Consider the following 57,671-nt stretch of genomic DNA (forward strand, 5'->3'; position numbering starts at 1 on the left):
CTCAGCATGCTCTTCGGGCTCATGATGACGAGCGGCTTGCGGAAGTTGCGTTTCACCTGGCGGCGCAGCACGTGGAAGAGCTGGGCCGGGCTGGTCAGGTTGCAGACCTGGATGTTCTGCTCGGCGCACAGCGTAAGGAAGCGCTCGAGGCGGCCGCTCGAATGCTCCGGGCCCTGGCCTTCGTAGCCGTGGGGCAGCAGCAGCACGATGCCGTTGGTGCGCTGCCACTTCGATTCGGCCGAGGCGATGAACTGGTCGATGATGATCTGGGCGCCATTGGCGAAATCGCCGAACTGGGCTTCCCAGACCACGAGGTTTCGCGGGTCGGCCGACGCGAAACCGTACTCGAAGCCGAGTACGCCGGCTTCCGACAGGTTGCTGTCGATCAGGTAAAAGCGGCTCTGCTCGGCGCTCATGTGGTCGAGAGGCACCCAGATCGAGCCGTTCTCCATGTCGTGGAGCTCGGCCTGGCGGTGGCTGAACGTGCCGCGGCCGGAATCCTGCCCGGAAAGGCGCACGCAGGTGCCCTCGAGCAGCAGCGTGCCGAGGGCGAGCATCTCGCCGCAGCCCCAGTCGATTCCCGCTCCCGAGAACACCATGTGCGTGCGCTCGGTGTAGAGCTTCGCGATTTTCGGGTGGGGCGTGAAGCCGTCGGGCTTGACGGCCACCGTGCGCGCGACCTCGCGAAGCAGGTCCGCCGACACGCGCGTCGTCGCCGACCAGTCTTCGCCCGCCCACGTGATCCCCTTCCAGACTCCGCCGAAGGAGAACACCTGCTGCTTGGGCATGAAGTCGCGCGCGTAATCGAGGGCCTTGTTGAACTCGGTGTCGATGCGCTCGACGATGTCGGAGACGCCGCGCTCGTCGAGCACGCCTTCGCGCACGAGGCGGTCGGCGTAGACGCGCGACACCGGCGGCATCGATGCGATCTTGCGGTACATCAGCGGCTGCGTGAACGTCGGGTCGTCGAGCTCGTTGTGGCCGTGGCGCCGGTAGCAGACGAGATCGACGAGCACGTCTTCGCGGAAGCGCGAGCGGAACTCCGCCGCGATGCGGCCCACCTGCACGACCGCTTCCGGATCGTCGCCGTTGGCGTGAAGCGTCAGCGCCGAAATCAGCTTGGCGACTTCGGTGGGATAACGCGTGAAGCGGTAGTCTTTGGGCGAAGTGGTGAAGCCGATCTGGTTGTTGACGATCAGGTGGATCGTGCCGCCGGTACGGAACGCGTCGAGCTCCGACAGGCCGAGCGTCTCCATGACGATTCCCTGGCCCATGAATGCCGCGTCGCCATGCATCAGCAGCGGCAGGACCATGCTGCAATCGGAATCGGCCAGGTAGTGCTGCTTTCCGGCGACGATGCCTTCGGCCACCGGGTTGATCGCCTCGAGATGGCTCGGATTGAACAGCAGCGACAGGTGGATGTCGGAACCGGACCTGGTGCGGTGATCGCGCGAATAGCCGAGGTGGTACTTGACGTCGCCGTCGCCCTGCACGCTCTCGGCGAGGAAGTTCCCCTCGAACTCGGAGAAGATCATCTCGTAAGGCTTGCCGAGGATGTGCGCGAGCACGTTGAGGCGCCCGCGGTGCGGCATGCCCATCACGACTTCGCGCGCGCCGAGGCGTCCGCTCTCCTCGACGATCTGGTGCGTGAGCGGCACCAGCGACTCGGCGCCTTCGAGCGAGAAGCGCTTGGCGCCGACGTACTTCTTGTGCAGGAACTGCTCGAACATGTTCGCGCGCAGAAGCTGGTCGAGGATCTCGATGCGCTCGGCCTCGCTCAGGCCCGGGCGGTTGCAGGAGGGCTCGATGCGCTCCTGGATCCACTCGCGCCTCTCCTTGCTCTGGAAGTACATGTACTCGATCGCGACCGTGCCGCAGTACGTCGCGCGCAGGTGCTCGATCAGCTCGCCGATGCGCACGACGGGCTTGGCCTTGAATCCCGGCACCTCGACCGCGCGCGAAAGATCGGCTTCGCTCAGCCCGAATTGCGAAAGCTCGAGCAGCGGATGCGAAGGCTGGTTTTGGCCGAGGGGATCGAGGTCGGCGATGAGGTGGCCGAGCTCGCGGTACGAGTGGATCAGGTCGAGAACGCTCGCCGTTGCCAGCGTTGCCGCGCCGCGGCGCGAGGGCCGAGGCGTTTCCTCTGCAGCAGGCGCCGCCTGTGCCGCTGCCGGCGAGCCGCCCGCCAGATCGAAGCCGGCGAAGAACAGGCGCCAGTCCTCGCCCACCGACGAGGGATCGGCAAGGTACTTTCGGTACAGTGCGTCGACGTAGTCGGCGTTGGAGATGTTTGCGAAATCGGGCTTGCTCATGACCTGGTTGCGCCGCTGGAGCCGGCGCGGACTTTGCGTAGACGTCGTGCACTCACCGAATCTGGGATGGTCCCGATTTGCCGGTGCGACGCAGGGCGCCCATTTTAAGCGGCATCGCGCTGTGGTTGCGAGCAGGCGCCGGCCGGCTGCCGCATCGAGTCGCGCAGCGATCGTCACCGCTGGCAGCCGCAGCGCCGCGGCAACGCGATCCGATTAGCGAGGCTTACGGTAAAGCCTGAGAAACCTTATGCTTTTTGGTGCGAGGGTCGCCCGGAGTTCCGGATGAAAACGACGAAGACATTCACCCGTCCCGAATTGAGGCAGCTGCGGCAACGCCTGGCCGAGGAGCCGGACTCGATCGCCGGCTCCGTCGACATCATCCAGGCGTTGCTCGACCAGGCGGAGTACGGCCTCGACTGCGCCGCGCTGCTCGAGGAAGCGGTGCGCTTTCCGGCCGAACCGTACACCGACGCCGAGGCCCTGGTCGCGAGGCTGACCGACGGTTTCAATGCGATCTGGAACCGCCACCATTGGTCGGCGGCCTGAAATTTCATACTTGAGACCAGCGCCGGTCCGGGTCACACTGCCGGTTCGTGCCCGTCCGGCTGCCGAATGGGGCCACCACCAACGATTTCCGCCGGATAGCCGCCGGCCGTGAAGGACACCGTGAAGCTCGAAACCGAGTTCGTGAGCCGCAGGGGAAGCTGGAAGAGCGCACTGGTTGCCGCTGCGACGGTCGCGATCGTGACCGCCGGCGGCCCGATTCTGGTCCTGCCCGCCCTGGCCGCCAAGGGCGACTGCTCCCAGCCGCTTTCGAGCGGGACCGGCCCATCGGCTGCCGACTGCGGTTTCGTCCTGCAGGCCTCGGTCGGATCCAAGACCTGCGAGCTGTGCGTCTGCGACGCCAACGGCAGCGGCACGCTGACCACCGTGGACGCGCTGGTCTGCCTCAAGGTCGCCGTCGGGCAGAACGTTGCCCTGTCGTGCCCGAGCTGCTCGTCAGGTACATCGACGACGACGACCCTGGTCGAGCGCGTATCGACGACCTCCACGTCCACGACGTCGACGACGACGACGATGCCCTTGCACTGCTCGAGCAATTCCGACTGTTCGTCGCTTCCGACCGCCTTCCGCTGCAACCCGAACGACGAGCTTTGCGAGAAGCCGTGCTTCAAGAACATCGACTGCCACGATTTCTACGAGTGCAACCTGACGACGCACTACTGCCAGGCCCCCGCTCCGCTATTCTGACCGCTCGCCGGCCCCGGCCTGCGATCTACCGTTTTCTCGTACGCCTTCGCATGCCAGCATGAGGGCATGAATCTCCTTGGCGCGGCCGGCCCCGGCCCCTGCAGCGAGCTGTCGGCCCTCCACGGGCTGCCGCTGATCGGGACCGCCGGCTGTTATGACGCGGTGCTGGCCTTCGAGCTTGCGCCGCCGTGGACTCCGCGCCTGGCCGGCTCGCGTGCGTCGGATGCCGCGCTCGATGCGGCCATCGCAAGGACGGGGCGCGAATCGAAGCGGGTGCGCCTTCTCGCGCTGGAGCCGGACGGAGAGCCCGACCGCGCCCGCATTCTCTGGTTCACGCGGCAGCCGGGTTCGTTCGAGCGCTTCGAGAGGCGCGAGTACATCGCCCTGCGCCGCGACCTCGGCGCTTCGATCGAAAGGCTGACGCTCACCGGCTCTCTCGCCGAAGGGCGCGTCGAGGTAGCCGACGCCGCCCGCGACATCCTCGTCTGCACGCACGGCGCACGCGACGCGTGCTGCGGACGATTCGGCTATCCGCTCTTCGTTCGCTTCTCGCAGCTCGCGCGGCGGCATAGCGACGTGCGCGTGTGGAGGACGAGCCACCTCGGTGGTCATCGCTTCGCCCCGACGTTGATCGACCTGCCGAGCGGACGCCTTTTCGGCCGGCTCGGCGGCGACGATGCCGAAGCGGTGCTCGACGGCGGCAGCGCGCTGCTGTCGCGCGTGGAGACGATCTATCGGGGGCGCTGCGCGTTGCCGGAGGCCGCGCAGATCGTCGAGAGACGGCTCTGGCTCGAGATCGGTGAGAGCATCGAGAACGCGACGCTGGCGTGGCAGGTCGAGCCGAGCGGGGATCGCTGGAACGTCCGTCTCGAAGCGATCTGCGACGGTGGACGCCGCCATGCCGTGCAGGCCGTGGTCGAACGCGCCGCGAGCCACGCGATCACCACGCCCACGAGCTGCGGCCGCGATCCGGAGTCGGAAGCGCCGTGGAATCTGGTCGCGTGAGCGGAGCGACGCGCACGCGAAGGCCGCGTCGTGTCGAGAACGTGCCTCGCGCCGCGGCAGCCGCGCTGCCAAATTGAGAAAGGGTGAGAATGGGTGAGAATGCGTGTGATCGGCGTCATTCTACTCGTCATTGTTGCCGTGATTGCCGCTGTGCCGTGGATCGTCGGCGGCGAGTCGAAGACGCTCGACGATGATGCGAGGCGCGGCGCGCCCGGCGACTTCGTGCGTCTCGAAGACGGCTACACGTTCTATTCGCTCGAAGGGCCTGCCCCGGCCGAAGTCGTCGTCTTCGTGCACGGCCTGAACTCGCCGTCCTACATCTGGGGCGACCTCGTGCAGATGCTGCGGGACAACGGTTACCGCACGCTCGTCTACGACCTGTACGGACGAGGGTGGTCCGACCGTCCGTGGACCGACTACGACCTCGACCTGTTCGACCGCCAGCTGGGCGGCCTTCTTCGCAGCCTTGGTCTTGGCGGGAAAGTGCACCTGGTCGGGCTGTCGATGGGCGGCATCATCTCGTCGGAATTCACGCTGCGGCATCCCGACGCTGTCGCGAGCTTGACGATGGTGGACCCCGGCGGATTTCGCATTGCCGTGCCGGGAGGATCGCATCTGCTCACGATGCCGATCGTCGGCGACTGGCTGATCCAGGTGATCGGTGAACGCGTGCTGATGGCAGGGCAGGCGGCCGTCGTGCACGACAAATCGCTCGTTCCCGGTCTGCTCGAGCGATTCCGGCCCCAGCTCGAGTTTGCCGGTTACAAGCGGGCCTTCCTTTCGACGCTGCGCCACGTCCCGCTGTCGGATTTCACCGCACGTTATCGCGAGCTTGCGGCATCCCCGGTGCCGATCGAGATCTTCTGGGGACGCCAGGACGAAGTGGCTCCGGCCAGCGGTGCCGACGTCGCCGCGACGCTGATTCCGAAGGCGACGATCCAATTGATCGACGATGCGGGCCACCTTTCGCACTACGAAAAACCGAAGGAAGTAGGCCAGGCGCTGCTTCGATTCCTCGCGGACGTGCATGCGCCGAAGCAGACCGGAAACGCCCCGAAGCAGGCCCCGTCGCACATCGGAAATGCGCCGGCTCGCGGCAGCGACAGCGGAGGCAGCGAAACGGACTGATTGGACTCCGCGAGGGATTTTTCCTAGCTTTGCCCTCTTTGATGCCCGCAAATCCGGTGCTCCAGAGGCAGCCGGCACGCGGTGGGCGTAGCTCAGTTGGTAGAGCCCCGGATTGTGGTTCCGGTTGTCGCGGGTTCAAATCCCGTCGCCCACCCCATCTTTTTCGTGCACGCGGCGATGTTGCCCTTCGGACGGGCATCGGGTAGCAGAGCCGGCCTGTGGGTGCGTAGCTCAGTTGGTAGAGCAGCTGACTCTTAATCAGCGGGTCCCTGGTTCGACCCCAGGCGCACCCACCACTTTTTCTTTCCAGATCCGTAAAGTTAAGCGGCTTCCGAACCGGGTTGAGGCAAAAGGCCTCAACCCGGTTCGGCGGTTGTCACCCGCATAGTCACCGGTCGCTGTGCGACGCCGCACTCTCCGAACTCATTGCTCGCCGTTAGCTCAGCGTCTCGCTCCGTCTGGCCAGCGTCGCAGCAGGCCCCGAAGTTCCGCGCCCGGCGTAGGGTTGGCCGCAGGAACGATTCGTAACGCCCGAGAGCAGACTGGTACGCCGCCGATGTCGTGCCCTACCGCAGCGATTCGGCTGCCTGGAATCCATTAGTCTGACACTTCGAGCGGTGGCGCTCACCGTCAAGTGGCCTGGATCACCGCACGTTCAAACTCCCGTGGACTCGCCGTCAATCGATGTGACAATGATACGGGGCAAAGCCATGGACGGCTTCGCCGGATCGTCGGGCGGAGTTGGTTGGGAGGACGGGCCCATGAACACTCGGTTTCGCGAAGTCGGGATTAGCGCGGCGGTCCTTACGCTGGCCGGCGTCCTTGGCGGCTGTAACAACGGCAGCGGGGCAGGGCTCGTCAATCTGTTCTTCGGAATCAACGGAAGCGGCAGTTGCAGCAGCGTCATCGTCGACGTGAACTTGACCGAGGCCAGCGCCACCATCGCGCACAGCCGGGACGGTAGCCCGAGGTGTACGATCAATCCCGTACTCGCTGGCTGCACCCTTGGTGTGGTGGAAACGAGCGACGGCGATCACCGCGCGACGGTCTCGGGTACCAGCTGCACCATTTCCGCCGTCACGAGCCTGTTCAGCTGCGAGTTTGAGGATGTCGACATCTCCAAGCTCCAGGATACGGCCAGCTCCCAGTGCGCCTGCAAGACGGCCGGCTGCGACACCACGCCCCCGGTCTGCATCAGCCCGACTCCGGATCCGACATCGTGCGAGAACTGCACGAACGGCATCGACGACAACGGCAACGGGCTCATTGACTGCGTCGACCCGAACTGCGCCGACAACCCGGTGTGCCGGGGCTCGACGACCACCACGTCCACCTCCTCGTCGACATCGTACACAGGGCCCACCAACACGACGACGACGACCTCGACGACGCTGCCGCTTGCCTGCACGATCCTCTTCCACCTGGACGATGACGTGAACCTTGGGTCGCTGCAGTTCGACACCGACTACAGCAACGCGCAGGGCTACTTCCTTGGTGAAGGCGGCAGCGTCCAGTGCTCCAGCACGGTCACGGGCGCGCTGACGAGCTTCAACGACAAAGACGCCCAACATGTGCTGTCGTCCGGCATCATCAGCCTGAATGGCTTCACTGGCCCAACTTATGTTTCCGAGTGCACGTTCAAGTCGTCAGCCACCCCGGTGAGCGCCGACTTCGGCGTCACCGTAACCGAGGCTTCGTATCCGAATCTCGTTGACGTCGTCCCGCTGCCTGTCGTGTCGATCGCGCTAATCAACTGCGAGTGGCCGCCGGATACGTTCCAGCCGACAACCACGACCACGCCTGAGCCGACGACGACCACCTTGAAGGGGCTGATCACCGTAACGTACCGGCTGATTTCGGCGTCTTCGTCGGTCGGGGCCTTACAGTGGTCCACCAGTTACGCAGGGGCTCCAGGCGGCTTCCGGGGAACCGGGAGCGCCGTGGTCTGTTCGAACCTAGTTAAGGAGGCGCTGTTCGCACCGAATGATGACGAGGCCAATTCGACGTTGAACCTGGCACTGATCGCGCTGACTCCATTCACTGCGCCGACCGACCTGGTGCAGTGCACGTTCGACCCGAACGTCGGTCAGACGCCCACCGCCGATCAGTTCCCGGTCACGATCCAGGACGCGACAGACTCCGACGGGAACAAGATCACCGCCGCCATCGGCGTGACTGCCGCCGTGGCGCCTTGATCGACTTCGATGGCGGGTGGCCAAGCGGTCAGATGCCCAGCGCTGCCGTGGTGCTGACTGCGCTGGTGACCGTTCGGCGATCTCTTCGTTTCGATTTCCGTGCGGCTCGACTGGCTTGGAGCTTCGCGGGCTTGGCGCTGTTTTTTTGGGGAATTCCCGCGTCGGCGCAGCCCGCGGAGCCGTGTGGCGCGCCGCATACCGGGAACGTGTCGCCGCAAGCTTCTGACGCGCTGGCGATTCTCCGGGCTGCGGTCGACGGCCCCGACTGCGACGCGCGACGCTGCGCCTGTGACGTAAATTCGAGCGGCTACATTACCGCGAGCGATGCGCTGCTCGTGCTGCAGGCCGCGGTCGATCTACCGGTCCCCCTGGTGTGCCCGTGTTACGAGCCTGACATTGCATGTTCATCATTCGAAGTTCGCTCCGGGTTTGGCTCGGAGCTGAAGGAAGGTTGGACTGGACTGGACGTTCAGTCCGGGTTCGCGGGACGGCTTTTCGATCTCAACGTGGTACGCCACTGCACTACCGATGCGAGTGTCTGCACAGACGACAAACAGTGCGGCTCGGGCTCTTGCGTCGCCACATGCGATTGCAACGTCGATACGACGTGCGAGCTGGCCGGACCGAGCCAGGGGCGCCGGTGCTTATTTACGTTCGAGTCCTGCGTGAGCAATGCCGACTGCGCCGGTAGTCCCTGCGTCGCCTTGTTCGGGCCGCCGCGGCCGATCTCCGCGGGCGGCGTTTCGCTCTGCTCGGTCACATGGTTCGACGGCGATGCGACGGGCACAGCGGACTTCGCCAGCGGGACGCTCAGCTTGTCCGCCCGACTGGTGCGACGCTTCACGAGCGGGGTCAGTCTCGATCTGCCGTGTCCGCGCTGCGGCCGCCCGGACCAGGCCCCGGTGATCGGTGACAGCTTTGCGTGCGAGGGCGGTCCCGCCAGTGGGTCAGTCTGTAATGTAGACGCTGTAGACCAGGAGTTTGGAGGAACATCGTTTGAATGTCCGCCGGAGCCGCAGGCCGACTCCGGTGAACCAGGGATTCCGCTGGGCCGAGTTCGCATGACGACCGACCGAGTGGAGAAGACCGCCCAGCTCCCGTGTGCCAACGTCTCGTTCGGGTCGAATCCCTTGCTCGGCAATGGGAAATGCACTGACCTGGAGACCCCGTGTTCAAGCAATGACGACTGCCGTCGCTGCGCCGGCGACAGCGGTCGCCCGTGCAAGAGCGACGCTGCCTGCGATGACGAAGGGCCATGCGTCGCGTGGCCGGCCCTGCCGGTGACCTGCGGATACTGGTGCCACTGCGGCTTCTGCGACGATGACCCGTCCCAGCCGTGTTTTGATGAGAGCGACTGCCCGGCCGGCCAGGCCTGCCAGGCGGGCAGCGGTATCGCGACGGCAGCGAACGCGCCACAACAGAAGCCCAACCAATGCTCAGATGACGGGTTCCAATGTGGCGCCTGGCTGCCTGAGCAGTGCAATCAGACTCTAACCCAACACTGCGAGCTTGAGCCGCAGCGGCCATGCACGGACGACGCAACCTGCCAGGGCAACAACGCTGGCGCATGCATCAGCGAAAGGCTCCCATGTTTCGGACCCCGCGTCAGTCGGGAGGGGCGTCCTTCGCCGCTCGGCAGGTACTGCAGCACAAGCCACAAACCTTGTCGTGGCCCGATTGACTGCGCGGTCCATGAGCCGTGCCTTCACGGTGTCGCGGTTCCTCGGCTTGAGGTGCTCGCCTGCATGCCGGCCACGACGTCCTCTACTACCAACAACTCGATCGGGCTTACGGGGCCATCGGCGCTGGAGATCCACGCGCTGATCCAGCCATGCTACTGCGGCGACGGTGTCATCGGTTGTTCGGAGACTTGCGACGATGGCAATACCGTCAATGGTGACGGGTGCGACGATCGGTGCCGGAAAGAGCAGTAGGACACGCGGACCACGTTGTGACATCAACCACGGGCGGCAAACCGGCTACAGGGAGCCGCCGCAGGTCGGCAGCCCAGCTCGCCAAGAGCGTCGCCGCCGAACGACCACCCCTTACGTCCTCTTGAGCAGGCTGGTACGCTGCCGATGGCGTCGCGCGAACGCCCGGGGCAGGAGCAGCGATTTCGGCGGTGTGTGCGGTGTATGCGTGGAGAATGGCCCCACCTCGACTCACGGGATTTCATGGGGCACGCCGACTCGCGCGCTTGCGAAGTCGCGAGCCGGCATGGAGGCCATATGTGGTGCCGCGGATTGGTGCGATGGATGTTTTTCGCTTTCGCGGTTTCGCCGTTCGTGACGACCGTGTTTGCGGGAAACGCGGTGAGCGCGGCTGACGAACCGCAGTTGTCTCGCGCGAACCAGATCACCGGGAGTCGCGCAGTAAGTGACGACCGCATGGCGCGCCAGACGTCGGGCTGGGGCCGCCCGGCTTCAAGGCCTTCCATCCTGGAAACGAGCGGAGAGTGCGGCGACGGCATTAAACAGCCCGACGAAGAGTGTGACGACGGCAATGTTGCCAACTGCGATGGATGCAGTTCGTTTTGTGAGATCGAGTTCTGCGGTGACAGCATCGTCCAGTGTAACGAACAGTGCGACGACGGGCCAGACAATTCCGATACCACTCCCGATGCGTGTCGCACAAGCTGCGAGAATCCGAGGTGCGGCGACGGGGTAACGGATCCGGGTAACGGCGAGGAGTGCGACGACGGCAATACCGTTGCCGGCGATTGCTGCTCGCCTCAGTGTCTGCGAGAGCCGGCTGGTTCGGACTGCTCCGATGACGGCAACCCCTGCACTACGGACCTCTGCAATGAGACTGGCGAATGCATCCACGATGCGGGCAACGCGGGAACGCTCTGCAGAGCCGAACGTAAAGGTCCGGAGTGCTCACCGCGAAGCGTCCCCGCCGGAACCATTTCGATCCCGGTTGCCATTTCGTCCGCTTGGTTCCAGTTCCATGCTTGCGGACCCGACTCCAAGATCCGGCTGTATCCAGTCGGCTCGATAGATAGCTGCGCGGGCTGGCATACCTTTACGGTGTATCCGTCGAGTGCTGCCAGGCTCGGAACGATCCTGACCGGATTAAAAGCGGGCACGTACGTGAGTCCGGAAACAGAAGCCGACCGTACGTTCTATAATTTTGCGAACGGCAGCATTGATACAGAGTTCAACAACATTTGGAGTCTTTACAAGGCGAAAGCGGATGCGAACGGGATATGGTCAACCGCTGTGGCCGTCTATGACAGCCCCGGGTCCTGTCAGAGCCCGAGCGGAGCAGTGAAGGTTCTGGGTTTTGCGACCGTACGCATCTACTCGGCCTCGCCACAAAACTTTTTTTTGGATGCATACGTAGATTGCGGCTTTGTGACGAATGGCGAACCACGAGGACGTGATTTCGGCACTCGCATCGCGGAGTGTGCGGATTGCGATATGCCCGAATACTGCGATGGGTTCACCGAGAATTGCCCGGCGGACGAGAAAGCATCGATGGGCACCCCATGCATCGTTGACGGGAGTCTGTGTTCTTCGGATGTCTGTGATGGCCTCGGCAATTGCGTAAGCGCGATTGCCGAGGCCGGAACTCCGTGTCGAGTTACGACGGGGATCTGTGATGCCGTCGAGACCTGCAATGGAAGTTCGGGCATCTGTCCGAACGACAGGTGTTGCGACGCCAACGGAGACGACGAAGTCACCATTGCGGACGCCCTGCTCGCCCTCAGGGCCTCCGCTGGCACTGCCAACTGCGTACTGGCGCGTTGCGACTTCAATGGAGACGGCCGTGTTACGATACTCGATGCTCTCGCGATCCTGAGGGCCGCCATCGGTATTCCTGGAACTCCGAATTGCCCGCCAGGGTTGTGACCTTAAGACCGGGTACTAGGGCCTAGGCGGCGAGCCCGTCGGCGCAGCCGGCGGTGGCGGTGTCTGCGCGTGCCAGCTCAAAAACCACCGCGGACAGCACGAGCGTTACAGTTGGTCGTCTTGTTGTTGACGTCCGCGTTGCCGCCTTCCGTGTTCGTGCCCCATCCGACGGCCGGAAGGCCCGAGATCGTGGAACCGGACCAATAGCCCGACGAAGCGTCGCAACTGCATCCCGGGTTCGTGAAGTCCGTACATGCCGGCCCGCAGTTCGCACCGTGGAATGCCACGTTGAGTGCCGGCGAGTCCGTGCCGTTGTCGATGATACTCGCTAACTCGTTCTTGTTCGGCAGCCGCCAGTCGCGATGCCCGGCGAAACCGCAGGCTCCTCCCAGAGCGCTGCAATCCGCGTTGGAGGCGCAAACCACCGCGGTATTGTGGTTGCATCGGTTGTTGAGCTGGTTGAGGAAGATCGTCTTCACCGTCCCGTCGTACGCGGTCTGAGAGCAGCACACCCCAGCCGACCAGGTATACTTGTTGTCCGCGTTATGCGGATTCGCGCAGGTTCCCGTTTCATCCCGGCAGCGTCTGCCGAGGCTGGTACCTTGTAGCTTATTGTCCGCGTTATGCGGATTGGCGCAGACTCCCGTCTCATCCGTGCAGCGTTTGCCGCCGCCGGTGCCTTGCACCTTCTTCTCCCACATCAAGCCAGTGTTGTTGTCGGTGATTGTGCCGTCGTGGTTGTCGGTGAATGACTGCGCTGCACCGGCGCGCACCGCGCCGTCGTCGCCTGCGCCGTAGCTCGTCGTCTGGCCGGTAGCCGGGATGTGCTCGGTCGCGCAACCGCACGTAAATAGGATGCCGATGGCCACGAGGCCGGACGCTACGCTTCGCACGCGGGCCCTCCCGTTCAGTTTGTCGCTGCAGTGCGGGTCAGTCCGCGGAACCGGGACCGCCCCCGTGGGAACGAGGGGACACCTCATATCTTGGCCAAAGCGCGCGATGCAACGTGGTCTCCCACTGCGCTGTTCCATTGCTGGCCTTCCGCCTCCCGCTTGCGCTCGGACCAGCACGCGCCAATGCTGGGAGCGTCGATGTACTTCTTCCTGATTGCACTGCTCGTCGTGCTCGTTCTCCAATCCATCTCGCCTTTGGGATGGGCGTCCATCTTTGTTTTTGGCCTGAGTTTTCGGTGCATCGCACCGATCGGCGGCGACGGCGCGGCAATCTGGGCTTCGGTCTTCGTCGTCCTGGTATTTCGCGTGTTGATTGGATGGCAAAGAGAGCGGAACCATAGGCGGGTCTTTCCCGGCCCCGACAACGTGACAACCGCTTGAGATTCGCTCCGCGCCAACGTGCTGATGCGCGACATTGAGCAAGGTGTCACCTACCAGTCAGGCTCAAAACAGAATGCGGGAAGCGGTTGTCACGCTGTCACCCTCGACAAGTCCACGCCGTAGTGACGTCCTCCCGCCAATAGCGCTTGCCCCGATCGTCGCCCGAACGAACCGTGGGCCCCGGGTCGAGGTGCGCTTCCGGCGCCCGCTGGCAATCGACCCCTGGCGCCCCCACCAATTTCCCCTCCGCCAGACCTCGGCGATCGCCAAGCCGGCCCTTGCGACCGGCGGGGTCGAGAGAATGGCGTCACCGCCCGAAACGACGGCCCGGCGGCCCGCCCGGTCTCGGTGTGCCGGCCGCCGCGGCCGATAGACCGCCCGCCGCGCCGCGCCGCTCCGCAGTTTCGCTTCGTGGGATCGGCACTCCTCGCGTCGCTCCTGGCAGTTATGCAGAGCGCCCGCATCCCGCATTTCCCACAGCCCGTGACGAAAGATAGGGTTTTCGCGAACCTGCCGCCGCAGGGGCCTTGCTCGGGCGGGTTGGTCCGGGTCAAGGTCTGCGCAGGCAGGCTGCGCGCGGGCCCGGGGCCCGGCGCCGCAGGCAAAGGTAGAGGGGGAACCCATGAATCGCGCGCTCGGACTGATCTGTATCTTCTCGCTGCTGCTCGTCTCCGACTGTGCCGGCACGGCCCATCGGCAACGGGGCAAGAGCAGCTGCCGCTCCATCCTCAAGATCGAGGAAAAGTGCGGCATTTTCTCGGGCGGGACGATGAACTGCTATTCCCAGCCCGAGCGCCAGATCGACGACTGCCTGCTCGGCTGCATGGAGCAGGCCACCTGCGGCCAGATTTCCGACTACGCGTGTTTCGGCGTCCAAACCACGTGCACCAACCACTGTTTCGGCGGCACGGTGTTCACCTGCGACAACGGCGAACAGATCGATCCCCAGCTCCAGTGTGACGGCAGCGACGACTGCGCCGACCGCTCGGACGAGAAGGGCTGCGAGATCCCGCACTACGACTGCAGCCAGTTCATCCAGATCAAGGGCAACGAGGTCTGTGACGGCACCGTCCAGTGCGCCGACGGCTCGGACGAGAGCAACTGCGGAGCACTGGATTGCCCGATCAATCCCGGCACCGGAAACGATACCGCGACGGCAACCGGCAACGACCAGGGAAACTGACGCGTCGGCGAGGCGACGTCGGATGCTGGCGTGACGACGCTGCGAAAAAGGGGAGCAACCTGGCTCCTCGTCGCGGCGCTCGCGTTGCTGTCCTGGCAGCTGTTCACGTGGGGCCGCGGCGTATCGATCGCCGGCCTGATGGCGCCGGGCGGACGTGCCAACCTCGTCGTCCCTCCCGGATTTTCCGCTACCGTTTACGCGCAGGGCCTGTCGGGTCCGCGTTTTCTCACGTTCGGTCCCGACGGGCGCCTTTACGTCGCCGAAAGCGGCAAGAACCGCATCGTCGCGCTGCATGACTCCAGGGGCAACGGCGTCGGCGACGAAGTGCGCGAGTTCGCCGCGTCGGTGCCGTCGCCGCACTCGGTGGTCTGGCACGACGGCAAGCTGTACGCCGGAGTTCCTACCGGCGTCATCGAGCTGGAAGACCGCGACGGCGACGGCAAGGCCGACCGCCGGCGTGTCCTCATCGACGACTATGCGACCGAAGGCCACAGCACGCGCACCGTCCTCTTCCTGAACGACGGGCGCATGCTCGTGTCGGTCGGCTCGAGCTGCAACGTCTGCAAGGAGAACGACCCGAGGCGCGCATCGATCGTCGTCTACGACGGTCCCGGCGAAGGCAAGAAAGGAGAGAGAGTGTTCGCGCGCGGGCTGCGCAACGCCGTCGGCCTGGCATTCGAGCCGGTGACCGGTGAGCTGTGGGCCACCTGCAACGGTCGCGACTGGCTCGGCGACGATCTTCCGCCCGATACCGTCGACATCGTCCACGAAGGCGACGACTTCGGCTGGCCGCGCTGCAACGCGGGCGACCTCGTCGATCCCGACTTCGGCGGGCCCGGCTCGTGCAGCGGCGTCGCGCAGCCGGCGATCAAGCTGCAGGCGCATTCGGCGCCGCTCGGGCTCGCGTTCTATACCGGCACGAAATTTCCGCCCGAATATCGCGGTGACCTGTTCGTAGCGTTCCACGGCTCGTGGAATCGCTCAGTGCCGACCGGCTACAAGGTCGTGCGCGTGCACATGCAGGACGGCAAGGTGGCCGGTCCGGTCGAGGATTTCGCGACGGGATTTGCCAACGAGGGCGCGACCCGGGTATTCGGTCGCCCGGTCGGCCTGGCCGTCGGACCCGACGGCGCGCTTTACGTGAGCGACGACAGATCGGGCTTCATTTACCGGATCGCATATACGCGCGCCGCGAAGGAGCAGTGAGACATCTGCCATGGACGCCTGCGACATCTATCGCACCCAGGTCCGCTACAACCGCTGGTTCAACGCCCGGCTTTACGAGGTCGCCGCGGGCCTCACCGAAGACGAGCGCCGTCGCGAGCTCGGGGCTTATTTCGGATCGGTGCATCGCACGCTGAATCATCTCATCCTCTGCGATTGCGTGTGGCTGCATCGCTGTGCTCCCGGCCTGGGCGAGGCCGTTCCTCGCGGGGCCGACGGTCAAGAGCTGAAGCCGGCCGGTCTCGACAGCGTACTCTATGAGGATTTCGACCTGCTGAAGCGCCGTCGCACGGCGCTGGACGCGGCGATGCAGCAGTGGGTGGACGCGCTTTCGACCGACGACCTCGAGCGCGAGATCTCCTACCGCACGACCAAGGGCATCGCGCAACGTCATCCGATGTGGTGGGCACTCACGCACCTGTTCAACCACCAGACCCACCATCGCGGCCAGGTCACGACGCTGCTGTTTCAGCTCGGGCGCGATCCGGGAGTCACCGATCTGCTGGCGATGATGCGTGAAGAAGCCGCCACGAGTGGGACGCCCGCGTGAGCGATGCACTCGAGCGGGGAATCGCACGGCAGCACGCCGAGCTCGCGCGACGCCTGACCGCCGGCATGCCGCGCGCAGGATGGAAAATCTGCATCAACGACCTGCGCATGCAGAAGCGGCTCGGCCTCACGTCGTCGTTTCCCGGTTTTCTCAATGGCGCCCTGCAACTGGACGACGGCGGTGAATGGGTAGTCGGCGAAACGAGCGTGCCCGCGGTCGAGCCGGAAATTGCGCTTCGTTTCGGGCGGGCCATCGCACCGGGTGCGGACCACCGCGCGATCCGCGCAGCGATTGCCGGGGCGGCGCCTGCCCTCGAGCTGGTCGACTGGAAAGATGCAAAGCTCGACCTCGAGAGCCTCGCCGCGTCGTCGAGCTTTCATGCCGGCTTCGTCGTCGGCTCACTGGCGCCGCTGGAGACGGTGCCGGCGATCGGCGACGGCTGTCCGCGGTTCGTCAAAGGGGACGAGATCGCCGGAATTCCCGATCCGTCGCTGGTGCCGTCCGATCTGGTCGGGCTCGTCGCGTCCGTGGTGGCGTTCCTGGCGCCGCGCGGGCACGCAATCGCTGCCGGCGACTGGCTGATCTGCGGCGCGTGCACGAATCCGGCGCGCGTCGAGGCGGGCGACCTCGTCACCGCCGACTTCGGTTCTCCAGGAGCTGTCTCGATTCGCGTGCGGCGCAATTCGTAGCGAGGTTTTCAACGCCGCAACTGCGCTGCGAATACCGTGGGATCCGTCGTCGGCAGCTCGCAGACCCTCGCCTGGCAGACGTAGGCAGTGGGCTTGCCGTCTTTGGTCTTCTTGTCCTCGACGAGAGGACTCGATGCGGCGCCGGCGCAGTCTTTCGCGGCCGGTACGATCACGCGGTCCGGTACGAAGGCTTTGGCAATCTCTCGGTAAAACGGCTCGAGGCTGGCGCGGTCGGAGTCGCTGACGAGGACGATCTCCTTTGGAAGCGAAGCAGCGAAGTGCAGCGCGACGAGGGTCTCGCCGAACGACAACGGCTCGGCCTCGGCGCGCGTGGCCATCGACGCCAGTGTTTTGGTGGCGCGATCGCGCAGCGCCTGGTCGCCGGTAATTTCGGCCAGGCGAAGAAGATTCGATGCATGCACTGCGCCGGCTGACGGCTCGGCGCCGTCGCCGACGGGCTTTTCCCGCGCCAGCAGGCCCTGCGATCCGGCGGCCGTTCGGAACAGGCCTCCGGCGCTGTCCTCGAAATCTTTCGCGAGAACCCTGTCGAGAGCGAGTGCCTGATCGAGCCTGCCGGCGGAGTCCCCGCTCTCGAACAGGTCGAGAAGTCCGGCCTCGACGAATGCGTAGTCGTCGGCAAAAGCCTCGTCCTGACGCTTGCCGCCAGCGATGCTGCGAGTGAGACGGCCGCTGCGGGCGAAATCGCCGAGCACGCAGTCGGCGGCGCGCGAGGCCGCAGCGTTCCACTTGCGATCATCGAGCACGACCGATGCGCGCGCCATCGCGGAAATCATGAGGCCGTTCCACGCAGTGACGATTTTTTCGTCACGAATCGGCGCAGCACGGCGGCTTCGTACGGAGAGGAGGTCGCGACGATCGTCTTCGAGAGCTTTGGCGACCTGTTCCTCGCTGAGCGAAAAATGCGTCGCAAGCGCGGACAACGGCTCCGCAACGTGCAACACGCTTCGTCCGTCGATGTTGCCGCCCGCCGTTACACCGTACGCTTCGTCGAACATCGCACTGCGCGTGGCGCCGAGCGCCGCGGCGACTTCTTCGGGAGTCCACGTATAGTAGAAACCTTCGGCCGGCCGGCCGTCCGGACCGGGGCTGTCGGCGTCGAGGGCCGAGAAAAAACACCCATCGGGCGACGTCATCGTTGTCGCCGCCCATTCGAGGATTCCGCGCGCTGCATCCGCGTAAGCCGGCCGCGCTGTGGCCTGGAATGCCTCGAGATACGCAACGGCGAGCAGCGCGTTGTCGTAGAGCATTTTCTCGAAATGGGGCACGAGCCAGGCGTCATCGGTGCTGTAGCGATGAAACCCTCCGTCGAGCTGGTCGTGGATTCCCCCGGCCGACATCGCATCCAGCGTCCGCGTGACCATCGACATTGCATCGGCGTCGCTGCCGAGCCGAAGGAGCGCGCGAAGGGGAAGCGAGCTCGGGAACTTCATCCTTGCGCGCACGCCGCCGTGCACGGGATCGTAGGCAGCCACCGCCTGGCTGCGCAGCGCCGCGAACGTCGCTGCGGCAGCGACAGAGGGCGCGAATGCCGAGTCCGCCCTCGTGGCGGAGCTCGTGGCCTCGAGCTCGCTGCGCACGCGTGCGGCCAGCTCGGCGGCGTCTTTGGCGAGATCTGCGGCGTGGTCCCGCCACGTGCTGTCGATCTTCTGCAATACGGTCAGCAGGCCGGTAGCGCCCGGGCGGTCGCCGTCGCGCGCAGGAAAATACGTGCCGGCGTAAAAGGGACGTCGGTCGGCATCGACCCAGACGGACATCGGCCATCCGCCGCGACCGCTGATCGCCTGGACGGCTGCCATGTAGATCGCATCGAGGTCCGGCCTCTGTTCGCGGTCGACCTTGATCGCGACGAAGTGCTCGTTGAGGAAGCGGGCGATTTCCTCGTCTTCGAAGGATTCTTCCTCCATCACGTGGCACCAGTGGCACGTCGAGTAGCCGATCGACAGGAACACCGGGCGGTGCAGGCGGCGCGCGGCGGCGAATGCCTCGTCGCCCCAAGGGTACCAGTTGACGGGATTGTGCGCGTGCTGGAGCAGGTAAGGACTCGACTCGAGGGCGAGGCGGTTCGTGTACGACGGTGATCCGTCGGCGCTGCGGTGGTGGACGCGCGTCAAGGCGGCGGCGCTCTCGCCGCTTCGTGCGGCGGCCAGCGCCGCGGCGGTGGGTGCATCGAAGGGTTCGGCGCCGGGTAACGACGACATCGTCGCAGCAGCCGGCGGCGTCGGGGCAGCTGGACTCGTGCATCCCGCTGCGATCGCGACGACTGCAAGGATGACGGCGCGCAGCACGGCCACGCTTTGGTCTATCGGCTGGCAGGCTCCGAACAAAGTCGCCGCCTGCTTTGACCTCGCCTCGGGGTGCAAGCATGACTGGCCGAGTCCTCGTCCGCCGGGAATCACCGTGTGAAGGCGATCCGATCCCTCTTGGCGCTGGTGCCCGCGACGGCGGCCGTCGTCCTTCTTGCGTTCGCCGGCCGTGGCGCTGCCGATGAACCCGGCGCATCGGCGACGCCCCTTCGCGACGCGATCGACGCGCACGAAAGGAGCGCATTCGCGGCGGCGATCCTCGGCGGCGCCGACTGGCATGAGGCGGGCCTCGGCGACGCGGACGCGCTCGTGCTCGCCGCCGCTGCCGATTCGCCGGCAGCAGTGCGCTATCTCGTCTCGCGAGGAGTCGCGGTCGATGCACCAGGCACGGGCGGCACGACCGCATTGTTCGCGGCCGCCGCTGCCGGCGCTGTCGATGCCGCGAAAACACTGATCGAGCTCGGCGCCGACCCGGACGCTCGCGTCCAGACGGCGACCGCTCCGTCGTGGACTCCTTTGTTTGCTGCCGTGGACAACGGCCGCGAAGTCGCCGCGGGGCTTCTCCTGGCGGCGCCTCGGCGTGACGGCGACCGCTGTGTCGAGCGCGTGGATGCGATCGACCGCTACGGGCGCACGCCAATGTTCTACGCCGCGCTTTCCGGTCAAAGCCTCCTTGCGATTCTCCTCATCGATCGCGGCGCGGATCTTTCCATTCGCGACCGTGACGGAGCGACGGCTCGAGACCTGGCCGAGGCCGCCGGGCGCAGCGACCTCGTCTCGTTGCTGGATGCCGCGAAGGCGGCGGGCAAAAGCGGACCAGTGCGGTGAAAAGCTGGATGCTCGCCGCGTGGGCCGCGGGTACCGCGCTCTACTGCCTCGCGCTCGATCCGCTGACGCGGCCCCTGATTGCCGACAACCAGCTCTACTTCTACATGGCCGAGCGTGCAGCCTCCGGAGTGCCGCCGCACGTCTCCCACGTTGACTCGAAATCCGACCTCGGCGTGCTGCTGACGGCAGCCGCGATCGATGCAGGACGCGCCGTCGGGATCGACGACGTACCGAGTTCCCGCTTCATCAGCATCGCTTTTACCGCCGCATCGGTGGCGCTCATTGCCGAGCTGGGCTGCACGCTGGGCGGCAGCGTCGTCGCCGGCCACGCGGCGGCGATGTCGCTTCTTGCCGTCCGGGCCTTCACCGAACACACGGCGGCCGGCAACAACGTCAAGATCTTCGTGGTCACGTTCCTGCTGCTCGCGCATGTCGCGATGACGAGAATCCGCCGCGGCACGGCCTGGTCGCGAAACGAGATCGTCGCGGGCCTGGCCGCCGGTGCCGCGTTCGCGTGCTGGCAGCCGGTGCTGCTCGTAGTGGCTGCCGTCGTGCTCGAAGGCCTGGTCGGTCGTGGCGGAGGGCCGGCCAGGGCCGTGCGAATCGCAATTGCCGCCGCCGTGCCGACCGTGCTGTGCGAATCGTACTTCGCATGGCACGGGGTGCTCGCGCAGCAGATTTACCAGGTGCTCGTACTTCCGCTGGCCAGCGTGCACCCGCCCACCAGGCTGCTCGAGTCGCTGAGATTCGTGCTCACCGAAGCCGATCCCGACGAGCATCGAATCGTTCCGGCGGCGGCCGCGCTGTTTGCGATCGTGCTCGCCGTTCGGGCGCTGCGTTCGCCGCGAAATGCTTTGGCAACTTTGCGGAGCACGCCGGGAGCGCTTTCGGTGCTCGCCGGGGGAGCGGGCGCGACGCTGTTCACGCTGTACGATCACCAGGGCGTGCCCGACCTGTTTTTCCCTGATCCGTACTTCGCCCTTGCGACGGGTGCGCTCGTTGCTCGAATCGCAGGCGCAAAGAAAGGAGGGGGAGGCGAGAGCATCGCGGGCGCGGCGCGAACATGGATCGTCGTTGCGTCCGTCGCCGTCGCGCTGGTGCTGCAGATCCGCTACGACGCCGCGCACCGGCGGCCGCCCGCGTACACGTGGCAGGACCAGCGCCGGATCGCCGATGTGGTGCGCATCTGGCACGAGCAGTACGGCAGCGTCTGGGCGTACGGCGCCGTGCATCTTCTCGGCCTCGCGCACCTCGACAACCATGTGCCGTACGGGCTGTTCTACGACGACATCCGCGCGGAGACCCCGTTCGAAACGTACCGTCCCGTCGCGCGAGGCCTCATGCCGGAGATCATCGTGCACACGCGCGGCGCGTTGCCGGGTGGCAACGGGTATCTCGCGGACGGGTACGTCGACATCACGCCGCCGGCGTTTGCCGAGCAGCTGGTGATGGTGTGGCGACGCGTTGCGCCACAGGCCGCTCAGGCCGACGACTGGCGGCGGCTGGGACCTCCTGCGGAGCTTTCGCCGCCGACACCGCTGATTCGCGGCGGGGCGGACTGGGAAAGACCGCAACTTCCGGCAAGATTGCGCCAGCTCCCGGTCAAAAGCCCGGCTCCGCCGCGAACCCCCCTGACAAAGCGACAGGAATCGCTACACTGAAACCAGTGCCCTGGAAGACTTCTACCGTTGCAGCCGCCGCCGTGGCCGCGTCGCTGGCCCTCGCCGTGAAGACCGCCTCGGCCGCGGGCGAACCTTTCGGCTCTTTTGCCGGAGGCACCCTGTCGTCCGGCCACACCGTCACTCGCGGGCCGAAAGTCATCAACGTGCGCCCCGAAGACTACGGCGACAACAACGCATCGATCCATCAGACCGCCGACCGCGACACGCTGCTTCGCGAATTCCCCGACGACCTCGTCGAGCGGATGTGGATCCAGGACTGGCAGGATCTCGAGCGCGCCTACCAGGTCGGTCGCCTCGTCGACGTGCCGTCGGACCCGGTGGGTCGCGGCATTGTGCTTCGTCTCGAAGGTGCCTCGCGCATCGGCGAGCTCGAAGAGGACGCGTATCGCCAGACGCTGCTGTGCCGCCTGACCAAGCCTGCTGCCGGTCTTCTCTACCGCGTCGCCGCACGCATGCGGCTGATCGAGGGCCAGGCGTACCAGCCTCTGGAGATCACGAGCCTGGTGCGTACGTGGGAATACCAGCTGCGACTGGCCGACGTGAATCCGAATGCCGACAAGACGCGCGAAGGCGTGCCGCCTACGCACGTCCTCGGCGTTGCGTTCGACATCGCGCGCTCGCAGATGCCGCTGGAGCGCCAGGAGCGGATGGAATTCCTGCTCGACCAGATGGCCCGCAACGGAGAGCTCGCGTACTACAAGGAAGGCTCGAGCAACGGCCTGATGCACTACCACGTGATCGCGCTGCCGAGCGCCGAGCTCGCGCTCACGCACGAGTTCGAGCACCAGACCGTAGCGGCGCAGCGCCAGAGCGACGCGATGGAGCGTCATCATTATCTTCCGGAAGCGCCGTGCGTGACCTTCGGGAGCTCGATGGAGCCGTTCAGCGCGATCTGCAGCTGCGAGCTTCCGCTGGAAGCGTCCGCTGCGTCGGCAGCCTTCGAGGCGCCGACCTCGCACTGAAGCGCAACGCTCTTGCGCTTCGTCATCAGCCTCCTGGCGCTTCGAGCCGGCCGCATCGGCGGCACGGAGAACTGGCTTCGCAGCCTGCTCGCCGCCCTTCCGGGGCAGATGGGCGGCGACGAAGTCGTCGTCGTCATCGGGCGCGATACTGCGCAATCCGTGCAGACGCCGGGGCTGGAGCGGGTAATCGTCGACGCCGGCGACGGGGCTCTCGTCGCACGGCGCGCGGCCGAAGCGTTCAGTTCCTGGCAGGACCGCGCTCTCGAAAAGGTGTTCGGCGATCTGCGTCCGGACGCCGTCCTGTTTCCGCAGATCTCGCTGTTTCCGAAGATGGTGTCGGCTCCTGCGGTCGCGACGGTCGGCGACGTGCAGCACCTCGCGAGCCCGCGCAGCATCCGCTTCGCCGATCGCGTTTTTCGTCGCGCGATCTATCCGTACAGCCTCTCGAAAGCGGCCAGCGTGATCGCGTTGTCCGAGACGACTCGCGACGACCTGGTCTCTCTCGCGGGCCTGGCGCATGAAAAGGTGTGCGTGATCCGGCCGGGCTGTCCGCCTGCTCGCGATCGCGGCACGATCGCGTTGCCGCCGGTGTCCGGTCCGTACCTGTACTACCCGGCCGTTACGCATCCGCACAAGGGCCACGTCGAGCTGCTCGATGCGTTCTCGTACCTGGTGATCGCGCGCGGGCCGCTGCGCCTCGTGCTGACCGGCCAGAAGACGTCGCACTGGCGGCGCATTCGCGCGCACGCGAAGATGCTCGGCATCGCACACCGCGTGCTGCATCTCGGGTACGTGACGGACGACGTCGTCGATTCCCTTTACGCGCACGCCGCCGCGGTGGTGTTCCCGTCACGCTTCGAAGGGTTCGGGCTGCCGCTCATCGAAGCGGCTTCGCTCGGAGCGCGCGTCGTCGCGTCCGACCTGGCGGTGTTCGACGAGAACGGCACCGAGGGCGTGCAGCGCATCGATTTCCGCGAGCCCGAGCAGCTTCGTGCGGCGTTGGCCTCGACGACGCGCGCGCGCATTGCCCCCGGCGCCTGGACCCGCGCCGACGAGGCCCGCGCCACGCTCGCGGCGCTACGCCAGGCGGCGAGCCGGTGACCGGTGGCGATTGTACCGCAAAGGCGGGGCCGTTAGGGTCCCCCTCCGGAAAAGTTCCCGCCAAGCTTCCCGAAAGGCGAGGTCGCACAGTCAGATGAGCATGAACGTTCGCGAAGGTTTCGTCGGTGCCATCGGCAATACGCCGCTGCTGCGCCTGAAGGGTCCGTCCGAGGCCACCGGCTGCGAGATCCTCGGCAAGGCCGAGTTCCTCAACCCCGGCGGCTCCATCAAGGACCGCACGGCGTGGTTCATGGTCGAGGATTTCGAAAAGCGCGGCCTGCTCGAGCCCGGCGGCGTGATCGTCGAAGGCACGGCGGGCAACACCGGGATCGGCCTGTCGCTGGTGGCCGCCGCGCGGGGCTACCGCGCCGTCATCGTGATGCCGGAGACCCAGAGCAACGAGAAGAAGGAAACGCTGCGCCTGTTCGGCGCCGACCTTCGCCTCGTCAAAGCGGTGCCGTACAAGGATCCCGGCAACTACGTGCACGTCTCCGAGCGCCTGGCCGCGGAAATGGCGAAAACCGAGCCGCACGGCGCCGTCTGGGCCCAGCAGTTCGACAACACGGCCAATCGCGAAGGCCATTGCCGCCAGACCGGACGCGAGATCTGGGAGCAGACGTCGGGGCGCATCGACGGTTTCGTCTCCGCGATCGGCACCGGAGGCACCCTTGCCGGCGTCGCGACTTTCCTCAAGGAGAAGAAGCCGGACGTGAAGATCGCGCTGGCCGACCCTCTCGGAGCTGCGATGTACGCGTGGTTCACGCGCGGAGTGCTCGAGTCGAGCGGCTCGTCGATCACCGAGGGAATCGGGCAGGGCAGGGTAACCCGCAACATCGAGGGCGCGCCTGTGGACCTGGCCTTCCAGATTCCGGACGACGAGATGCTCACCGTGGTGTTCTCGCTGCTTCGCGACGAAGGCCTGTGTGTCGGCGGCTCGACCGGCATCAACGTCGCCGGCGCGATCCGCCTGGCGCGGGACCTCGGCCCCGGCCACACGATCGTCACGATCCTCGCCGACGGCGGGCAACGCTACCAGAGCAAGATGTTCAACGCCGAGTTCCTGCGCTCCAAGGGTCTGCCGGCGCCGGCGTGGCTGGACACCATGGAATCCGCAGCGGGCGGGGCGGGCTGATCGAAAAAAGGGCCGACTCCGCGTGAGCGGAGCCGGCCCTTTGTTTCCTCAGCGATCTCCGATCGCTGCCGGCGGTCCGGCTACGGAGCCGGGCAGTTCACCCACGAGCAGGCGCCGTTCGTGCAGTCGGCGTTGGACGTGCACACCGAGCCTGCGTCGCTTCCGTCGAAGCATCGGCCGTTGGCCGAGCCGCACGGACACGATTCCGGGGCGCACGTGACGGTGTTGTTGTCGGCGAACGGTGCATTGGTCGTATCTGCGTCGAGCTGGCAGCTGCCACCGGGGCAGTCCACGTTGCTCGTATTGCAGGTTCCACCACCCGGGCACTCGCTGGTGTTCAGGCAGTCCCCGGTATCGTTGGTGCCGCCCGAGCACTTCTTGGAGCAGTGCAGGCCGGCGTTGGTGCCACCCTGGCAGGAGTCGGTCAGCGAGCAATCGCCGCCCGAGTTCTTGCAGTCCGTGTCGACCCAGTTCGAATCGTCCGCGATCATCGAGTTGACCCAGTCCACGAACGTCACCGGCATGTGGTCGGTGCTGCGCGTGCTCTTGGTCTCCGTGTAGACCTTGTCCGAGCCGAAGATCGTGTGGCGGGAACCGGCACCCGTGAAGAAGTGGTAGTTGCCGCCGTGCGACACTGCCCGGGTGGAGTTGGCGGCCTTGAACTCGGTCGCACACTGGTTCCAGTCGCACGTCGATTCCCAGAAGTTCGCCCACTTGGGAGCGGCGTTGAGGAGGCCGCCAGCGGGCGTCGGGTCGTGACGCATGACCTGGAAGAACTGCGACTGGCTGCCGCTGCCGCCGTCGTACGAGCTGTCGTAGTTCGCGAAGCGCGCGCCCTGGTATTTGCTCGCCAATCCGTCGATCAGCTGCACGAGCGACAGATTGCTGGCCGGCGGAGCGACGCCGGGCAGGTCGGTCGGGAAGTGCTTGTCGACTCCCCAGTGGTCGATGTAGCTCGCGAGGAACTGTTTGGTGATGACGCCGACGCCTGCATCGCCGAGCACCGAGAAGTCGGAGTTCGGCCAGACGTTCTTCATCAGGTAGTACGAGTTCATCAGCGCACCGTAAGAGCCGGCGCTCGAGCCGGTCACGAAGACGCGGTCCGGATCGAGGAAGTGCTCGCGCGCCCACTTCTCGACGACCTGGGAATTCTGGTGCCCGAAATGGAAGGCGATATGCGGCGGGCTGCCGCCGTAGTTTTGCTGGTTGTCGCCCCAGTGCACGTCGCAGGTGCAGTAGCTGATGAACACGACGCTCCAGTCGTGGAAGGGATTGGCCGGGTTGTCGTAATTGGCGAACCCGGTCGTGCTCAGGTCGGGGTTGTCGCCCGCAGAGACGGTTCGCTTGCAGATGCTGCCCTGCCCCGGGATGGTCTGGATGTTGAAGCAGGAGTCGTAGCTCCAGCACGCGCCGCCGCCCTGGTAGTACATGACGACGTTGTTGCTGGTGCCCTTCTTCGCGAAGTACATGTACGGGTCTCCGTCCACGCACTTAGGAGTCAACTCGTCTTTGCCGTAGGTGACGGTTTCGCAGTCACTGTTCTGCGTGCAGGCGTTCTGGCTGCCGCCGCAGAGGTTGGCGGTGCAGACCGCCGGCGAGATTCCCTGGAACGTCGTCGGATAGTCGGGTGCGTCCGTGGTGTCCTCGACGAGATCGGCCTGCAACTGGTTGGCGGCGGTCACTGCACCGGGGCTGGCCGAACCCAGCTTGTCGGTGCCGGCCGCGTCGAGTGCGGTCGACAGTGTCGCCTTGCCGGGATCCTTGGTCGGGTCCTTGATGTACTTTCCTTCTGCCTTCATCACGGCGGCGATGTAGCTCGTCACGGCGTCGCGGTCCGCAGCAGTGCCCAGGCCGGTGACGGTCGAGTTGACTGAGTCGCTCGCAGCCGTCGACGTCGATGTCGATTCGCTGCAGCTTGTCTGCTTGCTGATGGCTTTCGCTTCGTTCTTGGTCCACGCGCCGTCGAGCTTGGTGAACGCGTCGGCGATCGCAGTGTTTCGCGAGGCCGTATCCGACGGGAACTTGTCCCAGGCCTTGCCGACCGACGAAGCGTACTTGCCGAGCGCGGCCTGTTTCTTGGAGACGCAGCCGTTGCCGGCATAGCCTCCAGCCTGGGCGGCAGTCGCCACCGCCAGGACAACGGCAGTCGCCGCAGCGACAGCCGAGAGTCTGGATGCGAACATCATTTACCTCTCCTCAATGAACGAAAGTTGGGCGGGAGGCGCCGTACAGCCCACTGCTGCACGTCCTCCCCGAGCGCACCCGCACACTTAGTCGCCTCGCATGGGACAAGTCAACGAAATGTCGTGCTGCGTGACGGAATCCGCTTAGCCAGGATTCCTCACGCGATGCGTCATTCGGCATAGCCGAGGGCGCGAAGTCGCTCGGTGGTGGTCTTGTCGGCCGGCGCTGTCGTCGATTCCCCTGCCGTCATCTGCTTCCACGCCGCGATCCCGGACGTCTGGATCTGGTCGAGAGCGGCGGAGATCGCCGCGTCGACGATCTTCTCGGAGAGTCCAGCCTGCGTATCCTCGACGGCGAACTGCGCCGTACCGAGGTCGATGCGCCGAAGCGGAGCAGGCCCCGACGAGGGTACAGGCAGCAGCCGCCCGGCCGAGTAGTCGGCGTCCCTGGTGCACGAGCGCAGCCACAGCGAGGACGGCGTCGCGAATGAACCGCAACCGGCGGCGCGACGCTCACTGCCATTGAGAAGCATTTCTTCTGCGGGAATCGCTCGCGCGGGGGCCTTTCCTCCACGAAGCACGGACGCCAGCGACAGGCCGTGCATCACCAGCGGCGCCGGGTCGATCGATGCGAGAGCGAGCAGCGTCGGCATGACGTCGAGCAGGGCCACCGGCTGCGCGATGCGCGCAGGCGTCGCGCCGGGTGCGCGCATCAGCAGCGGCACGCGCGCAACTTCGACGTACGCCGGAAAATGGTGGCGCCACATGCCGCCGTGCTCGCCGAGAAACTCTCCGTGGTCCGCAAGCACCGCAAGCACCGAGCGGTCGAGATCGCCGAGCGCCGCCAGGCGGTCGAGCAGCGTGCCGAGAGCGAGGTCGTTCGTCGCGACTTCGGCGTCGTAGAGCGCGCGGCGCGCACTCGCACGCGGATGCTCGATCCAGTCGGCATCGATCGAGCGATCGCGCAGGAGCTCCGGCTCCTGGCCCGCATCGGGCAGGGCAGGGCGCGGTTGCGGATCGTAAGGCCCGTGCGGATCGAGAAAATGCACGTAGGCAAAATACGGGCGCCCCCGCTGCTTCGTGATCCAGCGATCGAGCGGTGATCCAGCCGCGACGAGGTCGGCCGGGCGCGCGTCGCTCCTTTCGTCGTCGAACACGACGTCGAATCCCTGGGCGAGCCCGGCGTAGCGCCCGGCGTTGCCGTTCTGGATGAACGACGCCGTTGCGAAACCGCAGGCCCTCAGCGCTTCGGCCAGCGTCACGTAACGATCCGAAAGCGAGTCCGAGAAGTCCCAGGCGCCGGTGGCGCTCGGAAGAAGCGACGTCATCAGCGACGGAACCGACGATCGGGTCTGGGTCGCCTGCGCGAAGGCCCGTTCGAAGACGACGCCGGCGGCGGCAACCCGCTGGTGCGCCGGCGAGGCGACGGGTCCGCCGTACACCGACAGGCGGTCGGCGCGCAGCGCGTCTTCGAGAACGACGAGCACCGGCTCGGTTTTGACGTCGCCGAGGCGCGGGCGCACCAGCGGCGAGCTCCACAGCCCGACCGCAGCCGGGCTGCCGCGAACCGACAGCGTGATCCGTGCCCGCTTTCCGGCCCAGCCGCCGAGATCCAGCGCGACGTCCTGCCACGGACCCTCGTGCACGAGGCGCTTGAGCAGCACGTTCTTCGAATCCGGCGGTCCGGGCGCTGCATCACTGGCACTGCGCTCTGTCGGGACGGTCGCTGCAGAGGCGGTGCTCGCAACCTCTTCGATTGCGACCTCGAACTCGACGGCGGCGTCCTGCCCGACCACACCGAGGCCGGTCTCCAGCACCGGCTGCGTCGCGGGAACGTCGACGTCGAACGCCAGGCCTGTAGCCGGTCTCGAGAAAAGCACGCTGCGGAGCTCGCCTTCGCGCTCTTCGCTTCGCGTGCCGAACGCGGCGGCGCCGAAACGCCCGGCGTGGCCGAGCACGCGGAAGCCTGCCACGACGACTTTCGCGTCGCTTCGCGAAGCGACGAAGAATCGCCTCACCGACGCGTTCGCTGCCAGGCCTCGCGCGAGCGCGCTGCCCGCGTCGATCGTGTACGTGTGCATGCGGCCGTCGCCGGACAGCTCGATGCGAGAGTTGTTGCGTCGCAGGCGCGGGGCATCGGCTGCCTCGCTCCAGCCGACGAGGATCTGTCCGGGTGCCGTCGTCGTCGCGTCGATCTCGATCGTGCCGACCTCACCGCGCGCCACCGCAATCGCGGTCGTCGTTCGCACTTGTCCTTTTTCCAGTACGAGACCGTCGCCGTTGCAGGACGCGATGGTTTGCTTGTCGACGCCTTCGACGGCTCGGCACGGCGCCGCGCCGTCCTTGATCGAAAAGTCGAGAGTGACCAGGCGCTGCGCGGGCGCGGGCGACGCTTTGCCCGAGACGGCAACCGGCACGATTTCGTCCAGGCGCGTCACGTGGCGTGCCGCGCAAGAGCGACGAATGGCATCGAGGACGCCGTGCTCGAATCCGGTGCCGGCGCGGCGGGAAAGCTCATGATTGCGCGCGACGATGCGGTCGGCTTCGGCGCGAATCGCGACGGCGTCCGAAAGCTGCGCTGCCGCCGGCGACGGCAGCAGGACAGCGAGCGCAGCCAGCGCGAGAACGGCAATCAGGGGCGCAGCAATCCTGGAGTAGCCCGCACCAACGGGGGCGTGCGTCACTGCGCGCGAGCCGGGATCCGCGCCCGATCCGGCGAACGCGACCGGCCTTCGCGCTTTGTTCGCAAGCCCGCGAGGCGCCTGCGCAGTTCCCGGACCCGGCGCGCAAGCGTGTTTTGACGCGGATCTCATCGAATTCGCCGCAGAATGCGCAACCGGAGAAAACGTTGCCTCAGGTCGAATCCGTTTGCTCGCCGCGCGACTGCCATTGCATCATGCCCCCCCGTGAGAGCTACCCCCGGACTTCTGGATCCGCCGTCCGACGACGAGTTGTTCTCGCTTGCCGGATTCCTCGTCGAAAGGCCGTGCGGGCGGCCCGCTCTCGGCATAGAGCAGCTTCACGGGTTCCTGACGGCGCTCCATTGCGTTCCCGGTTCGATGGAGCCGCGCAACTGGCTTCCGGTCGTCTTCGGCGGCGACATCGAGCGGGCCCGGGGAAAGACCGGCGGCGCGATGATCGCGGTCGCGATGCGCATGAGCAACGAGATCGCCCGTTCCCTGTTCGATACGACCAATCAGGAGCGTTACGAGCCGCTGGTCGCCTTTCCCGGCACCTGCCAGCAGGTCTCGGCGCGTGCGTGGTGCGACGGGTTCCTCGTCGGGCTCGACCTGAAGTCGCGGGCGTGGGTGGAGCACGTCGAAGAAGACGCGGCAATGCGCCGCGTTCTTTGTCCCATCATTGCGCTGTCGACGCGATTCGGCGCGGTGCTCGAGTCGGCCGGTCGCCGCCTCGAGGACGACGCGGACGAAGAAGAGCTCGAATCCATGCTGCCGGCCGCCGTGCTGGCTGCCTACAACTGGTGGAGGCTCGGATCGCGGCCGAACGGCCTCAGCGCTGCGAGCGAAATCACCAGCGCCATCATCTGACCTTCGATCGCAAGCACGCCTGAGAACTGCGATCCGGCCGACGAGCACGCCGCCGACCACGCGAGCTGTGCGACCAGCGCCCATATCCAGCCGCAGCGCAGCGCAATCGCCCCGAGCGCCAGCGAAGCCGGCAGCACCATCCACGGTGTCGTCGGGCTCATCGCGATGCACCAGAGCACGGACGCGGCGATCCAGCCGAGCCTGTTCTGCACGATGCTGCGGAACAGGACGACCTGCCCGAACACCGCAACCAGCGCGGCCACGGCCTGGCCGGGCGATGCGAACATCGCGCTTGGCACCGCGCCTTCGCGAAGGCGCTCGAGCATCGTGACGATCGCGGGGTTGGCGGTGCCGGTCTGGGCCGCAGGGATTGCGCCGGCCACGGCAAGAGCCGTGGAAACGGCGATCGTCACGGCCAACGCGACGACGGCGCTCACGCGCGTCGGCCGGACCAACGTCGCAGAGTACCCCGGCGTTTCCCTTGCCAGCGCAATGATCGCGCAGGCAAGCAGCGCGACGCCGCCGACGAGCATCGAGCGGTCGATCGGCGTGACCATGTCGGAGGTGGAACCCGATGGTCCGGCGCTCCACACCGCGGGCCCGGCCACTGTAAGCCACCACAGCAGCACGGCGACGCCGGAGAGTCCGACCGCTCCCCAGCGCGTCGGTGCAGCGGTATCGATGCGGTCGAGGTCGGCGCCGGTGCGGATGAGGATCGCAACGATGAACGCGGCGCTGCCGACCGCGGCCGCTGCAAGCTGACCTCCTGTCGGGAAAAGGTCGGCAGCAACCAGCAGCGGGCCGCCGAGCGGAACCGCAGCCGCGAGCGTCGGGCTCGACTCGCTGATCACGCGCGCCAGCGCCGCCATTCCTCCGGCTGCGACCGGCAGCACGCGCATCGGCGCCGCCGATCCGCCGACGACATCGTCGACGAGGCGCACCAGCCACAAGCCGAACGCGACCGACGAACCGATGAACAGCGGAAGCCCGGCCAGCCACCATCCGGGAACCTGCACTCCGCGCCAGATGGCCAGCGCGGCCGCTACCGCCGCTGTCAGCGATGCCGAAAGCGTCCATGCAAGCCATTTGCCGCCGACCAGCTCCCCACGCGTGATCCCGGCCGTCAGCAGCACCTCGAGCGTGCGCCGCGCCCGTTCGCCGGGCAGAGCGTCGGCAAGCGGGCCGGTGAGCAGCGACACCGCAAGGATCGCGATCAGCAGCGAACGGCCGGGCAGGCGACCCGGAATGAGAAAATCGCGCACTTCGAGACGCTTCGGGCCGGCGAGAGTTTCCAGCGCCGAGCGCAGCTCGACCGGAACCTCGGGAGCGACGACGACGAGGGGATTGCTTCCACGAAATTCGAACGGCGCATCGTCACTGTGCTCGAAGCGCCACTCGAGCGACGACGGAATATCGCCGCGTACGTGGATTTTCGGCGGCATCGGCGGCCCGATGAACGAAGGATCGCGCGTATCGGCGCGCACCGGCGGAGGAGTGCCGAGGGCCGGAGGGCGTATGTGGGGAGTGGGGATCAGTCCTGCAGGAAGCAGGAGCGCGCTGGCGACGCCGAGCAGGCGAAGCGCCTGGCGACCCTTCATGTGGCAGCGCATTTCGTAGCGCGCCACCGCGGCGATGCGGCTGGGTCTCGGGATCACCGTCTGCTCACACGCACTCGCGGCGATGGAAATCCGCCGACACCAGCGCCGCGACCGCCAGCGTCACTGGCACCACTGCCCAGGAAGGAGGTGTGCCGGCGAACGCCGATCCCAGAGACACCAGCGGCAGGTAGTGTCCGAAGCCCGGCTGCACGTATCCGAGCGTGATCAGGCCCATGCTCGTGCTGAGAGCCTGGGACAGCGGCGCCGAAAATCCCTTCTGGGACCCTGCCCGCGCCAGCAGCACGACACCGAGTGCGCCGCCGAACAGCGCAGCCATGAAGCCGACGAAGATCCACGTCTGCACGCTGTGAATCGGCATCAGCGCATCGACGACGAAGAGACTGACGACGAGCGCCGGCCCGAGCACCACGGCGAGCGCAACCAGCCGTGCGGCTCCGTGGATCCAGCGCGGAATCGCAAGCGCGAGGTCGGACTCGAGCACGCCGCTGCTGCGATCGCGATACAGCGAGCCGGCGCCGATCACGACGCCGTAAAGCGTGAAGAGAAGCCCGACGATTCCGGCGAGAAGGCCGGTAAACGGCCGCAGCTCGACGCTGTCGCGGCTTCGCTTGACCGGCGGAGGGAGCTGCAGGCGCCAGCGCTCGCCGACGTAGTCGCGAAGCACCGACTCCGCCTTGTACGTCAGCAGCCCGCCCCACGTCGCGCCGAGCACGAGGCGGTCGCCTTCGCGCCAGACGGCGCGCTCGGCGCGGCCGTCTTTCAGCGTTGCGGCCGCATCCGGTGCGACGCGCACTTCGAAGTGTTCGGCGGCCAGAGGCGCGACCAGCGCCGAATCGTCGACATAGATGACGGGATTGTTGCGCCACGCGATCGTCAGCGCAGCAGACGCGAACATCGAAAACGCGGTGAGCACGCCCGGCCACGCAAGCGCGCGGATCACGAGCCCTTCGCGCAGCAGGCGAAGCACGATCGCGGCCGAAAGACCGGCCAGCGCGCGGACATTCGAAGGACGGATGTCGGCGCGGCCGATGCCGAGGCTTGCGCTGCCGCCCGTTGCCTGTTCGCCCGCCATTTCCCCCTCCGCCGCCGGGTCCGCGCTAGGCCGCCGTATCGCGCGTAAGGCTCAGGAAAGCGTCGCCCAGCTCGTCGGTTCCGGTCGAGGTCAGCAGCGTCGCGACCGACCCTTCGGCGACGATGCGGCCTCCCGACATGACTCCGAGGCGAGAGCACAGCGCCTCGACTTCGCCCATGATGTGCGAGGAGACGATGACCGCGCGTCCTTCGCCGGCAAGGCCGCGCACCAGGTCGAGCACGTCGCGGCGGCCGCCGACGTCGAGCCCGTCGGTAGGTTCGTCGAGAAGCAGCAGCGGGGGATCGTGAATCAGCGCGCGCGCGAGCACGACGCGCCGTTTCATTCCCGTCGAGAGCGCGGAGCACGGTGTCGAGGCGTAGCGGACCGCTCCGAGGCGCTCGAGCAGGTCGGCAGCGCGCGAGGCTGCTCCCCGGATCCCCTGGATCTCGCCGAACAGACGCACCGTCTCCAACGGAGTCAGCCTCTCGGGAAGACCGGCTTCGGCCGGGACGTACGCGAGGCGGGAGCGCGCTCCGACCGGGTTGGCGATCGCATCGACCCCGTCGATGTGGATGCGCCCGCGATCGGGGCGAAGAAGCGTCGCCAGCAGGCGGAGCGTCGTCGTCTTGCCGGCGCCGTTCGGACCGAGCAGCCCGTAGATCTCCCCGCATTCGACGGTAAGGTTGAGACCCTGGACGGCATCGACGCGGCCCCTGGATCCGTCGAGGAAAGAGCGCGCCAGATCATCGGTAACGAGCACGGCGCGAGTGTAGCGGGGCGGCAGGGTCCTTCCAATTCGCACAATCGTGCGCACAATCGTGCACGCGACCGCGACCGCGACCGCGACGGGGCACGCGACCGCGAGCGGGCGTGCCGGCGGCGTGTATTCCGCGAAGGCGACAAAGGCCGCCGCTTGCGCCCGGACCGGCTGCTGACATCATGCACGGCGCTGCGGCATTGCGGCGCGGCCGGCCTTTCGGTGCGCTCGTGGTGGCAACTGCAACGTCGCAAGCCTGCCGTTCTGGAGCTTCGTCTGGTGCCCCGCGACGAAATACCTTCATCCGCAATGGAGCGCGCCGCAGCGTTCCTTCGTCGTCACCGTGTTCTGGTCGCGCTGCTCGCGGCCGATATTGCGACGAAGCTCGCGGCGTTCCGGCTGCTGCCCGAGGGAGAGCCGGTGCGGGTGTTGCCGGGCCTCAAGCTGTACCTCGCCGTCAACGAATGGGGTGTCATGGGGGGAGTGCACGGGATCGACAAGGTCACCTCCAATCCGGCGTACACGATGATGCTCGCGCTCGGACTTCTGCTATTTGCGTTCTCGGTCGTTCGCCTGGCTTCCTCGCGACTCGGGTTCGGGGCGCGCGTGGGTGCCGGCACGGCGGTATTCTTCGCGGTCGCATTCTTTGCACAGGCGGTCTCCGCGCCGCTGTCCCATCTTGCGGTGCCGACCGAGCTCATCGTCGCGACGATCCGCTGCGCCGTGCTCGCCGTGACGATTGCGTTCTATGCGGCGTCGCGAGTGCCGCTGGCGCGCGGCGCGTTCACGCTGCTCGCTGCGGGCGCCCTGGCCAATGCGGCGTCGTACGCTTATCCGCCGTTCGCGGTCGTCGACTTCCTGACCATTCCCGTCGAACCGCTGGCTGCGCTGCTCGGGCGCAGCCAGCTGGTCGCCGGCCAGACGAGCGTCGGCGTGATCAATCTTGCCGATCTTTACCTGTTCGGGTTTCCGCTCGCGCTTGCTGCGTGGCCCGCGGCACACCTGATGTCTGCAGGCCGCCGCCGCCGGGTGACGCGCCGCAACGCTGCGCCGGCGTGATCCGCGCCTGGCGCGACAATCCACCCGAATCGAAGCGCCCGGCTCGACGAATCAGCAGAAGGAGCGCGCAGCGCAATCGGGGAGACAGGATGACTCTGCGCTCGGCCGGGTGAAGGATCGGGCGAAAGATCGTACTGGCGGCGCACAACGGGTCGGGATCGGCTAAGGTGAAACCGCCGTGACCACCACCCGTAACCCGCTATGGCCGACACGCCCGCCACAACGGAGGATCCCCGTGGAACGTCGCGAATTCTTTCTTGCCATCTGGATCTTCGTTGCGATGGCGATTTTCGGCGCTGGTTTTGCGCTCTGGTTCGTCGGCCGCTACGCGCCGGGCCAGGCCCCGGTGGTCGGAGACACCCAATCCGGCAGCCCGAACGAGATGAAATCCCCGAGCGACAAGAACCAGTAGCTTGCGCAGGTGCGGGATCAGCGACGGACCCACGGACGTCGGCGCAGTCGCGGGACCGCCGCGCGCGCGATTTCATTCAGCACCCGTGTCAGCGGACGAGGCCCGTCGCCTCCGAGCACCTCGTCGAGCGCGGCCAGTCGGTCCAGGCTCGGTTTCAGCTCGCTTGCGCTGATCGCACCGCCGGCCTCGCGGCAGAAATGCGTGCGGCATCCGAAGGGCCGTCCCTCGTAGACAGTGCAGGTCTTCTGGTCCGAAGCCAGGAACGGACACGCACGGTCATCGCGAGGCGGCGGCATTCGCCGGCCCTGGGAGCGTAGCACCGCGAACAGGTAGTCGGTCTCGGCTCGCGTGACGTACGGCTCGCGCCCCGTTTCGGCGAAGCGGCAGCAGCGCGTCGTGCGCGTGCAGTTGCGCGCGGGCAGCGATGCCTCGGCGTCCGCGTAGATCTTCTCGATGTCTTCGTGGCCTTTCATCGGCCTACCAGAACCAGTGACCGGCGTTCACGTCGAGCGATTGCCCCGTAATCACTCGGGACATGTCCGATGCGAAGAAGACGACGCTCTCGGCGATTTCTTCGGAAGTCGGGATGGTCTTGAGCGCCGTCTGCGCCGCCACGGCGTCGTAGACCTCTTTCGGCGTGATTCCGGCCCGCGTGGCCTCTCCGTCGAAATACGCCTTCAGCGGTGGCCCCCAGATATATCCCGGCATCACCGAATTGACGCGGATGTTGTAGGGGCCGAGCTCGAGCGCGAGCGTCTGCGTCGCGACGTTGAGCGCAGCCTTGGAAGCTGCGTATGCGCCGAACATTTCCATCATCCTGCGCATCGACATGCTGTTGATCATCACGATCGAGCCCGACCGGCGCTCCTTCATCGACGGAATCACAGCCTGGGAGAGCCGAAGCGTGCCGAGCACGTTGATTTCGAACGGGGCGCGCCAGGTATCGAGGTCGATCGTCTCGATGCGCTCGTAGATGCCGGGATGGTACGCATTGTTGACGAGGCAGTCGACGGCGCCGAATTCCGAAAGAGCCTTGTCGACGACGTTGCGGCACGATGCCGGGTCGGAAATGTCGGTCGCCACCGCGATTGCGCGGCCGCCTTTGCTGCGGATCGCCTGTTCGAGATCGCGCAGCTTGTCTTCGCCGCGGGCGGCCAGGACGACGGCCGCGCCTTCGCGGGCGAGCGCAAGGCCGATGGCCTGGCCGAGGCCGGGACCGATTCCGGAGACGATGGCGACCTGGTCTTTGAGCAGCATGGAGTTCTCCTGGCTTCGTAGCTTGGCTTGGATGTCTGGCCTGATCGTCTCTGTCGAATTGGCGCGTCAGCGTCCGTTCTCGGCCTCGATCCCGAAGCGTTCGATGTACGACGAAAAACGTTCCCGCATCGCGCCGGCCTCCAGTCCGAAGTCCGCCGCGCTGTAGCGGTGCTCGCCGTGCTTGTGCTGCGGGTGGTCACGATGCCACGTTCGCAGTGCCGTTTCCGTCTCCGGCGCATAGTCGATGCCGAAGTGCGCGTAGACACGGCCGACGGCGCCGGCGGGATCGGTCACCGTCTCACGGAACGGCACGTCGAAGAAGCGCTCTTCGCCGAGCTCGCGGCGCGCAGCCATCGCGTCGTCCATCGTCCTCGCCCAGAGGTCGACGACCCACGCCGCGATCGCGCGCCGGTCCGGCTGATCCTCGTAGATGCCGCGCCGTCCGGCGATCAGGCTGCACAGCGACGGCAGTACCCGCGCCGGATCGCGATGCGTCTGCACGATGCACGCGTCCGGATAGATCTCGACGAGCTCGCGCAATCTGCGAAGGTGCGACGGATACTTGAGCACCCAGCGCCGGTCGGGGGAGCCCGATCCGATGATGCGCAGCAGGTCGCGGTGACGACGGTAGGCCGGTCGCATGTCGCATTCTTCGTACCACTTCGAGTACGAAGGCACCGTGGCGTTGCACTCGAAGCTGTCGTCGCGAAACGTGTGCTGCAGCAGCAGGCGGCATTCTTCGGGACCGTCGGCCGTAAGAAGGTGGATCGCCTTCAGCTTGGGATCGAGCCAGTAGCTGAGCGCCAGTCCCTGGGCAGCTTCCTTGAAACGAGCGTCCTTCTCCCACTGCTCGCGCGGCGGCCGCGGCTTCGGGGACGAGGCCAGCCAGTATTCGAGCACCTGGTTGGCAGGATCCTGCGCGATGAGAGCATGAAGCGCCGTGGTCCCGGTGCGCGGAAGGCCGAGAATGAAAATCGGGCGGCGCACTTCGATATCGAAGAATTCCGGATGCTCGCGGCGCCAGCGCTCCGATTCGAGGCGGCCGCGAAAGATCCCGACGAGCTGCTGCGTCGTCATCCAGCGCCCGAACGGATTCAGGCGCGACTCCTCGTCGTAGGCGCGAAGCAGGACGGACAGGCCGTCGCGGAAGTCGTCGTCGCCGAGGTCGGTGGCGCCGCCGGCGGCCTTGCTTGCCGCGGCGATCATTTCCTCTTCGGCCGCAACAAAGGACCTGCGCGAGCGCCCGAGCGACTCGAGCACGCGTGCGGCACCATTGATGATGCGGATGGGCAGGCGCTGGTCGCGTTCGGAGGACATTGACGGATCCGTGGCGGAGCTTCAGTCGGGCTCGACGTCGTCCAGGCGCAGGACGCGGCACGCGGGCTCGGGATGGTGCGCTGCCTTCACCCAGCGCAGTCCCATCGTGCCGCGGCGGTGCCCCGCCGTGTCGATCCAGTTGGCGAAGCCGCGGTTTTCGGCGGCAACGACGATGCGGAACGAACCGTCGGCGCGGTAATGCGTCGTGTGCTTGTTCGTCGTCACTGGCCTGTAGCGGTAGTCGAGGGATTCCATCCAGACGTTGTTCAGCTGGAAATTCCAGTACTGGCACTGCGGCGGAACGCCTTCGATGACGAGCGCCTCGTGCGGCGCGAGCTCCCACCAGCCCATGTAGAAGAAGATGTTCGGATCGCCGTGGGCGCCGCCGGTGATCTTCGGATCCATCGCAAGCAGGCGATTGGGCGTGCGGCGAAAGCCGGCGGCCCAGTTCGCGAACAGCGACGCGGTTCCCTGCACGTAAGAGGCGGCGCCGCGTAGGCCTTCGACGAGATGGGCGCTCGAAAGTGGAGCGGGAGGCGCACCGGTGCCGATGCGCTCGAGCTTGAGCTCGGCGGCAACTTCGGTTGCACGGTCGAGATAGTTCTGGCGCACGATCAGCATCGACGAATCCGGCTCGAGCTTGATCCAGTTGCCGTCGTGCGGCTGCGCCGAAAGGACGATTTCGATACCGCCGCCGGCATCGGTGCGAATCTGGCTGCCTTCGAGGTAACCGCTGCAGCCCGAGCGCGCGCCGGAGCCGTAGTGCCCGTAGTAGGCGCCGATTCCGAGATAGGCGATGGTGCCGCGCGTTCCGCTCAGGCGGTATTCGCAGGAGCCGTCGATGGCGGCGTTCTGGTAGAAGCTGTCGGGATTGTCGCAGCCGATCTTGGCCGTCTCGTGGCTGAGCCGGTAGAACGTCGGCGCCAGCGGGTCGGCGTGCTCGAGGAACTTCTCGAGGGCCAGGCGCGCGAGGCGCGTCAGGTATCGGTAGCCTTCGGCGCGGTCGAGAGCGTCACCGGCCAGGTCGCGCTCGATGACGCTGCCGGCGCTCCTCAATGCGTCGCAGAATTCGGCCCAGAGGCGGCCGCTCTCGACGAGCTCGTCGGCCTCCCTGGCCATGTTCTGCGGACCCGGCATGCGAAGCGGCCGACCATAGCCGCAGCCCCGCCCCGCCGCCACAGCGTCCATGAATGGGGTCAGGCACCAGAGGAATAATGTCTGGCACCAGGGGAATGGGGTCAGGCACCAGGGGAATGATGTCTGGCACCAGGGGAATGGGGTCAGGCACCATTCCTCTGGTGCCTGACCCCATTCCTTGTCCTCGCGAGTTCTATCCGCAGTTTCCCGGCCTGCGGTACTGGGTCGCGTGCGGCGCCGGCGCGACGCGCGGAGGTACCATGGGATCGTCGACCGGCGCCCCCGGCACCAGCCGCAGCGGGATCGTTCCGGCCCAGACGTCGAGCGCATGGTCCTCCTCGTCGTCCACCGGTCCGCCCATGCGTTCCTTCACCGAGACCTCGACGATCGGAAAGCGCACCACCAGCGTGCGCAGCACCTCGTCGCGGCTCGGCGGTCTCACCGACGGCGCGCGCCCCGGAACGATGTGCTCGACGATCGCCGCCAGCGCGCGCTCGTGCTCTTCGGCATCGGTCACCTTCTCGCCCGCCCCGTAGATCACGACGCAGCGGTAGTTCATCGAGTGGTGGAACGCCGAGCGCGCGAGTACGAGCCCGTCGATCAGCGTCACCGTGATGCAGGCCTGGGCCCCCGATGCCAGCGCGCGCAGCATGCGGTTTGCCGTCGATCCGTGCAGGTACAGCACGTCGTCGATGCGACCGTACGCGGTCGGGATGATCGCCGGCCCCGATTCCATCGTGAATGCCACGTGGCAGACCAGGCCTTCGTCGAGGATCGCGTGGACGGCGGCCCGGTCGTAACGGCCGCGCACGGCCAGGCGCTTGAGGGTCGTGCGCGCGGTGGGCGCGAATCGATCGTCGGCGTGGCTGACGGGAAGTGCGGTCGTGCTCATCGGAACCTCCGTATTGGCCGGCTTGCCTCACCGGCTCTCTTTTGTTACAGTACAAACTACTTTTTGTGACGGCACGTAGTGGTATCACGGGACGCAGCGCGGACGCAATCGCCCGCAGCGTCGAGCATGCGCTGGAGACGGGGCGCCTGTCCGAGCGCGACCTGCTGCCGCCGGTACGGGCCCTGGCCGCCTCCCTCGAGGTCAGCCCGACCACGGTGGCCGCCGCCTACCGGACACTGAGGCAGCGAGGAGTCGTCGTCGGCGACGGCCGCCGCGGCACGCGGATCGCGCGCCGCGAAGCGGAAGGCCCGCGCCTTCGCATTCCCGTCATCGACGGCGCCGTGCACCTGGCAGACGGCAATCCCGATCCCGCTCTTCTTCCCGATCTCGAGCCTTTGCTGAGGCGGGTGCCGATGCCGCGCGACCTCTACGGCGAAGCGTGCATGATTCCCGAGCTCGCCGATGCGGCCCGCCGCCTGCTCGCTGCCGATCGAGTGGAGATTCCGGCGCTGACGGTAGTTTCGGGTGCGATGGACGGAATCGAGCGCGTGTTGCTTACCCAGCTTCGTCCCGGTGACAGGGTCGCCGTCGAAGATCCGGCGTTCGCCGGAGTCCTCGATCTTCTCGCGGCGATGGCTCTGGTGGCGGTGCCGTTCATGCTCGACGGCGAAGGCCCGGTTCCCGCTTCGTTCGAGTCGGCGATCGCATCGGGAGTGCAGGCCGTCATCGTCACTCCCCGAGCGCAGAATCCCACCGGCGCCGCGACCAGCCCGGCTCGCGGCGTCGAATTGAGGAAAATCCTCGATCGCCATCCGTCGGTTCTGCTGGTCGAGGACGACCACGCGGCAGGCGTCGCCGGCGCGCCGCTGGTCTCCTTGCAATCGCGCAAGCGCGTGCGCCACGCCTACCTTCGCTCGATGGCCAAGGCTCTCGGGCCGGACGTTCGCGTGGCGTTCCTTGCCGGATCCGTCGACGTCGTCGCGCGCGTCGAAGCGCGGCAGATCGTTGGGATGCGCTGGGTCAGTCGCCTGCTTCAGCGTCTCGTCGTAGCCGCGCTGAAGGACAAAAAAGTGCTTGCCGCGGTCGCCCACGCCGAAGCGGAATACACGCGGCGTCGCCGCGCGGTGATCGAGGCGCTGGCCGCGCGCGGGGTGCGCGCGACGGGAGCTTCCGGCATGAACGTGTGGATCCCGGTGCGCGAGGAGGCGGTCGCGCTGCAGACGATTGCCGTTGCGGGCTGGACCCTGGCCCCCGGCGAGCGCTTTCGCGTGAAATCGCCGCCGGGGCTGCGCGTCAGCATCTCGCGGCTGGCGGTCGCGGATACGTCGCGCTTTGCCGATGCCGTCGCGTCGGCGCTGGTGCCGCGCCGCGCGGCAACGTCGACCTGAGCGGGTTCAGGAGCCGGCTTCGGCTTCGTGCTTCGGAGGAATCAGCAGCGACGCGACGACTCCTCCGGCAAGAATCAGCACCACCGCGGCCAACATCCAGAAATTGTATTCGTGCCCGAGCCACTGGTCGAGGAAGTCGGCCAGCAGCATCTTGGTGCCGACGAGCGCGAGCACGATGGCGAGCGCGATCTCGAGCAGATGGAAGCGGTCGAGCATTCCCGCCAGCGCGAAATACAGCGAACGCAGGCCGAGAATCGCGAAGATGTTGCTCGTGAACACGAGGAACGGATCGGCAGTGACCGAAAAGATCGCAGGTACCGAGTCGACGGCGAAGATGACGTCGCAGGTCTCGACGACGACCAGGGCCAGGAACAGCGGCGTCATCATCAGGATGCCCGGGCTCGCGGCTTCGACGGCGCGGTCATGATCGGCGCCGGGGCGATCGTGCGCAGCGGAGGCCGCAGAACCGGCCCTCACGAAGAACGAATGCCCGTGGAAATGGCTGGTCAGCGGAACGAAGCGCCGCACCATGCGCACGACGGGGTTGTTCTCGGGATGCGGGTTTTTGACATCCAGGCGCACCATCCTCCACGCAGTCCAGATGAGGAAGGCACCGAAGAAATAGAGGATGCCGTGGAAGCGCTGGATCAGCACGGCGCCCGCCGCGATCATCGAGCCGCGCATCAGCAGCGCTCCGAGGATGCCCCAGAACAGCACGCGGTGCTGGTAGAGCCCGGGCACCGCGAACGACGAGAAGATCACCGTCATCACGAACAGGTTGTCGACGCTGAGCGAGAGCTCGACGAGATAGCCGGTGACGTACTTGAGCGCAGCCCGGGGGCCGTCGTTGGCGAGATGGTCGACAGGATCGACGGCGCTGCCGAGGCCCATCCAGCCCGAGCCGTACGCATAGTAGACGAAGACGCCGAACATCAGCGCGATCGTCATCCACAGCAACGACCAGGCCATTGCCTCGCGCACTCCGACGACGTGGGCGTGGCGGTTGAGCACGCCGAGGTCGAGCGCGAGCAGCAGCAGGATCAGGGTGAGGAAGCCGGAGTAGAGCAGGAACATCGTCGCAAGCGTCCGGCGCGGCTTCGATGTAACGACGCGGGTGGCCGTTGGCAACTGCGGCGGCGGTGCGCAACGCGGAGCTTCGGGGCGTTGCTCCTCGTCCGGGGCCGGCATCCGGGATAGCTTGCCGCCTCGTGGACATCCAGAGCATTCGTCCCGCGACGGCTTTCTTCCTGTTGTTGCCGCTTCTGGCGGGTTCGTGTGCGAAGCCCGCGGAACCCGTTTCCAAGACGGCCATTCACGAGGCCGCCCAGGCCGGCGATCTCAAGGGCGTCGAAGCGGCGCTCGCGGCCGGCGTCAGCGTCAATGCAAAAGGGCGAAGCGATGCAACGCCGCTGCATCACGCGGTATTCGGCGACAAGCCCGACATCATCCGCTTCCTGGCTTCCAAGGGCGCAACGGTCGATGCCCTCGACGGCAGCGACCGTACGCCGCTGCACTACGCCGCTTCCAACGGGTTCCTCGATTGCGTCACGGCGCTGCTCGACGTCGGCGCCGATCCTGACGTACGCAACGCGTACGGATACTCGCCGCTTGCCGCAGCCGCGATGGAAGGCCGCGTCGAGGTCATCAAGCTTCTGGTCTCGAGAGGCGCGAGCGTCGATCTTCCGGACCTTGCGTCGAAGACGCCTCTCGATTTTGCGCTCAAGCAACGACAGGACGCCGCGGCTCGCGCGCTCGTCGAAGCGGGTGCCGACGTCAACTCCGTCGATCGCGAAGGTAGACGGCCGCTGACCGAGGCGCGGGCCCGCGGCTGCGATCCGTCCACGCTCGATTTTCTCGTTGCGCACGGGGCGCACGATTGATGGGGACAGGCACCAGCCGCATCGTTGGGGACAGGCACCAGCCGCATCATCTCGGCGCTGACGCACAGTTGATGCGGCTGGTGCCTGTCCCCTTCAGCGGAAGCGAAGGTCCGTCGCCTGCCAGTCTCCTTCCGGTGCGCGGAACGTCAGTAGTCGCAGGGCCGTCGTCACGGTGGCAAGGCTGCCGTGGGCGTGCACGGCCTGGACGTTCTCGCGAAGCTCGAGCCCGGCCTGGAAAATGCCGCCGCCGGCCGCCGCCTCGCCGAGCACGCGATTGCGTGTGACCGCGACGGCGACGTTGGTTCCTGCCTGAACCGACAGCACGGGCTCGCGCCGCTGCAGGAAGGCTTCGCTCCACGAGCCGTTGACTCCTTCGAAGCCGAGCACGCGCCGATCGGTGACGATCATCGCGACGCGTTCCCCGATGACGATGCCTTGGGGCTCCGATTCCCTCAGCTCGAACGCGCGCTCGGCCCAGTGGCTCTGGCCCGGCACCGTCCCCAGCGCGCGGCGGTCGGTGACCACCAGCGCCACTCGCCCGCGCACGCCGGTCCACAGCACGTTCTCGCCGCGCTCGAGATCGGCAGAGACGACGCCGCCGGTGAAAGCGTTGACGGCGAGCAGCTCGCGCGCTCGCACGACGATTTCGAGCTGGTCCTCGATCGGACCGAAGTCGAGGAAGGGAGGCTGGGAAAAAAAGAATGTCGCGACCGCCGGGGGCGGGGCGGTGGCGATGCCGGCCAGCAGCACTGCGACGACGAGCAACAGCCGGCTCATGGAAGTCTTGTAACACGTGCGGCGCGGCGCCGCATCGGACAACATCGAACCCGTGCTGTAGCCCCGGATGCACGGGACCGAGGTGCTGCCGACGGTTTCCGAACAGCCGCGGGTGCTACGGCGAAGGCGCTGCGCTAGAGCAGCGCCGTGCCCGCACCGCTCGTCCTTGCCTGCTTCTGGTTCGCGATCATGGGTGCGCTCGGGACGTTCTTCCCGCTGTTCAGCCTGTATCTTTCCGAAAACCTGGGACTGTCCGGAACCCAGACCGGAATCGTCACCGCCGCGCTTCCGCTGGCGGGCCTGCTGGCGCAGCCCCTTTGGGGCTCGCTCGCCGATCGCAGCGGATCGCGGGTCCGCGTTCTTGCGCTGGTGACTGCCGCGGCAGCGGGCGGTTACTACAACCTTTCGGTGCAGCGCAGCTTCCCGGGCGTGCTCGCGGCGACGCTGCTGTTCGCGTCGTTCTCGAGCGCGGTCATGCCGTTGTCGATCTCGGTTTCGCTCGCGCTGCTGAGGGAGCGCGGTCGCAACGCTTTCGGCATCGTTCGCTCGTTTGGCACTCTCGGCTATCTCGTCGCCGTCGCCGGCTTTCCGCTGCTGCTGCGCGCGATCGGCGAGTCGGCGCCGGAGGTGTCCGCAGCCGGACATGCTGCTCCGTCCCAGCCTCACCTCGCGCTGATGCTGCTGGTCGCGAGCATCGCGATGGGCGCCGGAGCGGTGCTCGCGCTCGGTCTGCCGCGCGACGGTGCGGTGGCGCTTCGCGCCGACGCCGGCGACTGGCGATTTCTCCTGCGCAGTCTTCCGTACCGGCGGCTGCTGGTCGTGACGCTGGCCGAATACACGTTCCTCCAGGGACCGCTCGTGATGTTCCCGATGTTCGTGCGCTCCCTTGGCGGCGGCCTCGACGTCGTCAGCCACCTGTGGATCTGGATGCTCGCGTTCGAGATTCCGCTGCTGGCGGGAGTTGCTGCGGCCCCCGAGTGGATCGGCGCACGCGAGCTGATCGGAATGGGCATCGTCGCCGACTCGACGCGCTGGCTCGTGTGCGCGTTGTCGCCGAGCCTGGATGTCATCTACGTCGTGCAGGTGTGCCACGGGCTGGCAGTGGCCGGATTCGTCGTCGGCAGCGCGCTGTACGTCGAGGCTGTCGTTCCGGGTCGTCTTCGCTCGACGGCCCAGGGCCTGGTCTACATGGCCGGAGTCAGCGTCGGCGGCGTGCTTTCGAGCGCGGGCGCCGGGGTGCTCATCGATGCGTTCGGTCCGCGCGCGCCGGCGCTCGTCGGAGGCATCGGAGGCGCGTGCCTGGCTGCGTCCCTGCCGTGGCTGCTGCCGCGCGTGGCGCGCCATGCGCACGACGACATCATCGCGATCGAGGCGGTCGACGAACGGGCCACGGTTTAGGCAGGACACGCGAATGGTCAAGGTCCTCTTCGTCTGTACCGGGAACATCTGCCGCTCGCCGACGGCCGAAGGCGTCATGCGCAGCTTCGTGCGGCGCGAAGGGCTCGAATCGCAGATCGAGGTCGCCTCTGCCGGGACCCACGCCTATCACGTCGGCGAAGGCGCCGATTCGCGCACAGTGCGTGCGGCGCGTCGACGCGGCTATGACCTTGGCGCGCATCGCGCTCGCAAGGTTACGGCCGGCGATCTCCAGAGTTTCGATCACGTGCTGGCGATGGACCGGGACAACCTGCGCCAACTCGACGCGCTCGAAGCTTCCACGCCGCGAGTCCGGACGTCTGCGCGGCTGTTTCTCGAAGGCGTGCCGCGGGTGAAGTACCTGGAAGTGCCGGATCCGTATGCGCTCGCCGACGAAGGCTTCGAGATCGTGCTCGACCTCGTCGAGAGCGGCTGCGAGGCGCTGCTGGAGCGGATCCGAGAAGGCGGCTGACGCCGCGACGCGAACAAAGCGACGGATTCAGCCGGAGCCAGGCGGACTCAAGGGCAGATGATCGGCCGCTGGGTCGAATCCAGGCACTGAAGCCGATCCTGCTTCAGGTCCAGATGGAGGCCCTCGCGAAGAGTGCCCTCGAAGGACCAGCGCGAGTAGCCCCACGATTCCCGCTGCGCATAGCGCCCGGTGAGGATTGCGATCTCGCAGCCCGGAGTGCTCGGCGCAAGGTGCAGGTCGCTGAACGTCTGGAACAGCCGCGGCGTGGCCAGCAGGGGCCGGGTCGTGACCGCCGGCTTCGCGCCGGCATCCCGGCTGAGGACGACTTCCTGGAGAAGGATCTGGTTGCTGGCCTCGTCGGCACCTACGTTCAGTACCCGGAACTCGATGGACGTCGTCGCAGTACTGGAACAGGACGGGACCCGTGTCGTCAGTACGTCGCGTACGGAAAGCGGGACTGCGGCCGCGATGGAGGCCGGGTCGTCATCCGCCATTGCGACCGTTCCCGTCGCGATGGTGAGCGCGGCAGTGCAAAGGAGCAGGCTGCAGGCACGATCGCGGAGCGGTGGAAGACGCAGATTCATCGATGACGGAACCGTTGGTGCGGCAAGAGACAGCAATAGCCGGATCATCGCCCGTGTTCGAGCAGTCGCGCGGGCTCGAACGTCGCGCTCATGTGTTCCATCCACATTCCCATCAGCGGAGCCTTCGGAAGCCCCAGAGCCGCGAGCTCTCGCGACATAGGATGATCGCCGAGCTCGAGCTCGATCCCGCTGCGGAAAAATCCGGTTCCCTTCGAGCGCGAGACGAAGCGCGTCGCGGCGGTGCGGTCGCCGATCATCGTGTACGTAGTCATCGCGTTTTCGGGAAGCTCGCGGCTGCCGCCGCGAGGCATCGACAGCGTGAGCACGTGCCGGCCCCGGCTCTCGAGGCGACAGCGGGCGCGATCGCCGTTGTGGTCGAACGTGATCGTCTCGATCGTCTTCGGAAAACCCCAGAGCTTTTCTCCGGCTTCGCGCGTGAACGCCTGGTCCACCGGAAGCCAGACGATGAAAGTCCCGGCGCGGCCGCGAAGGAAGGAGACGGCGTCGCTCACCCAAGGGATGCCGCGCCCCTTGGTCTTCTCGCGCACGAACAGCGTCAGCGACACTTCGTTGTAGTCGCCGAGGTCGTTGTCGACGTAGTCGATGCACGCCAGCGTGAACAGCGAGCGTCCGGGGAGCACTTCGATGACGTCCAGGTCCGGACTCGGCAGCAGCGCGCGGGCGGCAGCCGCGTCGACGAGCCACGTGACGGACGCCGACGCCGCGTCCCGGACGGTGACGGGCCACGTGATGCGCCGGCCCTGGATGACGTGTTCGTTCGCCTGTGCCGCTGCCGTCGCCATCGCGCCGCGTGTACGACGACGCGGAGCGGGACGCAACCGCGAGGCATTCGGGAGGCAATCGCGAGGCGTTCGGAAGTCATCCGGGAGGCATTCGGGACTGTCGGGCGCTGGCCTCGCGTCGGTGGATGCGCCAGTGTCGGCTCCCTTCACGGAGGGACTTCCATGAGCGGGCCGGGCGCGAACATCGCGAACAACTGGAAAGTCGGCAGTTGCACGATCACGACCGTCGTCGAAGATCGCAGCGACAGGCTGCCGCCCGAAATGTTCTTCCCCGAGGCGACGGCCGCCGACGTGCTGCGCCATTCCTGGCTTGTGCCCGACTTCGCCGATTCACGCGGCCGCATATCGATGAGCGTGCAGGCTTTCGTCATCGAAGTCGCCGGTCGCTGCGTGGTTGTCGATCCCTGCGTCGGCAACGACAAGACGCTTGCGGTGCCGTACTGGAACGAGCGCCGGTTTCCTTTCCTCGAGCGCTTTGCCGAGGCGGGCTTCGACCCGGCACGGGTCGATACGGTCGTGCACACGCACCTGCACGCCGACCATGTCGGCTGGGACACGCAGCTGGTCGGCGGGAAGTGGGTGCCGACCTTTGCGGCGGCGCAGCACCTGTACACCGAGCGCGAGCTCACGTGGTGCCGCGGCGGCGGCAACATGGCGATCGACGGCGTCTACGAGCAGTCGATCGCGCCGATCGTCGAGGCGGGCCTGGCCGTCATCGTTGCGGAAGATGCCGATCTCGGCGACGGGATGTCTCTGGAACCGACACCCGGGCATACGCCCGGCCACGTGTCGCTGTGGATCGAATCCGACGGCGCGACGGCGCTCGTAAGCGGCGACTTCCTGCACCATCCGGTGCAGTGCGCCGAGCCGCATTGGGCGGAAGTCGGCGACGAGGATCCCGAGAAGGCGAGGGCGACGAGGCGAGCCATGCTCGGTCGCGCGCAGCAGCGCGAGGCGCTGTTTTTCGGCACGCATTTCTCGACGGCGCCGGCCGGCAGGATCTGCGCCGACGGCGATGTCTGGCGATTCGTCTCCCGCGGCTAGCGTAAGCGGGAGACCCCCCGGCTTTGCCGGGGGATCCTTACCAGCCGCCCGGCGAAGCGTCTCAAAACTCGGCAATCGAAAATGCGAGCGACGACACCGTATTGCTTGCGGAAGTCCGCGAGCAGCCGCAGCCTACCGTTCGCGGAGTCGGAAACCTATACTCCGGCCCGTGCTTACGCCATATTCGAATTCCTCATCGCGGCGATGGCGGGCTGGGCGAGCCACTGCCGTCCGCGTCAACATCGGCAGCTGCTCAGCGGCAACCCCCATCATCAATTTGCGATCGATTCATTCGCCAGAAACCCTGAGGTTTGGTTCCGCATCACAGATGAATTTGCGAACGTGTAGAATCTCCCCGATCGCCATTCCGAGAAGTTTGAGAGTCTCTCGTTGCGGTTCGAGACGCCTACTGCCGACTATCCGGGTAGCCTCATCGAGTAACGCCATACTGTCGTTGAGAACGTCGTGCGGGCGAACAATTTCTTGATCCATGAATCATTTCTCCTAAGGCCTAGAACTCGAAATCTCCGGACCAGCTCAAGGCAATAGCCGGCCCGTTGATGAGATCTATTTATGTCACGTAGTTCTGAGGTGAAGGAACTCCGGCGTTCGCCGTTCCTCCTCCACGAGTTTGTAACCGTTGCGAATGCCCTCGCGCGGTCCGCGGCATCCGACCGTGCGACTCTCGTGCCGGCGATCACAAGCGGGCTGCAGCTCGGGCGTCGGCATCCACGAGGGCGACGAGTTCGTAACCGGTACGAATGCCACCGCTGTCGATCTAACACCCGAGCGCCAGTCTCCGATCAACTCGCCGGCTCTCGTTTAACAGCGCGGGGGTTTTGTCGGGAGGGGGTTTTGTCATGAAAAGTGGGGGACACCCCCCGGTCATTTTGGACAAAACTTCCCTAGAATCCGGTCGGAATCCCACTCTCAGACGGCGCCGCTAAGTTCGCCTGGCGAGACAAACGGGCGCCCGGATTTCCGCTCCGCAAACCCCGCGGGGAGGTCGCAGCTCGGCACCGGTACAGTTCCGGCGGGGGAGGGCGCAGGATCGCCCTGAATGGCCCCGAGGCCCCGCTGAAGGGCTACAATTCCAAGGCCAAGTTCCCGTCGTCCGGGCGCGGCGCGGGCTGCCGCCGTAGGGCCAGACGACGGGGTCCACGACCTTCGGGGGGATGTCAAACATTGACATTTATGGCCATAGCGCGCTACCCATGGGGCCATGAACATCTCCCTGACGAAGGAACTCGAAGAGTTCATCACCAGCAAGGTTGGCTCAGGTCGCTACCTGTCGGCGAGCGAGGTCGTCAGGGCGGGCCTTCGGCTCTTGGAACACGAGGAAGAACTCCTCGAACTGCAGCGGGTCGAGCTTCGCCGGGCGATCGCCGTCGGCGTCGGCCAGCTTGATCGCGGCGAGGCGGTCTCGGGCGCGGAGGTATTTGCGAAGGCTCGAAAGAAACTACGCGCGCGCCGCACCGCGGCCAAGTGAAGGACTACGTACTCGCGCCGGCGGCCGGCGCGGACCTCGAAGAGATCTGGCTCCACATTGCGAGCGACAATATCGACGCAGCCGAACGTGTGCTGGATGAGCTCGAAGCCGCCTGTCAGCTGCTCGCCGGCCGCCCGGATGCCGGCCACGTCCGCGAGGACCTGACGGACTCCAGTGTAGGTTCTGGCCGGTGCGCTCCTACCTGATCGTCTATCGCCCGGACCGCGTTCCGCTCGAGATCGTTCGCTTCTGGCACGGCGCCAGAGGGATGCCGAACCTGCTTTAGGTACGCGGCGGCGGGCCGCCCGACATGGGTTACCCTGCGCTGTGCTTCACTGCCGCGACCAGAGCTCGACATAGTCGATGCCTGCGAGCAGGTCCTGGATGGCATCGATCATCGGGTCGACCTGATCATCAAACAGGTGGCTGTCGTCGGCCGTGAACGCCTCGCACTCGGCCACGAAGTCATTGGTGAAGGGCGCATCCTCCGGCGGCATCACCCTGCCCGCTTCGATGTAGCTGAGCATGTCCATCATCATGCGCGTGTACTTGTCCCGGTTTCGCTCGATGCCTTCGACGGGGATCGAGGCCTGGGAGGTGAGCTCCTGAATAAGGCCAGTTCCACTTGTTTCTCGGTCTTGCTGCCGAGCCGTGACGCTGCGGGCCCTATTCCGCCGCGGGTTTCGCGGTGCAGTTTCCCGACCTTAGCGGGCCTTCCCTGCCGAGTCCCTCGTCACCGATGCAGGGCTGCGACGTTTCGGACTACAGTGCAGATGTCCTCCCGCGAGTGGTCTCACGCCCCACTTGTAAAATAGCTATAGACTAGCTATTCAGAAACATGGTCACCGTTTCCGCACTTGAAGCCAAAACCCGGCTCGGCAAGCTCCTCGATCGCGTGGCACGTGGGGAAGAGATCGTCATTACGCGGCACGAGAAACCCGTGGCTCGTATGGTCCCGGCGGGGCCAAAGAATGCAGCCACGGTGCGCCGCGCGGTGGCGGATCTCGCGCGACTGCGAGATCGGATCAGGACACGAAGCAAGGGACGGGCGAAGTTGTCGGCGAGAGACGTCCGGTCTGCGATCGAGGAAGGCCGGCTTTGACCACTGGATTCGTCGCCGATGCGTCCGTCGCAATCGCGTGGGTTCATCCGGGGCAGGCCACCGCGGAATCGGATGCTCTACTCCAAGCCGTCGAGAAAGGTGCCCGCGTGAGGGCGCCGGCGCTCTGGCCGCTGGAGACCGCCAACGCGCTTCTCGTGCTGACGAGGCGCGGCAAGTTGACCGAAGGGGATCGTCGCCTTGCGCTTTCCGCGTTGTCGGGCCTTCAGGTCGAGCTCGACCATGAGATGGCAGCTCTTGCCTATGGAAAACTGTCGGACCTCGCGCGAAAGTATCGATTGAGCGTCTACGACGCGTCTTATCTCGAGCTCGCCTTGCGAAACGAGCTTCCGCTGGCATGCAAGGACGGCCCGCTACGCGATGCGGCCAAGCGGTGTCGCGTCAGGCTCGCCATGTGAAGACGAGTTTCTGACGCGTGCGACTCGCGCGCACGACCTTGGCATCGAGGCGACTCCATGCGTGATGACGACCTCCCACTCTTCTCCGGCCCTCACATCCCCATCGTCCGGTATCGCAACGCGCTCGACCGCCACGACCCGCGCGGCGCTTTGCACTGCCCTGTTTTAGCTCGACGGCGATACCGAACGGGATGCTAGAAGTAGCCGCCTTCGGTCGAGTCGGCGACCTTGGTCGGCGGCTTGCGCCCCTTGATGTTCTTTCCGGTGATCATGTCCTTGTAGCCCATGCCCGGTCCGATCATCGGGTAGACGTGCTCGCGCTGGTCCACCATCACTTCGAGCAGCCCGGCCCCCTCGAACTTGACGAACTCCTCGAGCGCCGATGCAAGCGCCTCGCGGCTCGTCACACGCTTGGCGAATCCGAAGCCGTCCGCTTCGGCCGCGCGCACGAAGTCCTTCTTGTGAAGAGTCTTGTCCGAGCCGGAGTAGCGATTGGCGTAGAACAGGTCCTGCCACTGGCGAACCATGCCGTCGCCCATGTTGTTGAGCAGCAGCACCTTGACCGGAATCCCGTAGTTCGTCAGCGTCTCCAGCTCTCCGAGGTTCATGCGGATGCTGCCGTCGCCGTCGACGTCGATCACGAGGCGACCGGGATTGGCGAGCTGGGCACCGATGGCCGCCGGCAACCCGAAACCCATCGTTCCCATGCTTCCCGAAGTCAGCCAGTCGCGCGGATTCTTGAAATCGATGTACTGGGCCGCCCACATCTGGTGCTGCCCGACGCCCGTGGCGACGATCGCCTCGCCGTGCGTCAGCCGGTTGAGCAGCTCGAGCACTTCTTCCTGCTGGATGTCCTTGCTGGTCTTGTCGTAAGCCAGCGGATGTTCCTGCCTCAGCTTGGCGACGTGCTCGCGCCAGGGGCCGAAATCCTTGCGGAACGATTTGCCGGCTTCCAGGAGCTCGGCCAGGCCGCGGCGCGCGTCGCAGACGAAGCTCCAGTCCACGCCCTTGACCTTGCCGATCTCGGACGCGTCGACGTCGAGGTGCGCGATCTTCGCGCCCGGTGCGAATTCCTTGACCTTGCCGGCCACGCGATCGTCGAAGCGGGCGCCGACGGCGAACAGCAAATCGCAGTCCTCCACGGCGTAGTTCGCGTACGCGGTGCCGTGCATGCCGAGCATGTGCAGCGCCAGCGGGTGCGTCGTGTCGATCGACCCGATGCCCATGAGCGTGGTCACGACCGGAATGCCGAAGCGCTCGGCGAAGCGGCGCAGCTCGCCGGCGGCCTCCGAGTTCGGCACGCCGCCGCCGACGTAGAGCAGCGGCCGTTCCGAGCGAGACAGCATCTCGTAGAACGCCTTGGCGAGCGCGGGGTCGAGGTGCGTGCGCGACTGTTCGACGCGGCGCTCGTCGTAGCCTCGAAGACGAAGCAGCCCTGCGCCGCGGAATGCCTGCTGCGTGAGCTGCACGTCGCGCGGGATGTCGACGACCACGGGACCGGGGCGACCGCTGCGCGCGATTTCGAAGGCGCTGCGCATCGTCTCCTCGATCTTCGTCTCGTCGGTCAGCAGGAAGACGTGCTTGGCGCACGGCGACATGATGTTGAACACCGGCGCTTCCTGGAACGCGTCGGTGCCGATGGCGGCGCGCGGCACCTGGCCGCAGATCAGCACGATCGGGATGGAGTCGGCCTGGCAGTCGCGCACGGGCGTCACGGTGTTGGTCGCGCCCGGCCCGGACGTCACCAGCGCGACGCCCACGCGTCCGCTCGAGCGCGCATACCCGGCGGCCATGAAGCCGGCACCCTGCTCGGTGGCGGGCACCAGAAGGTTGATGCGACGGGCCGGATTGGCCTCGTTGTAACGGAAGACGGCGTCGTAAGTCGGCAGGATGGCCCCGCCGCTGTAGCCGAAAATCGTGTCGACACCCTCGTCGGCCAGGACCTGTACAACCGCATCCGCTCCGGTCATGACGGTTCCGGCCATCGGGTGTGTGGCCTTGCCCGTAGCGAGTCCCAGGTGCTGGGCTCCGGATGTCTTGCGGCTGGTGGTCATGGTCCTTTCCTATTTGATCCTCGCCCTTTCGGGCTGCGGATGTTTGATCCTCGCCCTGTCGGGCGCGGATGTTTGATCCTCGCCTTGTCGGGCTGCGGAGATTTGATCCTCGCCCTCTCGGGGTCCGGATGTTCGATCCTCGCCCTTTCGGGCGCGGATTGCTTGATTTGGGGCGGCACGGCGCCGCCCGAGCCAGCCACTATGACGCAATCAGGCTGCGTTTCCTACGATCGGGACGGGGGAGCGGTGGCCGCGGACTGGCGGCGGTGATGCTCCTTCAGGATGCACCGGTCCACGACCACCAGCAGGCCTGCAGACCGGGCCCGGGCTGCAGCATCTTCGTCGATGACCCCTTCCTGAAGCCACACGGCGCGGGCGCCGATCGCGATGGCCTCATCAACCGCGGCGCCGGCTTCGGCGGAGCGGCGGAACACGTCGACGACATCCACCGGCTCGGGCACCGCGTGAAGGTCCGGGTGACAGGGAATCCCGAAAACCGATTGGTAGAGAGGGTTTACCAGCGAAACCTTAAACCCCTGCCTGATCAGATATCCGGCGACTTCGTTAGACGGTCGCTGCGGGTTTTCCGAGATCCCGACGACGGCGATGTGCCGCATCATCGACAGGATCGCATCGATCGCGGGCTGCTGGGGATCGTTCATGGCGGGGTCCGCAGGTACTGGTGATCGGGCTGATGGGACTGTCGCGGCAAGCATGGGGACGGTGCGCGCCATCGGCAAGCGTTGGCGACCGGCCGGCCCCGGGGCATGCCCGCGGGCAAGTTATTGCTCCCGCCGCAGTCCCGGACAGATACGCGGCGTCGCCATTCGCAACGTGTCCCTGTCCCGGATTTCGGAGGTCCCGATGCAGGTCCAGATCCGCCCTGCCGCCCATGACGATCTCGATTTCGTCTCGTGGGTCATGTTCACCGCCGCGCGCTCCCATCTCGAACGATCCGTGTGGGAAGCGATGTTCGACCGCGACGAGGCGTGGGTTCGCGGCGTGTTGCGCCGCGTGGCCGTGAGCGAGCAGCCGCACTGGTGCCACCTGTCGAAATTCCGCATCTGCGAAGTCGACGGCCAGCGGGCCGGCGCGCTTGCCGGCTATGATCCGGTCACCGAGGGCACCGACGTGCTGACGGCCGCCATGCTCGAAGCCGTCGCGGCAGCCGGAGACGCCGATCTCGACCTGGAGGCGGTGCTCGCGCGCGCGGACATCGCCGATTCGTGCACGCCGAAGAAGTATCCAGGCGCCTGGGGCGTCGAGAACGTCGCCGTGGTGCCGGAGCTGCGCAGCCGCGGAGTGCTCGATCGCCTGATGGAGAATGTGCTCGCCGAGGGCCGCGGGCGTGGATTCGGTCACGCGCAGATCATGGTGCTGGCCGGCAACACTCGCGCGCAAAAGGCGTACGAGCGAAACGGCTTCGCCCCCTGTGCCGAGTATCGCAGCGTCGCCTTCGAGGACGCGTTTACGAGCCCCGGCATCAACCTGCTGGTGCGCGCGATCTGACCGTCGCTTCGTTTGGGTGGCAGGCGGCGGCGCAGCCGGGGCGCGTGCGGCGCCGCGCCGGCAATTCCGCTTGCGGACGGCCTGTGGCAATTAGCTGGGCCCCGTTTCCTCGTGCATAGTGCCGCATGGTGCCGCAGGTGCTGCACGGTGCTACGCAGCAGGGAACGGCCGAGGGAGCAGCCGAGTTGGAACAGGAAGCGCCACGCACCGTCCACCGCAGTGATTATCGCCCGCCCGACTACCTCGTCGACGACGTCGAGTTGCGCTTCGATCTCGGCGAAGACGAGAGCCTCGTGCGTGCGACCCTCAGCGTGCGCCGCAATCCCGCTCGTCCCGACGCCTCGCCTGATCTCGTGCTCGACGGCGAAGGCCTCGAGCTGCGCTCTCTCTCGGTCGATGGCCGCGAGCTGAAGCACGGCGACTACGAGATCGACGAGCGCAGCCTGCGCATTCCTTCGGTCCCCGAGCGTTTCACCGTCGTCAGCGAAGTGGCGGTGCACCCGGAGAAGAACACCGACCTGACCGGGCTTTACCGCTCGCGCACGATGTTCTGCACGCAGTGCGAGGCCGAAGGCTTTCGCCGCATCACGTACTTCGTCGATCGCCCCGACGTTCTCGCGCGCTTCACGACGACGATCGTCGCCGACGCCGAGCGTTACCCGATCCTGCTGTCCAACGGCAATCCCGACGGAAGCGGCCGCACCGAAGGCGGGCGCGCGTGGGCGCGCTGGCGCGATCCGTACCCCAAGCCCTGCTACCTGTTCGCACTGGTGGCCGGAAAGCTGATCTCGCTCGAGGACAGCTTCACGACCGCGAGCGGCCGCGAAGTGCCGCTGCGGATCTTCGTCGAGCCCCAGAACGCCGACAAGTGCGCCCACGCGATGCGATCCTTGCAGCACGCGATGGAGTGGGACGAGAAGGTGTACGGTCGCGAGTACGACCTCGATGTTTTCTCCATCGTCGCCGTCGACGACTTCAACATGGGTGCGATGGAGAACAAGGGCTTGAACATCTTCAACTCGAAGTACGTGCTGGCCAGGCCCGACACCGCGACCGACGACGATTACGCGGCCATCGAAGGTGTCGTCGCCCACGAGTACTTCCACAACTGGACCGGCAACCGCGTCACCTGCCGCGACTGGTTCCAGCTCAGCCTGAAGGAAGGCCTGACGGTCTTCCGCGACCAGGAATTCTCCGGCGACCGCGCCTCCCGCGCGGTGCGCCGCATCGGCGACGTCCAGCTTCTTCGCATCTACCAGTTCGCCGAGGATGCCGGGCCGATGGCGCACCCCGTGCGGCCGGACTCGTACATCGAGATCAACAACTTCTACACGACGACGGTCTACAACAAGGGCGCCGAAGTCGTGCGCATGATGCACACCCTGCTCGGGCCCGAGCGCTTCCGTGCCGGCGCCGATCTTTACTTCGAGCGCCACGACGGCCAGGCCGTCACCTGCGACGACTTCGTGCAGGCGATGGAAGACGCTTCCGGCGTCGACCTGGCCCAGTTCCGCCTCTGGTACTCGCAGGCCGGCACTCCCGTGCTGAAGGTGCGGCGCAGCTACGATGCCGCGAGCAAATCGCTGACGCTGGAGATCGACCAGCAGTGTCCGCCGACTCCCGGCCAGAAGGACAAGCTGCCGATGCACATCCCGCTGTCGGTCGCGCTTCTCGGCCCCGACGGCGGCGAGCTCGCGATGAAGCTCGACGGAGAGACCACTGCCGCGCCCGCGACGATCCGCGTGCTCGAGCTGCGCCAGCCGAGCGAGCGGTTCCGTTTCGTCGACGTGCCGGTCGAGCCGGTGCCGTCGCTGCTGCGCGGATTTTCGGCGCCGGTCAAGCTCGAAGGTGCGTGGAGCGACGAAGACCTCGCGTTCCTCGCGGCCAACGACGCCGATGCGTTCAACCGCTGGGAGGCGGGACAGCAGCTCGCGCTGCGGCGCGTGCTCGAGCTCGTCGAGGCGCATCGCGGGGGCAAGGACCTCTCTCTTCCACCCGAGCTGCTGCTGGCGTTTCGCAACACGCTGACGTCCGAGCACCTCGATTCCGCGTTCATCGCGCGCGCGCTGGTGCTTCCCACAGAATCGTACGTCGCCGACCAGATGGCGCAGGTCGACGTCGAAGGGATCCACCTGGTGCGCTGTTTCCTGCGAAAACAGCTCGCCAAGGCGTGCCGCCCCGAGCTGGAGGAGCGTTTTCGCCACTGCCGCGGAGACGCGCGCACCTCGCTCGAGGCCGAGGCCGTCGGCCGCCGCGCGCTTGCCGCGGTCTGCCTCGCGTACCTTTCGCGCCTCGGCGAGCGCTGGAGCGAGATCCTCGCGTTCGAGCAGTTCGCGATCGCCGACAACATGACCGAGTCGATTGCAGCGCTCGGAGTTCTCTCGCACCTGGACTGCCAGGAGAGGCGCTGGGCGCTCGACGAATTCTACGGGCGCTGGAAGCACGAGCCGCTGGTCGTCGACAAGTGGCTCGGCGTACAGGCGATGTCGGAGCTTCCCGGTACGCTCGGGGAGGTCGAGAGGCTGATGGGCCACGAGGCCTTCGACATCAAGAACCCGAACAAGGTGCGCTCCCTGGTGGGTGCGTTCTGCAGCGCCAACGCCGTGCGCTTCCATGATGCGTCGGGAGACGGCTACCGCTTCCTTGCCGACAACGTGTTGAAGCTCGACGGCCTCAATCCCCAGGTCGCCGCGCGCATGGCGGGCATTTTCAGCCGCTGGAAGCGCTACG

50 protein-coding genes, 2 tRNA genes and 1 pseudogene (2 of these 53 running past the window's edge) are annotated in these 57,671 nt (G+C 66.5%); 33 read left to right on the forward strand and 20 right to left on the reverse strand.

Features of this window, described 5'->3' with window-relative positions:
* Nucleotides 1-2,312, reverse strand: partial view of a 2-oxoglutarate dehydrogenase E1 component gene (locus VGK20_04535; protein ID HEY2773305.1) — the 5' portion only. Its footprint begins 490 nt before the window's first position; only the first 2,312 of its 2,802 coding nucleotides appear in the window; the start codon lies at nucleotides 2,310-2,312; its stop codon lies beyond the left edge, outside the window.
* Between the two features lie 282 nt (nucleotides 2,313-2,594).
* On the opposite strand from VGK20_04535, the gene VGK20_04540 reads away from it, so the two are divergent.
* The 9 genes from VGK20_04540 (at nucleotide 2,595) to VGK20_04580 (ending at nucleotide 11,745) form a co-directional block, all read left to right on the forward strand.
* Complete coding sequence (locus VGK20_04540) at nucleotides 2,595-2,858, forward strand: hypothetical protein (GenBank protein ID HEY2773306.1); 264 nt, start codon at nucleotides 2,595-2,597, stop codon at nucleotides 2,856-2,858.
* 108 nt (nucleotides 2,859-2,966) lie between these two features.
* Nucleotides 2,967-3,563, forward strand: a complete 597-nt coding sequence (locus VGK20_04545; protein HEY2773307.1) for a hypothetical protein — start codon at nucleotides 2,967-2,969, stop codon at nucleotides 3,561-3,563.
* 66 nt (nucleotides 3,564-3,629) lie between these two features.
* Nucleotides 3,630-4,568 (forward strand): sucrase ferredoxin, encoded by a 939-nt coding sequence (locus VGK20_04550; GenBank protein ID HEY2773308.1) that lies wholly within the window; start codon nucleotides 3,630-3,632, stop codon nucleotides 4,566-4,568.
* A 99-nt stretch (nucleotides 4,569-4,667) separates the two neighbouring features.
* A complete protein-coding gene (locus VGK20_04555; GenBank protein ID HEY2773309.1) occupies nucleotides 4,668-5,696 on the forward strand; it encodes an alpha/beta hydrolase in 1,029 nt (342 codons plus the stop codon).
* 81 nt (nucleotides 5,697-5,777) lie between these two features.
* Nucleotides 5,778-5,853, forward strand: a tRNA-His gene (locus VGK20_04560).
* 63 nt (nucleotides 5,854-5,916) lie between these two features.
* Nucleotides 5,917-5,992 (forward strand) — tRNA-Lys (locus VGK20_04565).
* 465 nt (nucleotides 5,993-6,457) lie between these two features.
* Nucleotides 6,458-7,891 carry a hypothetical protein gene (locus VGK20_04570; GenBank protein ID HEY2773310.1) on the forward strand — a complete coding sequence of 478 codons (1,434 nt, stop codon included), beginning with the start codon at nucleotides 6,458-6,460 and terminating at the stop codon, nucleotides 7,889-7,891.
* A gap of 1,745 nt (nucleotides 7,892-9,636) precedes the next feature.
* The gene (locus VGK20_04575) at nucleotides 9,637-9,825 is read left to right on the forward strand and encodes a DUF4215 domain-containing protein (protein ID HEY2773311.1); all 189 of its coding nucleotides are present in this window, start codon (nucleotides 9,637-9,639) and stop codon (nucleotides 9,823-9,825) included.
* A 321-nt stretch (nucleotides 9,826-10,146) separates the two neighbouring features.
* Nucleotides 10,147-11,745 carry a DUF4215 domain-containing protein gene (locus VGK20_04580; protein HEY2773312.1) on the forward strand — a complete coding sequence of 533 codons (1,599 nt, stop codon included), beginning with the start codon at nucleotides 10,147-10,149 and terminating at the stop codon, nucleotides 11,743-11,745.
* 77 nt (nucleotides 11,746-11,822) lie between these two features.
* On the opposite strand, the gene VGK20_04585 is transcribed toward VGK20_04580, so the two are convergent.
* On the reverse strand, nucleotides 11,823-12,638 hold the full coding sequence (locus VGK20_04585; GenBank protein ID HEY2773313.1) for a DUF1566 domain-containing protein: 816 nt from the start codon (nucleotides 12,636-12,638) through the stop codon (nucleotides 11,823-11,825).
* Between the two features lie 198 nt (nucleotides 12,639-12,836).
* Here VGK20_04585 and VGK20_04590 point away from each other — a divergent pair, with 198 nt between their 5' ends.
* The 5 genes from VGK20_04590 to VGK20_04610 all read left to right on the forward strand — a co-directional run bounded on the left by VGK20_04590 (nucleotide 12,837) and on the right by VGK20_04610 (nucleotide 16,725).
* Nucleotides 12,837-13,079 carry a hypothetical protein gene (locus tag VGK20_04590; protein ID HEY2773314.1) on the forward strand — a complete coding sequence of 81 codons (243 nt, stop codon included), beginning with the start codon at nucleotides 12,837-12,839 and terminating at the stop codon, nucleotides 13,077-13,079.
* 622 nt (nucleotides 13,080-13,701) lie between these two features.
* Entirely contained in the window at nucleotides 13,702-14,262 is a 561-nt protein-coding gene (locus VGK20_04595; GenBank protein ID HEY2773315.1) for an LDL receptor domain-containing protein, read from the forward strand.
* A 30-nt stretch (nucleotides 14,263-14,292) separates the two neighbouring features.
* Nucleotides 14,293-15,468: a PQQ-dependent sugar dehydrogenase gene (locus tag VGK20_04600; GenBank protein HEY2773316.1), complete on the forward strand. Its 1,176-nt coding sequence runs from the start codon at nucleotides 14,293-14,295 to the stop codon at nucleotides 15,466-15,468.
* Nucleotides 15,469-15,478: 10 nt separating this feature from the next.
* A complete protein-coding gene (locus tag VGK20_04605) occupies nucleotides 15,479-16,036 on the forward strand; it encodes a DinB family protein (protein HEY2773317.1) in 558 nt (185 codons plus the stop codon).
* A complete protein-coding gene (locus VGK20_04610; GenBank protein ID HEY2773318.1) occupies nucleotides 16,033-16,725 on the forward strand; it encodes a hypothetical protein in 693 nt (230 codons plus the stop codon). The genes VGK20_04605 and VGK20_04610 overlap by 4 nt, the downstream gene beginning before the upstream one ends.
* An 8-nt stretch (nucleotides 16,726-16,733) precedes the next feature.
* On the opposite strand, the gene VGK20_04615 is transcribed toward VGK20_04610, so the two are convergent.
* Nucleotides 16,734-19,037, reverse strand: coding sequence for a thioredoxin domain-containing protein (locus VGK20_04615; GenBank protein ID HEY2773319.1), 2,304 nt, complete (start codon nucleotides 19,035-19,037; stop codon nucleotides 16,734-16,736).
* A 108-nt stretch (nucleotides 19,038-19,145) separates the two neighbouring features.
* On the opposite strand from VGK20_04615, the gene VGK20_04620 reads away from it, so the two are divergent.
* The 5 genes from VGK20_04620 to VGK20_04640 all read left to right on the forward strand — a co-directional run bounded on the left by VGK20_04620 (nucleotide 19,146) and on the right by VGK20_04640 (nucleotide 24,754).
* Nucleotides 19,146-19,877 carry an ankyrin repeat domain-containing protein gene (locus tag VGK20_04620; GenBank protein HEY2773320.1) on the forward strand — a complete coding sequence of 244 codons (732 nt, stop codon included), beginning with the start codon at nucleotides 19,146-19,148 and terminating at the stop codon, nucleotides 19,875-19,877.
* Complete coding sequence (locus VGK20_04625) at nucleotides 19,874-21,538, forward strand: hypothetical protein (protein HEY2773321.1); 1,665 nt, start codon at nucleotides 19,874-19,876, stop codon at nucleotides 21,536-21,538. Before VGK20_04620 ends, VGK20_04625 begins: the two co-directional genes overlap by 4 nt.
* 5 nt (nucleotides 21,539-21,543) lie before the next feature.
* Nucleotides 21,544-22,521 carry a hypothetical protein gene (locus VGK20_04630; protein HEY2773322.1) on the forward strand — a complete coding sequence of 326 codons (978 nt, stop codon included), beginning with the start codon at nucleotides 21,544-21,546 and terminating at the stop codon, nucleotides 22,519-22,521.
* 12 nt (nucleotides 22,522-22,533) lie between these two features.
* Complete coding sequence (locus VGK20_04635) at nucleotides 22,534-23,622, forward strand: glycosyltransferase family 1 protein (GenBank protein ID HEY2773323.1); 1,089 nt, start codon at nucleotides 22,534-22,536, stop codon at nucleotides 23,620-23,622.
* A gap of 100 nt (nucleotides 23,623-23,722) precedes the next feature.
* The gene (locus VGK20_04640; GenBank protein ID HEY2773324.1) at nucleotides 23,723-24,754 is read left to right on the forward strand and encodes a cysteine synthase A; all 1,032 of its coding nucleotides are present in this window, start codon (nucleotides 23,723-23,725) and stop codon (nucleotides 24,752-24,754) included.
* Between the two features lie 80 nt (nucleotides 24,755-24,834).
* Here VGK20_04640 and VGK20_04645 read toward each other — a convergent pair whose 3' ends face one another.
* Both VGK20_04645 and VGK20_04650 read right to left on the reverse strand, forming a co-directional pair.
* Entirely contained in the window at nucleotides 24,835-26,937 is a 2,103-nt protein-coding gene (locus VGK20_04645; GenBank protein HEY2773325.1) for a pectin acetylesterase-family hydrolase, read from the reverse strand.
* Between the two features lie 170 nt (nucleotides 26,938-27,107).
* Nucleotides 27,108-29,621 (reverse strand): sulfatase, encoded by a 2,514-nt coding sequence (locus VGK20_04650; protein ID HEY2773326.1) that lies wholly within the window; start codon nucleotides 29,619-29,621, stop codon nucleotides 27,108-27,110.
* Nucleotides 29,622-29,843: 222 nt separating this feature from the next.
* Here VGK20_04650 and VGK20_04655 point away from each other — a divergent pair, with 222 nt between their 5' ends.
* On the forward strand, nucleotides 29,844-30,485 hold the full coding sequence (locus tag VGK20_04655) for a YecA family protein (protein ID HEY2773327.1): 642 nt from the start codon (nucleotides 29,844-29,846) through the stop codon (nucleotides 30,483-30,485).
* On the opposite strand, the gene VGK20_04660 is transcribed toward VGK20_04655, so the two are convergent.
* The 3 genes from VGK20_04660 to VGK20_04670 are packed head-to-tail and all read right to left on the reverse strand — an operon-like array spanning nucleotide 30,410 to nucleotide 33,936.
* Nucleotides 30,410-32,140, reverse strand: coding sequence for an ABC transporter permease subunit (locus VGK20_04660; protein ID HEY2773328.1), 1,731 nt, complete (start codon nucleotides 32,138-32,140; stop codon nucleotides 30,410-30,412). The two genes, VGK20_04655 and VGK20_04660, sit on opposite strands and share 76 nt — an antisense overlap.
* A 7-nt stretch (nucleotides 32,141-32,147) precedes the next feature.
* The gene (locus tag VGK20_04665) at nucleotides 32,148-33,176 is read right to left on the reverse strand and encodes a hypothetical protein (protein ID HEY2773329.1); all 1,029 of its coding nucleotides are present in this window, start codon (nucleotides 33,174-33,176) and stop codon (nucleotides 32,148-32,150) included.
* A 25-nt stretch (nucleotides 33,177-33,201) separates the two neighbouring features.
* Nucleotides 33,202-33,936: an ABC transporter ATP-binding protein gene (locus tag VGK20_04670; protein HEY2773330.1), complete on the reverse strand. Its 735-nt coding sequence runs from the start codon at nucleotides 33,934-33,936 to the stop codon at nucleotides 33,202-33,204.
* Between the two features lie 306 nt (nucleotides 33,937-34,242).
* On the opposite strand from VGK20_04670, the gene VGK20_04675 reads away from it, so the two are divergent.
* Both VGK20_04675 and VGK20_04680 read left to right on the forward strand, forming a co-directional pair.
* A complete protein-coding gene (locus VGK20_04675) occupies nucleotides 34,243-34,992 on the forward strand; it encodes a hypothetical protein (GenBank protein HEY2773331.1) in 750 nt (249 codons plus the stop codon).
* A gap of 235 nt (nucleotides 34,993-35,227) precedes the next feature.
* Entirely contained in the window at nucleotides 35,228-35,404 is a 177-nt protein-coding gene (locus VGK20_04680) for a hypothetical protein (GenBank protein ID HEY2773332.1), read from the forward strand.
* A gap of 17 nt (nucleotides 35,405-35,421) precedes the next feature.
* Here the strand turns inward: VGK20_04680 and VGK20_04685 are convergent, their stop codons facing one another.
* From VGK20_04685 to VGK20_04705, 5 genes are all read right to left on the reverse strand, one after another.
* Nucleotides 35,422-35,877 carry a YkgJ family cysteine cluster protein gene (locus VGK20_04685; protein ID HEY2773333.1) on the reverse strand — a complete coding sequence of 152 codons (456 nt, stop codon included), beginning with the start codon at nucleotides 35,875-35,877 and terminating at the stop codon, nucleotides 35,422-35,424.
* Between the two features lie 4 nt (nucleotides 35,878-35,881).
* Entirely contained in the window at nucleotides 35,882-36,661 is a 780-nt protein-coding gene (locus tag VGK20_04690; protein HEY2773334.1) for an SDR family oxidoreductase, read from the reverse strand.
* A 66-nt stretch (nucleotides 36,662-36,727) separates the two neighbouring features.
* Entirely contained in the window at nucleotides 36,728-37,978 is a 1,251-nt protein-coding gene (locus tag VGK20_04695) for a sulfotransferase (GenBank protein ID HEY2773335.1), read from the reverse strand.
* 21 nt (nucleotides 37,979-37,999) lie between these two features.
* Nucleotides 38,000-39,166, reverse strand: a complete 1,167-nt coding sequence (locus VGK20_04700) for a DUF1214 domain-containing protein (protein HEY2773336.1) — start codon at nucleotides 39,164-39,166, stop codon at nucleotides 38,000-38,002.
* 142 nt (nucleotides 39,167-39,308) lie between these two features.
* Nucleotides 39,309-40,007 (reverse strand): pyridoxamine 5'-phosphate oxidase family protein, encoded by a 699-nt coding sequence (locus tag VGK20_04705; protein ID HEY2773337.1) that lies wholly within the window; start codon nucleotides 40,005-40,007, stop codon nucleotides 39,309-39,311.
* 65 nt (nucleotides 40,008-40,072) lie between these two features.
* Here VGK20_04705 and VGK20_04710 point away from each other — a divergent pair, with 65 nt between their 5' ends.
* Entirely contained in the window at nucleotides 40,073-41,395 is a 1,323-nt protein-coding gene (locus tag VGK20_04710) for an aminotransferase class I/II-fold pyridoxal phosphate-dependent enzyme (protein HEY2773338.1), read from the forward strand.
* A gap of 6 nt (nucleotides 41,396-41,401) precedes the next feature.
* Here VGK20_04710 and VGK20_04715 read toward each other — a convergent pair whose 3' ends face one another.
* A complete protein-coding gene (locus VGK20_04715; protein ID HEY2773339.1) occupies nucleotides 41,402-42,469 on the reverse strand; it encodes a TerC family protein in 1,068 nt (355 codons plus the stop codon).
* Between the two features lie 134 nt (nucleotides 42,470-42,603).
* Here VGK20_04715 and VGK20_04720 point away from each other — a divergent pair, with 134 nt between their 5' ends.
* Nucleotides 42,604-43,275 (forward strand): ankyrin repeat domain-containing protein, encoded by a 672-nt coding sequence (locus VGK20_04720; protein HEY2773340.1) that lies wholly within the window; start codon nucleotides 42,604-42,606, stop codon nucleotides 43,273-43,275.
* A gap of 93 nt (nucleotides 43,276-43,368) precedes the next feature.
* On the opposite strand, the gene VGK20_04725 is transcribed toward VGK20_04720, so the two are convergent.
* Complete coding sequence (locus VGK20_04725; protein ID HEY2773341.1) at nucleotides 43,369-44,052, reverse strand: hypothetical protein; 684 nt, start codon at nucleotides 44,050-44,052, stop codon at nucleotides 43,369-43,371.
* A 147-nt stretch (nucleotides 44,053-44,199) separates the two neighbouring features.
* On the opposite strand from VGK20_04725, the gene VGK20_04730 reads away from it, so the two are divergent.
* Both VGK20_04730 and VGK20_04735 read left to right on the forward strand, forming a co-directional pair.
* Nucleotides 44,200-45,450 carry an MFS transporter gene (locus tag VGK20_04730; GenBank protein ID HEY2773342.1) on the forward strand — a complete coding sequence of 417 codons (1,251 nt, stop codon included), beginning with the start codon at nucleotides 44,200-44,202 and terminating at the stop codon, nucleotides 45,448-45,450.
* A 13-nt stretch (nucleotides 45,451-45,463) separates the two neighbouring features.
* The gene (locus tag VGK20_04735) at nucleotides 45,464-45,940 is read left to right on the forward strand and encodes a low molecular weight protein-tyrosine-phosphatase (GenBank protein ID HEY2773343.1); all 477 of its coding nucleotides are present in this window, start codon (nucleotides 45,464-45,466) and stop codon (nucleotides 45,938-45,940) included.
* Nucleotides 45,941-45,987: 47 nt separating this feature from the next.
* Here VGK20_04735 and VGK20_04740 read toward each other — a convergent pair whose 3' ends face one another.
* Together VGK20_04740 and VGK20_04745 are read right to left on the reverse strand one after the other, a co-directional pair.
* Nucleotides 45,988-46,524: a hypothetical protein gene (locus VGK20_04740; protein ID HEY2773344.1), complete on the reverse strand. Its 537-nt coding sequence runs from the start codon at nucleotides 46,522-46,524 to the stop codon at nucleotides 45,988-45,990.
* A 44-nt stretch (nucleotides 46,525-46,568) separates the two neighbouring features.
* Nucleotides 46,569-47,327 (reverse strand): acetoacetate decarboxylase family protein, encoded by a 759-nt coding sequence (locus tag VGK20_04745; protein ID HEY2773345.1) that lies wholly within the window; start codon nucleotides 47,325-47,327, stop codon nucleotides 46,569-46,571.
* 162 nt (nucleotides 47,328-47,489) lie between these two features.
* Here VGK20_04745 and VGK20_04750 point away from each other — a divergent pair, with 162 nt between their 5' ends.
* From VGK20_04750 to VGK20_04760, 3 genes are all read left to right on the forward strand, one after another.
* Complete coding sequence (locus VGK20_04750) at nucleotides 47,490-48,371, forward strand: MBL fold metallo-hydrolase (GenBank protein HEY2773346.1); 882 nt, start codon at nucleotides 47,490-47,492, stop codon at nucleotides 48,369-48,371.
* Between the two features lie 1,222 nt (nucleotides 48,372-49,593).
* Nucleotides 49,594-49,860, forward strand: a complete 267-nt coding sequence (locus tag VGK20_04755) for a type II toxin-antitoxin system ParD family antitoxin (protein ID HEY2773347.1) — start codon at nucleotides 49,594-49,596, stop codon at nucleotides 49,858-49,860.
* Nucleotides 49,857-50,066, forward strand: a complete 210-nt coding sequence (locus tag VGK20_04760; protein HEY2773348.1) for a type II toxin-antitoxin system RelE/ParE family toxin — start codon at nucleotides 49,857-49,859, stop codon at nucleotides 50,064-50,066. Before VGK20_04755 ends, VGK20_04760 begins: the two co-directional genes overlap by 4 nt.
* Nucleotides 50,067-50,192: 126 nt before the next feature.
* On the opposite strand, the pseudogene terL reads toward VGK20_04760, so the two are convergent.
* Nucleotides 50,193-50,504, reverse strand: a pseudogene (gene terL, locus VGK20_04765) (phage terminase large subunit).
* Between the two features lie 194 nt (nucleotides 50,505-50,698).
* Between terL and VGK20_04770 the strand changes: the two are divergent.
* Nucleotides 50,699-50,962: a type II toxin-antitoxin system prevent-host-death family antitoxin gene (locus VGK20_04770; protein HEY2773349.1), complete on the forward strand. Its 264-nt coding sequence runs from the start codon at nucleotides 50,699-50,701 to the stop codon at nucleotides 50,960-50,962.
* A complete protein-coding gene (locus tag VGK20_04775) occupies nucleotides 50,959-51,378 on the forward strand; it encodes a type II toxin-antitoxin system VapC family toxin (GenBank protein ID HEY2773350.1) in 420 nt (139 codons plus the stop codon). The genes VGK20_04770 and VGK20_04775 overlap by 4 nt, the downstream gene beginning before the upstream one ends.
* Before the next feature lie 194 nt (nucleotides 51,379-51,572).
* Here VGK20_04775 and ilvB read toward each other — a convergent pair whose 3' ends face one another.
* Nucleotides 51,573-53,432, reverse strand: a complete 1,860-nt coding sequence (gene ilvB, locus VGK20_04780; protein ID HEY2773351.1) for a biosynthetic-type acetolactate synthase large subunit — start codon at nucleotides 53,430-53,432, stop codon at nucleotides 51,573-51,575.
* A gap of 224 nt (nucleotides 53,433-53,656) precedes the next feature.
* Complete coding sequence (locus VGK20_04785) at nucleotides 53,657-54,094, reverse strand: CoA-binding protein (GenBank protein HEY2773352.1); 438 nt, start codon at nucleotides 54,092-54,094, stop codon at nucleotides 53,657-53,659.
* Between the two features lie 202 nt (nucleotides 54,095-54,296).
* On the opposite strand from VGK20_04785, the gene VGK20_04790 reads away from it, so the two are divergent.
* Nucleotides 54,297-54,941, forward strand: a complete 645-nt coding sequence (locus VGK20_04790; GenBank protein ID HEY2773353.1) for a GNAT family N-acetyltransferase — start codon at nucleotides 54,297-54,299, stop codon at nucleotides 54,939-54,941.
* A 185-nt stretch (nucleotides 54,942-55,126) separates the two neighbouring features.
* A protein-coding gene (pepN, locus tag VGK20_04795; GenBank protein HEY2773354.1) for an aminopeptidase N crosses the window boundary here: on the forward strand, nucleotides 55,127-57,671 show its 5' portion. Its footprint extends 104 nt past the window's final position; the window shows 2,545 of its 2,649 coding nt (coding positions 1-2,545); it begins with the start codon at nucleotides 55,127-55,129; its stop codon lies beyond the right edge, outside the window.

The sequence above is a fragment of the Candidatus Binatia bacterium genome (genome assembly GCA_036493895.1).
GTDB lineage: Bacteria > Desulfobacterota > Binatia > UBA1149 > CAITLU01 > DATNBU01.

Bases quoted from the DNA above. Each gene is read 5' to 3' on its own strand.
- VGK20_04640 (HEY2773324.1), top strand. From the start codon at position 23,723: ATGAACGTTCGCGAAGGTTTCGTCGGTGCCATCGGCAATACGCCGCTG.
- VGK20_04735 (HEY2773343.1), top strand. From the start codon at position 45,464: ATGGTCAAGGTCCTCTTCGTCTGTACCGGGAACATCTGCCGCTCGCCG.
- VGK20_04745 (HEY2773345.1), bottom strand. From the start codon at position 47,327: ATGGCGACGGCAGCGGCACAGGCGAACGAACACGTCATCCAGGGCCGG.
- VGK20_04750 (HEY2773346.1), top strand. From the start codon at position 47,490: ATGAGCGGGCCGGGCGCGAACATCGCGAACAACTGGAAAGTCGGCAGT.
- VGK20_04575 (HEY2773311.1), top strand. From the start codon at position 9,637: ATGCCGGCCACGACGTCCTCTACTACCAACAACTCGATCGGGCTTACG.
- VGK20_04705 (HEY2773337.1), bottom strand. From the start codon at position 40,007: ATGAGCACGACCGCACTTCCCGTCAGCCACGCCGACGATCGATTCGCG.
- VGK20_04740 (HEY2773344.1), bottom strand. From the start codon at position 46,524: ATGAATCTGCGTCTTCCACCGCTCCGCGATCGTGCCTGCAGCCTGCTC.
- VGK20_04675 (HEY2773331.1), top strand. From the start codon at position 34,243: ATGGAGCGCGCCGCAGCGTTCCTTCGTCGTCACCGTGTTCTGGTCGCG.
- VGK20_04570 (HEY2773310.1), top strand. From the start codon at position 6,458: ATGAACACTCGGTTTCGCGAAGTCGGGATTAGCGCGGCGGTCCTTACG.
- VGK20_04725 (HEY2773341.1), bottom strand. From the start codon at position 44,052: ATGAGCCGGCTGTTGCTCGTCGTCGCAGTGCTGCTGGCCGGCATCGCC.
- VGK20_04715 (HEY2773339.1), bottom strand. From the start codon at position 42,469: ATGTTCCTGCTCTACTCCGGCTTCCTCACCCTGATCCTGCTGCTGCTC.
- VGK20_04550 (HEY2773308.1), top strand. From the start codon at position 3,630: ATGAATCTCCTTGGCGCGGCCGGCCCCGGCCCCTGCAGCGAGCTGTCG.
- VGK20_04685 (HEY2773333.1), bottom strand. From the start codon at position 35,877: ATGAAAGGCCACGAAGACATCGAGAAGATCTACGCGGACGCCGAGGCA.
- VGK20_04695 (HEY2773335.1), bottom strand. From the start codon at position 37,978: ATGTCCTCCGAACGCGACCAGCGCCTGCCCATCCGCATCATCAATGGT.
- VGK20_04690 (HEY2773334.1), bottom strand. From the start codon at position 36,661: ATGCTGCTCAAAGACCAGGTCGCCATCGTCTCCGGAATCGGTCCCGGC.
- VGK20_04645 (HEY2773325.1), bottom strand. From the start codon at position 26,937: ATGTTCGCATCCAGACTCTCGGCTGTCGCTGCGGCGACTGCCGTTGTC.
- VGK20_04785 (HEY2773352.1), bottom strand. From the start codon at position 54,094: ATGAACGATCCCCAGCAGCCCGCGATCGATGCGATCCTGTCGATGATG.
- VGK20_04580 (HEY2773312.1), top strand. From the start codon at position 10,147: ATGTTTTTCGCTTTCGCGGTTTCGCCGTTCGTGACGACCGTGTTTGCG.
- VGK20_04555 (HEY2773309.1), top strand. From the start codon at position 4,668: ATGCGTGTGATCGGCGTCATTCTACTCGTCATTGTTGCCGTGATTGCC.
- VGK20_04590 (HEY2773314.1), top strand. From the start codon at position 12,837: ATGTACTTCTTCCTGATTGCACTGCTCGTCGTGCTCGTTCTCCAATCC.
- VGK20_04790 (HEY2773353.1), top strand. From the start codon at position 54,297: ATGCAGGTCCAGATCCGCCCTGCCGCCCATGACGATCTCGATTTCGTC.
- VGK20_04755 (HEY2773347.1), top strand. From the start codon at position 49,594: ATGAACATCTCCCTGACGAAGGAACTCGAAGAGTTCATCACCAGCAAG.
- VGK20_04540 (HEY2773306.1), top strand. From the start codon at position 2,595: ATGAAAACGACGAAGACATTCACCCGTCCCGAATTGAGGCAGCTGCGG.
- VGK20_04770 (HEY2773349.1), top strand. From the start codon at position 50,699: ATGGTCACCGTTTCCGCACTTGAAGCCAAAACCCGGCTCGGCAAGCTC.
- VGK20_04700 (HEY2773336.1), bottom strand. From the start codon at position 39,166: ATGGACGCTGTGGCGGCGGGGCGGGGCTGCGGCTATGGTCGGCCGCTT.
- VGK20_04665 (HEY2773329.1), bottom strand. From the start codon at position 33,176: ATGGCGGGCGAACAGGCAACGGGCGGCAGCGCAAGCCTCGGCATCGGC.
- VGK20_04605 (HEY2773317.1), top strand. From the start codon at position 15,479: ATGGACGCCTGCGACATCTATCGCACCCAGGTCCGCTACAACCGCTGG.
- ilvB (HEY2773351.1), bottom strand. From the start codon at position 53,432: ATGACCACCAGCCGCAAGACATCCGGAGCCCAGCACCTGGGACTCGCT.
- VGK20_04595 (HEY2773315.1), top strand. From the start codon at position 13,702: ATGAATCGCGCGCTCGGACTGATCTGTATCTTCTCGCTGCTGCTCGTC.